The 55,974-nt window shown below is 71.3% G+C and carries 52 protein-coding genes and 2 pseudogenes (1 of these 54 only partly in view); 34 read left to right on the forward strand and 20 right to left on the reverse strand.

The genetic code is table 11. From position 1 onward, the window contains the following. Positions 1 to 222 precede the first annotated feature (222 nt). Positions 223 to 819: an XRE family transcriptional regulator gene (locus AB0C35_RS39845; RefSeq protein ID WP_358467646.1), complete on the reverse strand. Its 597-nt coding sequence runs from the start codon at positions 817 to 819 to the stop codon at positions 223 to 225. A gap of 89 nt (positions 820 to 908) precedes the next feature. Here AB0C35_RS39845 and AB0C35_RS39850 point away from each other — a divergent pair, with 89 nt between their 5' ends. After that, a complete protein-coding gene (locus AB0C35_RS39850) occupies positions 909 to 1,532 on the forward strand; it encodes a class I SAM-dependent methyltransferase (RefSeq protein WP_358467649.1) in 624 nt (207 codons plus the stop codon). Positions 1,533 to 1,543: 11 nt separating this feature from the next. Here AB0C35_RS39850 and AB0C35_RS39855 read toward each other — a convergent pair whose 3' ends face one another. After that, positions 1,544 to 2,173, reverse strand: a complete 630-nt coding sequence (locus AB0C35_RS39855; RefSeq protein WP_358467652.1) for a TetR/AcrR family transcriptional regulator — start codon at positions 2,171 to 2,173, stop codon at positions 1,544 to 1,546. A gap of 100 nt (positions 2,174 to 2,273) precedes the next feature. Between AB0C35_RS39855 and AB0C35_RS39860 the strand changes: the two genes are divergently transcribed. Together AB0C35_RS39860 and AB0C35_RS39865 are read left to right on the forward strand one after the other, a co-directional pair. Beyond that, on the forward strand, positions 2,274 to 3,089 hold the full coding sequence (locus tag AB0C35_RS39860) for a glucose 1-dehydrogenase (RefSeq protein ID WP_358467656.1): 816 nt from the start codon (positions 2,274 to 2,276) through the stop codon (positions 3,087 to 3,089). Beyond that, a complete protein-coding gene (locus AB0C35_RS39865; RefSeq protein ID WP_358467659.1) occupies positions 3,086 to 3,718 on the forward strand; it encodes an SDR family oxidoreductase in 633 nt (210 codons plus the stop codon). The genes AB0C35_RS39860 and AB0C35_RS39865 overlap by 4 nt, the downstream gene beginning before the upstream one ends. 45 nt (positions 3,719 to 3,763) lie before the next feature. On the opposite strand, the gene AB0C35_RS39870 is transcribed toward AB0C35_RS39865, so the two are convergent. Next, entirely contained in the window at positions 3,764 to 4,660 is an 897-nt protein-coding gene (locus AB0C35_RS39870; RefSeq protein WP_358467661.1) for an NAD(P)-binding domain-containing protein, read from the reverse strand. Positions 4,661 to 4,710: 50 nt separating this feature from the next. Here AB0C35_RS39870 and AB0C35_RS39875 point away from each other — a divergent pair, with 50 nt between their 5' ends. Together AB0C35_RS39875 and AB0C35_RS39880 are read left to right on the forward strand one after the other, a co-directional pair. Next, positions 4,711 to 5,103, forward strand: coding sequence for a MerR family transcriptional regulator (locus tag AB0C35_RS39875; RefSeq protein ID WP_358467664.1), 393 nt, complete (start codon positions 4,711 to 4,713; stop codon positions 5,101 to 5,103). 24 nt (positions 5,104 to 5,127) lie between these two features. After that, positions 5,128 to 6,138, forward strand: a complete 1,011-nt coding sequence (locus AB0C35_RS39880) for a methyltransferase (RefSeq protein ID WP_358467665.1) — start codon at positions 5,128 to 5,130, stop codon at positions 6,136 to 6,138. A 10-nt stretch (positions 6,139 to 6,148) separates the two neighbouring features. On the opposite strand, the gene AB0C35_RS39885 is transcribed toward AB0C35_RS39880, so the two are convergent. Continuing rightward, complete coding sequence (locus AB0C35_RS39885; RefSeq protein ID WP_358467668.1) at positions 6,149 to 6,694, reverse strand: YciI family protein; 546 nt, start codon at positions 6,692 to 6,694, stop codon at positions 6,149 to 6,151. Positions 6,695 to 6,905: 211 nt separating this feature from the next. On the opposite strand from AB0C35_RS39885, the gene AB0C35_RS39890 reads away from it, so the two are divergent. Further along, complete coding sequence (locus AB0C35_RS39890; protein ID WP_358467670.1) at positions 6,906 to 8,516, forward strand: acyl-CoA synthetase; 1,611 nt, start codon at positions 6,906 to 6,908, stop codon at positions 8,514 to 8,516. A gap of 217 nt (positions 8,517 to 8,733) precedes the next feature. Further along, the gene (locus AB0C35_RS39895; RefSeq protein WP_358467673.1) at positions 8,734 to 9,969 is read left to right on the forward strand and encodes an MFS transporter; all 1,236 of its coding nucleotides are present in this window, start codon (positions 8,734 to 8,736) and stop codon (positions 9,967 to 9,969) included. Positions 9,970 to 9,985: 16 nt separating this feature from the next. On the opposite strand, the gene AB0C35_RS39900 is transcribed toward AB0C35_RS39895, so the two are convergent. From AB0C35_RS39900 to pdhA, 3 genes are read right to left on the reverse strand one after another with little or no spacing between them, the layout of a single operon-like run. Then, positions 9,986 to 11,242 carry a dihydrolipoamide acetyltransferase family protein gene (locus AB0C35_RS39900; protein WP_358467676.1) on the reverse strand — a complete coding sequence of 419 codons (1,257 nt, stop codon included), beginning with the start codon at positions 11,240 to 11,242 and terminating at the stop codon, positions 9,986 to 9,988. Continuing rightward, positions 11,239 to 12,252: an alpha-ketoacid dehydrogenase subunit beta gene (locus tag AB0C35_RS39905; RefSeq protein ID WP_358467678.1), complete on the reverse strand. Its 1,014-nt coding sequence runs from the start codon at positions 12,250 to 12,252 to the stop codon at positions 11,239 to 11,241. Before AB0C35_RS39905 ends, AB0C35_RS39900 begins: the two co-directional genes overlap by 4 nt. 11 nt (positions 12,253 to 12,263) lie before the next feature. Beyond that, a complete protein-coding gene (gene pdhA, locus AB0C35_RS39910; RefSeq protein ID WP_358467681.1) occupies positions 12,264 to 13,487 on the reverse strand; it encodes a pyruvate dehydrogenase (acetyl-transferring) E1 component subunit alpha in 1,224 nt (407 codons plus the stop codon). A 131-nt stretch (positions 13,488 to 13,618) separates the two neighbouring features. Between pdhA and AB0C35_RS39915 the strand changes: the two genes are divergently transcribed. Beyond that, positions 13,619 to 14,254, forward strand: a complete 636-nt coding sequence (locus AB0C35_RS39915; RefSeq protein WP_358467684.1) for a GntR family transcriptional regulator — start codon at positions 13,619 to 13,621, stop codon at positions 14,252 to 14,254. A 16-nt stretch (positions 14,255 to 14,270) separates the two neighbouring features. Here the strand turns inward: AB0C35_RS39915 and AB0C35_RS39920 are convergent, their stop codons facing one another. Continuing rightward, entirely contained in the window at positions 14,271 to 14,972 is a 702-nt protein-coding gene (locus tag AB0C35_RS39920) for a GntR family transcriptional regulator (protein ID WP_358467687.1), read from the reverse strand. Between the two features lie 156 nt (positions 14,973 to 15,128). Between AB0C35_RS39920 and AB0C35_RS39925 the strand changes: the two genes are divergently transcribed. The 14 genes and pseudogenes from AB0C35_RS39925 (at position 15,129) to AB0C35_RS39990 (ending at position 33,564) form a co-directional block, all read left to right on the forward strand. Continuing rightward, positions 15,129 to 16,358: an NRAMP family divalent metal transporter gene (locus tag AB0C35_RS39925; protein WP_358467690.1), complete on the forward strand. Its 1,230-nt coding sequence runs from the start codon at positions 15,129 to 15,131 to the stop codon at positions 16,356 to 16,358. Between the two features lie 37 nt (positions 16,359 to 16,395). Then, a pseudogene (locus AB0C35_RS39930) lies at positions 16,396 to 16,530 on the forward strand (allophanate hydrolase subunit 2 family protein); the annotation flags it as partial. A gap of 206 nt (positions 16,531 to 16,736) precedes the next feature. Next, positions 16,737 to 17,528, forward strand: coding sequence for a putative hydro-lyase (locus AB0C35_RS39935; protein WP_358467693.1), 792 nt, complete (start codon positions 16,737 to 16,739; stop codon positions 17,526 to 17,528). Between the two features lie 19 nt (positions 17,529 to 17,547). Continuing rightward, positions 17,548 to 18,891 (forward strand): cellulose binding domain-containing protein, encoded by a 1,344-nt coding sequence (locus tag AB0C35_RS39940; protein WP_358467696.1) that lies wholly within the window; start codon positions 17,548 to 17,550, stop codon positions 18,889 to 18,891. A 165-nt stretch (positions 18,892 to 19,056) separates the two neighbouring features. Continuing rightward, positions 19,057 to 20,340: an extracellular solute-binding protein gene (locus AB0C35_RS39945; protein WP_358467699.1), complete on the forward strand. Its 1,284-nt coding sequence runs from the start codon at positions 19,057 to 19,059 to the stop codon at positions 20,338 to 20,340. After that, the gene (locus AB0C35_RS39950) at positions 20,337 to 21,251 is read left to right on the forward strand and encodes a sugar ABC transporter permease (protein WP_358467701.1); all 915 of its coding nucleotides are present in this window, start codon (positions 20,337 to 20,339) and stop codon (positions 21,249 to 21,251) included. The genes AB0C35_RS39945 and AB0C35_RS39950 overlap by 4 nt, the downstream gene beginning before the upstream one ends. Before the next feature lie 73 nt (positions 21,252 to 21,324). Beyond that, the gene (locus tag AB0C35_RS39955) at positions 21,325 to 22,215 is read left to right on the forward strand and encodes a carbohydrate ABC transporter permease (RefSeq protein ID WP_358467704.1); all 891 of its coding nucleotides are present in this window, start codon (positions 21,325 to 21,327) and stop codon (positions 22,213 to 22,215) included. Beyond that, positions 22,215 to 24,506: an alpha-xylosidase gene (gene yicI, locus AB0C35_RS39960; protein WP_358467707.1), complete on the forward strand. Its 2,292-nt coding sequence runs from the start codon at positions 22,215 to 22,217 to the stop codon at positions 24,504 to 24,506. Before AB0C35_RS39955 ends, yicI begins: the two co-directional genes overlap by 1 nt. After that, on the forward strand, positions 24,506 to 25,882 hold the full coding sequence (locus AB0C35_RS39965; protein ID WP_358467710.1) for a GH1 family beta-glucosidase: 1,377 nt from the start codon (positions 24,506 to 24,508) through the stop codon (positions 25,880 to 25,882). The genes yicI and AB0C35_RS39965 overlap by 1 nt, the downstream gene beginning before the upstream one ends. Positions 25,883 to 25,896: 14 nt before the next feature. After that, positions 25,897 to 27,144: an MFS transporter gene (locus tag AB0C35_RS39970; RefSeq protein ID WP_358467712.1), complete on the forward strand. Its 1,248-nt coding sequence runs from the start codon at positions 25,897 to 25,899 to the stop codon at positions 27,142 to 27,144. Beyond that, positions 27,128 to 28,135 carry a LacI family DNA-binding transcriptional regulator gene (locus tag AB0C35_RS39975; protein ID WP_358467715.1) on the forward strand — a complete coding sequence of 336 codons (1,008 nt, stop codon included), beginning with the start codon at positions 27,128 to 27,130 and terminating at the stop codon, positions 28,133 to 28,135. The genes AB0C35_RS39970 and AB0C35_RS39975 overlap by 17 nt, the downstream gene beginning before the upstream one ends. A 97-nt stretch (positions 28,136 to 28,232) precedes the next feature. After that, complete coding sequence (locus AB0C35_RS39980) at positions 28,233 to 31,226, forward strand: glycoside hydrolase family 3 C-terminal domain-containing protein (RefSeq protein WP_358467718.1); 2,994 nt, start codon at positions 28,233 to 28,235, stop codon at positions 31,224 to 31,226. Between the two features lie 59 nt (positions 31,227 to 31,285). Then, positions 31,286 to 32,197 (forward strand): beta-galactosidase, encoded by a 912-nt coding sequence (locus AB0C35_RS39985; protein WP_358467721.1) that lies wholly within the window; start codon positions 31,286 to 31,288, stop codon positions 32,195 to 32,197. A gap of 152 nt (positions 32,198 to 32,349) precedes the next feature. Continuing rightward, positions 32,350 to 33,564, forward strand: a complete 1,215-nt coding sequence (locus AB0C35_RS39990) for an RNA-guided endonuclease TnpB family protein (RefSeq protein ID WP_358467724.1) — start codon at positions 32,350 to 32,352, stop codon at positions 33,562 to 33,564. Between the two features lie 209 nt (positions 33,565 to 33,773). On the opposite strand, the gene AB0C35_RS39995 is transcribed toward AB0C35_RS39990, so the two are convergent. Beyond that, positions 33,774 to 34,250, reverse strand: a complete 477-nt coding sequence (locus tag AB0C35_RS39995) for a nuclear transport factor 2 family protein (protein WP_358467726.1) — start codon at positions 34,248 to 34,250, stop codon at positions 33,774 to 33,776. Between the two features lie 319 nt (positions 34,251 to 34,569). Between AB0C35_RS39995 and AB0C35_RS40000 the strand changes: the two genes are divergently transcribed. Continuing rightward, the gene (locus AB0C35_RS40000; RefSeq protein WP_358467728.1) at positions 34,570 to 34,962 is read left to right on the forward strand and encodes an SSI family serine proteinase inhibitor; all 393 of its coding nucleotides are present in this window, start codon (positions 34,570 to 34,572) and stop codon (positions 34,960 to 34,962) included. A gap of 71 nt (positions 34,963 to 35,033) precedes the next feature. After that, positions 35,034 to 35,378, forward strand: coding sequence for a hypothetical protein (locus AB0C35_RS40005; RefSeq protein ID WP_358467730.1), 345 nt, complete (start codon positions 35,034 to 35,036; stop codon positions 35,376 to 35,378). A gap of 60 nt (positions 35,379 to 35,438) precedes the next feature. On the opposite strand, the gene AB0C35_RS40010 is transcribed toward AB0C35_RS40005, so the two are convergent. From AB0C35_RS40010 to AB0C35_RS40040, 7 genes are all read right to left on the reverse strand, one after another. Then, entirely contained in the window at positions 35,439 to 35,924 is a 486-nt protein-coding gene (locus AB0C35_RS40010; protein WP_358467733.1) for a nucleoside deaminase, read from the reverse strand. A gap of 91 nt (positions 35,925 to 36,015) precedes the next feature. Then, positions 36,016 to 37,026 (reverse strand): LacI family DNA-binding transcriptional regulator, encoded by a 1,011-nt coding sequence (locus AB0C35_RS40015; protein WP_358467735.1) that lies wholly within the window; start codon positions 37,024 to 37,026, stop codon positions 36,016 to 36,018. A gap of 37 nt (positions 37,027 to 37,063) precedes the next feature. Further along, positions 37,064 to 38,488, reverse strand: coding sequence for a GH1 family beta-glucosidase (locus AB0C35_RS40020; protein ID WP_358467738.1), 1,425 nt, complete (start codon positions 38,486 to 38,488; stop codon positions 37,064 to 37,066). Next, positions 38,485 to 39,384 carry a carbohydrate ABC transporter permease gene (locus tag AB0C35_RS40025; protein WP_358467741.1) on the reverse strand — a complete coding sequence of 300 codons (900 nt, stop codon included), beginning with the start codon at positions 39,382 to 39,384 and terminating at the stop codon, positions 38,485 to 38,487. Before AB0C35_RS40025 ends, AB0C35_RS40020 begins: the two co-directional genes overlap by 4 nt. Then, positions 39,381 to 40,370, reverse strand: coding sequence for a sugar ABC transporter permease (locus AB0C35_RS40030; protein ID WP_358467744.1), 990 nt, complete (start codon positions 40,368 to 40,370; stop codon positions 39,381 to 39,383). Before AB0C35_RS40030 ends, AB0C35_RS40025 begins: the two co-directional genes overlap by 4 nt. A 179-nt stretch (positions 40,371 to 40,549) precedes the next feature. Further along, positions 40,550 to 41,842 (reverse strand): extracellular solute-binding protein, encoded by a 1,293-nt coding sequence (locus AB0C35_RS40035; RefSeq protein ID WP_358467747.1) that lies wholly within the window; start codon positions 41,840 to 41,842, stop codon positions 40,550 to 40,552. A 176-nt stretch (positions 41,843 to 42,018) separates the two neighbouring features. Then, a complete protein-coding gene (locus AB0C35_RS40040) occupies positions 42,019 to 43,065 on the reverse strand; it encodes a LacI family DNA-binding transcriptional regulator (protein WP_358467750.1) in 1,047 nt (348 codons plus the stop codon). Between the two features lie 148 nt (positions 43,066 to 43,213). On the opposite strand from AB0C35_RS40040, the gene AB0C35_RS40045 reads away from it, so the two are divergent. Further along, positions 43,214 to 43,930: a transposase gene (locus AB0C35_RS40045; RefSeq protein ID WP_358467753.1), complete on the forward strand. Its 717-nt coding sequence runs from the start codon at positions 43,214 to 43,216 to the stop codon at positions 43,928 to 43,930. Here the strand turns inward: AB0C35_RS40045 and AB0C35_RS40050 are convergent. The 4 genes from AB0C35_RS40050 to AB0C35_RS40065 are packed head-to-tail and all read right to left on the reverse strand — an operon-like array spanning position 43,914 to position 48,804. Further along, positions 43,914 to 45,587, reverse strand: coding sequence for a glycoside hydrolase family 13 protein (locus AB0C35_RS40050; RefSeq protein ID WP_358467756.1), 1,674 nt, complete (start codon positions 45,585 to 45,587; stop codon positions 43,914 to 43,916). The two genes, AB0C35_RS40045 and AB0C35_RS40050, sit on opposite strands and share 17 nt — an antisense overlap. 51 nt (positions 45,588 to 45,638) lie before the next feature. Then, the gene (locus AB0C35_RS40055; protein WP_358467759.1) at positions 45,639 to 46,469 is read right to left on the reverse strand and encodes a carbohydrate ABC transporter permease; all 831 of its coding nucleotides are present in this window, start codon (positions 46,467 to 46,469) and stop codon (positions 45,639 to 45,641) included. Further along, positions 46,466 to 47,497, reverse strand: coding sequence for a sugar ABC transporter permease (locus AB0C35_RS40060; RefSeq protein ID WP_358467762.1), 1,032 nt, complete (start codon positions 47,495 to 47,497; stop codon positions 46,466 to 46,468). The genes AB0C35_RS40055 and AB0C35_RS40060 overlap by 4 nt, the downstream gene beginning before the upstream one ends. Before the next feature lie 5 nt (positions 47,498 to 47,502). Next, entirely contained in the window at positions 47,503 to 48,804 is a 1,302-nt protein-coding gene (locus tag AB0C35_RS40065) for an ABC transporter substrate-binding protein (protein ID WP_358467765.1), read from the reverse strand. Between the two features lie 210 nt (positions 48,805 to 49,014). Between AB0C35_RS40065 and AB0C35_RS40070 the strand changes: the two genes are divergently transcribed. From AB0C35_RS40070 to AB0C35_RS40110, 9 genes and pseudogenes are all read left to right on the forward strand, one after another. After that, the gene (locus AB0C35_RS40070; protein ID WP_358467768.1) at positions 49,015 to 49,716 is read left to right on the forward strand and encodes a nucleotidyltransferase domain-containing protein; all 702 of its coding nucleotides are present in this window, start codon (positions 49,015 to 49,017) and stop codon (positions 49,714 to 49,716) included. Continuing rightward, on the forward strand, positions 49,713 to 50,459 hold the full coding sequence (locus AB0C35_RS40075) for a nucleotidyltransferase domain-containing protein (RefSeq protein WP_358467771.1): 747 nt from the start codon (positions 49,713 to 49,715) through the stop codon (positions 50,457 to 50,459). Before AB0C35_RS40070 ends, AB0C35_RS40075 begins: the two co-directional genes overlap by 4 nt. Positions 50,460 to 50,570: 111 nt before the next feature. Next, on the forward strand, positions 50,571 to 51,245 hold the full coding sequence (gene ribA, locus AB0C35_RS40080; RefSeq protein ID WP_358467774.1) for a GTP cyclohydrolase II: 675 nt from the start codon (positions 50,571 to 50,573) through the stop codon (positions 51,243 to 51,245). 8 nt (positions 51,246 to 51,253) lie between these two features. Continuing rightward, positions 51,254 to 52,108 carry a CDP-alcohol phosphatidyltransferase family protein gene (locus AB0C35_RS40085; RefSeq protein WP_358467777.1) on the forward strand — a complete coding sequence of 285 codons (855 nt, stop codon included), beginning with the start codon at positions 51,254 to 51,256 and terminating at the stop codon, positions 52,106 to 52,108. After that, positions 52,065 to 53,036 carry a zinc-binding alcohol dehydrogenase gene (locus tag AB0C35_RS40090; protein WP_358467780.1) on the forward strand — a complete coding sequence of 324 codons (972 nt, stop codon included), beginning with the start codon at positions 52,065 to 52,067 and terminating at the stop codon, positions 53,034 to 53,036. Before AB0C35_RS40085 ends, AB0C35_RS40090 begins: the two co-directional genes overlap by 44 nt. A gap of 33 nt (positions 53,037 to 53,069) precedes the next feature. Next, entirely contained in the window at positions 53,070 to 53,468 is a 399-nt protein-coding gene (locus AB0C35_RS40095; RefSeq protein ID WP_358467783.1) for a 6-carboxytetrahydropterin synthase, read from the forward strand. Next, the gene (locus AB0C35_RS40100) at positions 53,465 to 54,538 is read left to right on the forward strand and encodes a glycosyltransferase family 4 protein (RefSeq protein ID WP_358467786.1); all 1,074 of its coding nucleotides are present in this window, start codon (positions 53,465 to 53,467) and stop codon (positions 54,536 to 54,538) included. Before AB0C35_RS40095 ends, AB0C35_RS40100 begins: the two co-directional genes overlap by 4 nt. Then, complete coding sequence (locus AB0C35_RS40105) at positions 54,535 to 55,329, forward strand: class I SAM-dependent methyltransferase (RefSeq protein WP_358467789.1); 795 nt, start codon at positions 54,535 to 54,537, stop codon at positions 55,327 to 55,329. Before AB0C35_RS40100 ends, AB0C35_RS40105 begins: the two co-directional genes overlap by 4 nt. Beyond that, positions 55,329 to 55,974 (forward strand): annotated as a pseudogene (locus tag AB0C35_RS40110) (lysylphosphatidylglycerol synthase transmembrane domain-containing protein) (its annotated part continues 143 nt past the right edge of the window); the annotation flags it as partial. The gene AB0C35_RS40105 and the pseudogene AB0C35_RS40110, both read left to right, overlap by 1 nt.

A 55,974-nucleotide genomic window follows, 5' to 3' on the forward strand; every position in this document is an offset into this window, starting at 1 on the left:
CCACCCGGTATGACAAGCTCGCCGTCCGCTACGAAGCCACCCTCCACATCGCCGTCATCAACGACTGGCTGATCTGCCTTTGAGACACGCCCTAGGTGCCGCATGGATACCAGGACGGACTCACGCCGGCGCGTGGCGGCTCCGCGCGTCAAGGGGATGTTCGCGATCGCGTGGTCGCGCTGCGGCTTGCGTTCCAGCGGGCTGGGGCGGGTGATGGTTCGGTTAGGGGTGGGGTGTGGTGGGGCGGTAGCGGGCCTTGATGTGGACGCGTTCGCCCTGGGGGCCGAGGATGCTCAGGAACTCCACCGGACGGGTGTCGGCGTTGCCGAACCAGTGGGGGAGATGGGTGTCGAATTCGGCGACCTCGCCGGCGGTGAGGACGAAGTCCTGGTCACCGAGGACGAGGCGTAGCCGTCCGTTGAGGACGTACAGCCAGTGGTAGCCCTCGTGGGAGCGAGGATCGGGTTCGCGATCGGTCGGGCCGGCGGGGAGGATCTGCTTGAACGCCTGCAGCCCGCCGGGTTTGCGGGTCAGCGGGACGACGGTCATGCCGTTGCGGGTGAACGGCCGCGGAAACACCCGGGGGTCGGCGTCGGACGGGGCGCCGACGAGTTCGTCGAGCGGCATCTGGTAGGCCCTGGCCAGGGGCAGCAGGAGTTCCAGGCTCGGCTTGCGGTGCCCGGACTCCAGCCGGGACAGGGTGCTGACCGGGATGCCGGTGGTCTCCGACAGGGCGGTCAGCGTGGCTCCGCGGCGGCGTCGCAACTCGCGGAGCCGTGGTCCGACCGCGGCCAGGACGTCATCGAACTCCTCGCTCATGGGGTCACTGTGCCCGCGGATTTGCATTTTTTGCAAAGAACTTTGTCAGTTCGCCATGGGGGAGGCAGATTGACGGCGGAGGTGTCACGATGACCCAGCGACCCGGCCCGGCATCCCAGAAGACCGTCGCCCAGATCTGGGAAGAGCGGTATCGCAGCAGCGAACAGGTTTTCAGCGGCGAGCCCAATTCCGTGTTGGTCACCGAGGTCACTGGCCTGGCGCCAGGGCAGGCGCTTGACGTGGGGTGCGGTGAAGGCGCCGACGCACTCTGGCTGGCCCGGCACGGCTGGCACGTCACCGCGGTCGACGTCTCCCTGACCGCCCTGCAGCGCGCCGCAGCCGCGGACGTCACCGGCCGCGTGGCATGGGCACGTGCCGACCTGACCACCACGCCGCCCCCGGCCCGATCCTTCGACCTGGTGTCCGTCCAGTACTTCCCGCTCCCGCACCAACCGGGCCACACCGCGCTGCGAAGCCTGCTGGCCGCCGTCGCGCCCGGCGGCACCCTGCTCGTCGTCAGCCACGACCCGGCCGACCTGGCCCCGCGCCCCGGCTTCGACCCCGGCGACTACTACCAGCCCGACGACATCGCCAGGCTTCTCGATCAGGACTGGACGGTCCTGATCAACGAGTCCCGTCCGCGGAACGCCCCCGCGCCCGCCGGCACGCACCACACTCGCGACACCATCCTGCGCGCGCGACGCCTGCGGTAATCCGTCGCCGTTCACTTGCCGCTGCTCGGCGGGACGGCCTCTTCCGGGACGGTGTCCTTGTATATCGCCGCGGCGGCGGTCGCGATCATGGCCGTCACCTCCGCGAGTGGACGGGGCGCGTCACGGCCGGTCAGGGCGTCGTAGGTTTCGAAGCCGGTCAGCTGCCAGATCGTGTCGATCGCCTCGGGGGCGGGCGTGTCGGTGAAGCGGCGGAGCAGTTCGGTCAGGGCGGTGCGGCGCATCCGGTCGCGTTCGCGCAGCAGGCGGTCGAGGTCGCGGTCCAGGACGGCCATCCCGCGGAGCCTTCTGATGACGACCGGGTCGGAGTCCCAGAAGTGGCAGAAGGCGTTGGTGAACTCCGCCAGCGCCGCGGCCGCGTCGGGTGCGGTGAAGGCTTCCCGCATGTCCATGCCCGCGTTGGCGGCCAGCGAGTCGAACAGGCCCTCCAGCAGCCCGGACTTGGAGCCGAAGGCGTTGTAGACGGTCTGCCGTGACACGTCGGCGGCCTTGGCGACCGCGTCCACGGAGACCTGGGGGACCGAGCCGCCCGCCAGCAGTGTGCGCGCGGCCGCGAGGATCCGCCGCCGCGTCTCCTCCGCCGCCGCCCGCCGCTTGCCGGACTCGTACTTGCGCGGACTCATCCGCTTGACACCTCCAGATATTTAGATTTACTGTCTGTCCAATGAATGTTAGCAGCAAGTCCGCCGAGTCTCCTCCGACCGGCAGAACAGGAGCATGATCATGAACGTGTACCGTCCTCTCGACGGCCGGGTGGCGATCGTGACCGGCGCCAGCCGCGGCATCGGCGCCGCCACGGCCCGCGCCCTGCACCATGCCGGAGCCGGCGTCGTGCTCGCCGCCCGTGACGCTGCCGCGCTGTCCACCCTGGCAGGTGAGATCAACGACGAGGGCGGCCGCGCCCTGGACGTGCCGACCGACGTCACCGACCCGGAGGCGGTCCAGAGCCTCGTGCGGCGCGCGGTGGCGGAGTTCGGGCGGCTGGACGTCGCCGTCAACAACGCCGCGGGCGGCGGTCACCCGCCCACCCCGCTCGCCGAGGTCGACGTCGCCGACTACGACAGCGCCCTGGCGGTCAACCTGCGCGGCGTCTTCCTGGCCATGAAGTACGAGATCCCCGCCATGCTCGACTCCGGCGGCGGAGCCATCGTCAACATGGCCTCCACCGCGGGGCTGCAGGCCGTCGGCGGACTGGCCGGCTACGTTTCCAGCAAGTTCGCCCTCGTCGGCCTGACCAGGTCGGCGGCGCTCGACTACGCCACGGCCGGGATACGCGTCAACGCGCTCGCCCCCGGGCCGATCCTCACCGAGCAGCTCGAGCGCGCCGGCGCGCAGGCCCAGCAGATGGCCGGGCGGGCGATGCCCATGCAGCGGATCGGCGACCCCGGCGAAGTCGCGGCCGCCGCCGTGTGGCTGTCCTCGGACGCCGCGTCGTTCATCACCGGCGCCACCCTGCCGATCGACGGCGGCAAGCTCGCCGGCATGGCCCCCTTCGGCAAGCCCCCGGCCCCCGCGACCGGGCGGGAGGTCCCGGCATGAAGCTGCTCGTCCTGGGCCCGACCGGCAAGACCGGCGGCCACCTGCTCACGCAGGCGCTGGACGCCGGGCACGACGTCACGGCGCTGGCCCGCACCCCCGGCAAGATCACCATCAGCCGCCCGCGGCTTCGCGTCGTCCAGGGGGACGCGCTGGACGCCGCCTCGATCGAGGCGGCGATGCCCGGCCACGAGGCCGTCCTGTCGGCCCTCGGCGTGGCCTCGCGCGGGCCGACCACGGTGTACTCCCAAGGGGTCGCCAACATCCAGGCGGCCATGCAGGCCACCGGCGTACGGCGCCTGATCTGCATCTCCTCCGGGGGCATCGAGATCGGCCCGCAGGTGCCCATCGCGCAACGCCTGGTGATACGCCACATCGTCCAGCGCGTCTACCGGCACCCGTACGCCGACATGCGGCGCATGGAGGACGCGCTCCAGGCCGGCCCCCTGGACTGGACGGTCATCCGGGCGCCCATGCTCACCGACGGCCCCCGCACCCGCGATTACCGGTTCTCCAGCGACCGGCCGCTGCCCGACCAGTCCAAGATCTCGCGAGCGGACCTCGCCGACTTCATCCTCACCCACCTCACCGACACCGCGACCTACCGGACCCGTGTCGATATCTCCAACTGACCGGGCGTCTGGATGACGTGGCCCGCTCGCGCATGTGGTCCCGGGTCAGCGGCGGAACTGGCTGATCAGCGCGGCATAACCCGACTGTCCGAGCCCCTCGGCGGCGGCGCGTTCGGCGAGCGCCTTGATCTGGAGGGGCAGTGCGGGGTCGATTCCGTGTGCGGTGCTCTCGTCGACCAGGTGCGTCATGGCGGCCAGGTGGGTGGCGATCGTGGCGTCGTCTCCCGGGAAGGCGCCCGCGTCGATCTGTTCGGCGTAGCCGGCCAGCCAGCCGGTGGTGGTGGCGATACCGCCTTCGAGGACGGGAGTGAGCGCGGTCGCCGGCACTCCGGCGGCCTGGAGGAGCGCGGCACCGTGGAGGAAGGCGTTCAGGATGTTCCACATCACGGCCAGCACGGCGACGTCGTGGAGTGCGGCGAGGCCCGGATCGTCGCCGAGGAACGTCGGGGCGGCCAGCTTCCGCAGCGTCCGGCCGTGCTCGTCGAAGGCGCCCTTGTCGCCGGCGTAGAGGATGGCGGCGTCCCCCGAGCCGATGCCGCCGGGCGCGGCCATGATCGCTCCGTCGAGGTAGGCGATCTCGTGTTCGGCGGCCCAGGCGGCGAGGTCGCGGGCCTCGCCCGACGAGCCGGACGTCAGGTTGACCAGCGCATGTCCCCGCAGCTCGCCGGCGAGTGGCCGGACGAGTTCGCGGACGGCGTCGTTGTCGGTGACGCACACGACGACGAGCGAGCCGGCGGTGGCCGCTTCGGAGGCGGAACCGGCCGGGCGCGCACCGCGGTCGGCGAGGCCGGCGCCCTTGCCCGCGGACCGGTTCCACACCGTGGTCGGATGCCCGGCGGTGACGAACGCCTCGGCCAGGGCGTGGCCCATCAGCCCGAGACCCATGACGGTCACCGGCACGGCCGGATCGGATTCGGCGTGTACATGTTCTGTGGTGGTCATGCCGCTATCGTCAACGTTGACATCGGTATGAAGGTCAAGGACGGACGGGCATGCTGATCGGTGAGCTGAGCCGGAGGACCGACGTGCCGGCGCATCAACTGCGCTACTACGAGGCGCAGGGGCTTCTCGAACCGGCACGGGCCGCCAACGGGTACCGGGAGTACGGTGACGAGGCCGTGGTGACGGTCACCCAGATCCGCAGACTGCTGGAGGCCGGACTCTCGACCGAGGAGATCGCCTTCCTGCAACCCTGCGTCCAGGGGGAGAACCCCGACCTCGAGCCGTGTGCTGAGCTGCTGACCGCGCTCCGGCGGCGCCGCAGCAAGCTGGACCGGCGGATCGACACCCTGGTCCGGTCGCGGGACGCGCTCGACGCCTACATCCGCGTCACCGAGCAGAACGCGGACTCCCTCGCGCCGTCACCGGCCTGCGCCGCCGGCTGAAACCACCACGAACAGGGAGGCGCCATGGCGGACCAGAGGACCGGGTGGGGCGGGGATTTGTGGGCGGCCGCCGACCTGGTGACGCCGATGGCCATCCGGGTGGCGGCGACGTTGCGGCTGGCCGACCACATCGCCGCGGGCGCGCGGACGACCGACGCGCTGGCCGCGGCGGTGGACGCCGACCGCGACGCGCTCGGGCGCATGCTGGACCACCTGGTGACCGCGGGTGTCATGTCTCGTGCGGGAACCGGCACCTACGACCTGACGGCCATGGGCGAGCAGCTCCGTGACGACGATCCAGAAGGATTGCGGTCCTGGCTCGACATGGAGGGCGCCATCGGCCGCGCCGATCTCTGCTTCGTCGAGCTGCTGCACACCGTCCGTACCGGCGAGCCCGCGTTCCCGCGCCGGTTCGGCCGGGCGTTCTGGGACGACCTGTCGGCCGACTCCGGACGGGCGGCGTCGTTCGACGCCCTGATGGGAGCCCGGCTGGCGGCGGACATGCCCGCTGTGGCCGCCGCCTACCCGTGGGGCACGCTCGGCCACCTCGTCGACGTGGGCGGCGGCAACGCCAGCCTGCTGATCGCCGTCCTTCGCGCCCATGGCGACCTGCGCGGGACGGTGATCGACCTGGCCGGGCCGGCGGCACGCGCCGAACAGGCCATCGCCTCGGCCGGCCTCGGCCACCGGGCCCGCGCCCAGGCCGGCAGCTTCTTCGACGCCCTTCCCGCCGGTGCCGGCGGCTACCTGCTCTCCGGCGTCCTCCACGACTGGGACGACGAGGACGCCGTCCGCATCTTGCGGCGGTGCGCCGACGCAGCGTCGGATACGGGCAAGGTCCTCGTCCTGGACCACCTGAGCGATGCCCACGGCACGACGCACACCGAGGGGGACCTGCGCATGCTCTGCTACGTCCGCGGCCGGGAACGGACCCTCGACCGGCTGGGCGAGCTGGCCGAGTCGGCCGGCCTGCGGGTCGGCTCGGTCATGCCGGTCGGTTCGCGCTCGATCATCGAGATGCATCCCTCCCGCTGAGCCATGGACCTCACGGGCGGCCGCCGAACGCCCAGTCGTGGACCTCGATGGCGGCGTACCGGTCCGGAGGCAGGACGGCGCGTGCCGTGTCCGGGTCCGGGGCCCGGATCAGCACCGCCGTGCCGAGCCAGGTCGCGCCGTCGTCGGACAGCAGCGGCCCGTACGCGATCAGCTCGTCCCGATCGGGCGGGGCGTCGAGGTCGGCGGCCCGTCCCGAGCCGAGGCCGAGCACCAGGTACCGGTCGCCGCCGGTTCGGCCGCCGGGAAAGTCCCACATGGTGCGTCCCAGCATGTTGCGCCACCGGCGCAGCATCACGTCCCTGTACGCGCCGGCCTGGTAGTTGGGCTCGTCGAAGGCGAACGCGCGGGCGGCGGCGGGATCCGGCAGGTCGAGGATGTGCACACTGCCGGTGGGCGTGTCGCCGGCGGTGAACGTCGGGCCGCGGGCGATCATCTGCGCCGCGTACCCGTCCATATAGGACCAGTGCTCTTCCGCCAGTTCGTAGCGCAGCGCCATTGAGCCGGGCCGGTCGCGGTGATAGCAGAAGAACTCCATGCCCGTAGTCTTCTATGACTCGGCCCCCGCCGCCGACCCGGGCGGCGATCACGGCCGGACGGCATCGGACGCGCGCGGCCGACGTGTCGGCGGCAGCAGCCCCCGGATCCTGCTGAGCGGGACGCGCGCGTTCACCCGCGGGGGCTCTGGCCACAATGCGACGAACACACACTTGCCCCCGATGCCGGTGTCCGTGACCAGGAGCGGATCTTTGACGCTGAACCTCGCCACCCTGTACGAAGCCGTCGCCCGCGTGGTGCCCGACCGGCCCGCGGTCACCTGCGGCGCCGTGACCCGCACCTACGCCGAACTGGACCGGCGCGCGAACCGGCTCGCCGCCCATCTGGTGAAGGCGGGCATCGAGCCGGGACAGCATGTCGGCGTGTACATGCTCAACAGCGTCGAGTACGTCGAGGTGATGCTGGCCTGCTTCAAGGCCAGGGCGGTGCCGGTCAACATCAACTACCGCTACGTCGAATCAGAGCTGCTCTACCTGTTCGAGGACGCTCAGCTGCACGCGCTCGTGGTCGAGTCGACGTACGCGCGCGGCGTCGCGGCCCTGGCCGACCGCACCACCCATCTGCGCCACGTGCTCGTCGTCGGTGACGGCGGCGACGCCGAGCCGGTGCCCTGGCCCGAGCAGCTTGCGGTGGCGGAGTACGAAGAGGCGCTGGCGGCGTGGCCGGGGGAGCGCGGCCCTCGCACGGACCTGACCGGCGACGACCGGTTCGTCCTGTACACGGGCGGCACCACCGGGATGCCCAAGGGCGTGGTCTGGCGCCACGAGGACTTCTTCTTCGCCGCCCTCCTCGGCGCGAACCCGTACGGCGAGCCGCACACCTCCGTCGAGGACGTCGCCGGGGCCGTCCAGGGCGCGTCTGCCCTGACCTACCTGATAGCGATGCCGCTCATGCACGGCGCAGCCAGTTACACGCTGTTCATAGGGTTGTTCGGCGGCGCCCACATGGTCCTCCTGCGTGGCTTCGACGCCGTGGAGATCCTGCGGAGCGTCGAGCGGCACGGCGTCCAGGTCCTCGGCCTGGTCGGCGACGCGCAGGCCCGTCCGCTGGTAGAGGCGCTGCGCGACCGCGGGGACGAGTTCGACCTCTCGTCGCTCTTCGTCGTCGGCTCGGGCGGCGCGATCCTCTCGCAGTCCACCCAGGACGCGCTCAAGGAGCGGCTTCCGGACATCATGGTCCGCAACAGCTTCGGCGCTTCGGAGTCCGGCGCCGACGGAGTCATCGTCACGGGCGAGGACGGCCTCATGCGGCTGCAGCCCTCGCCGGCGGTGCGGGTGGTCGACGATCAGCACGACGACGTGGCGCCCGGCAGCGGACGGCTGGGCCGCCTGGCCCGCAGCGGGCACGTGCCGCTCGCCTACTTCAACGATCCGGAGAAGTCGAGCGCGACGTTCCCGGTCATCGACGGGGTGCGCTGGGTGGTGCTTGGCGACCTGGCCGAGGTCGAGGCCGACGGCACCATCGTGGTGCACGGCCGCGGCTCCGGGTGCATCAATTCCGGTGGGGAGAAGATCTTCCCGGAGGAGGTCGAGCAGGCGCTCAAGGCGCATCCCGCCGTGATGGACGCCCTCGTCGCCGGGGTGCCCGACGAGCGGTTCGGCCACCGGGTCGGCGCCGTGGTCGAGTTGCGCCGGGGGAACGCACACCTCGACCCGGAGGAACTGCGCACGCATTGCCGCTCGACGCTCGCCGGATACAAGGTTCCGGCGGTGATCGAGATCGTGGAGCAGGTGCGGCGCTCGCCCAGCGGCAAGGCCGACTACCGGTGGGCGAAACACACCCTGGCTCCCGGCGCCGCCTGACGCCGGAGCCGCGGCGGCCGCTCTGCGTTGACCCGGCCCGGCGTCAGCGGGCCTTCCGGCCGCGCCGTGCGTTCCCCGGCCGGCGCCCGGTGGCGCCCCGAACAGCACTTTCGACGCCCCGCCCGAGGTGGGTGAGTTCTGCGCCGGCGCCCGCGGGCCTTGACGGACTCCGCCCAGGGCGTTGCGCAGAGCGGAACAGTATTCCACAATGGCGAACGTGATTCCTGGAAAGCGCGCGGCTCCGCGGTTGCCGTTCGCGGTCTACGCGCTGACCCTGGCCGTCTTCGTCGTGGGCACGGACAAGGACCTGATCGTCGGGGTGCTTCCTGGGATCGCACGGGAGCTCGACGTCTCGGTCGCGACGGCGGGGCAGCTGGCCACGGTGTTCGCCGTCACCTACGCGATCGGCGCCCCCGTCCTGGCGGCCCTCACCGCGGACATGGACCGGCGCCGCCTGCTGGTGAGCGCCATCGTCGTGTTCGCGGTGGCGAACGTCGCCTCGGCGGCGGCGCCCGGGTACGCGTTCCTTCTCGGCTCGCGGGTGGCGGCGGCCCTGGGCGCCGCGTTGTACACACCCGCCGCGATGGCGACGGCGGCGGCCGTGGCGCCCGCGGGCACGACCGGGCGGGCCCTCGGCGTCGTGACGGCCGGGTTCTCCGCCGCGGCGATCCTGGGCGTGCCGGCCGGTGCCCTCCTCGCCTCGGCCGCCGGCTGGCGGACCGCCTTCGTGATGATCGCGGTGCTGGCCGTGCTCGCCGGGGCCGCGCTGTCCGGCGGCCTCCGCGACGTGCCCGGCACCGAAGCGGCCGGGCTCGGCGACCGGATCCGCGTGCTGCGCGACGCGCCGGTGCTGCGGGTCCTGGGCGTCAGCGCCCTCGTCCAGTGCGCCGGGTTCACCGTCCTGCTGTACCTCGGGCCGCTGCTCGCCGCGACCGCGGGCGTCACCGGCCCGCAGCTCGCCACCGTGCTGATCGTTTTCGGCGCGGCGGGCCTGCTCGGCACCACCGCGGCCGGCCGGTGGAGCGACCGCTTCGGCGCGGAGCGGGTCCTCGGCGTCGCCCTCGCGTGGCTGCTCGTATCGCTCCTGGTGTTCGGCATGGTCGCGCGGAACCTGATCGGCGTCCACGTCGCGGTGGGCGTCTGGGCCGTGGCCGCCTGGATGGTCTCGGTCCCGCAGCAGGCCCGCCTCCTGCGCGCCGCCCCGGGCGCCGCCACGGTGGCGATCTCGTTGAACTCCTCGGCCATGTACCTGGGATCGGCGTTCGCCGGCGGGCTCGGCGGCGCGGTCCTCGCGGGCTGGGACGCCGAGGCACTGCCGCTGGTCGCGGCGGGTCTCACCGCGGTCGCCGCGGTCGTGTTCGCCATCGACACCCTCATGACGCGGGCACCGGGAGTCCGGTCGCCTCCCCGGACCGGCCCGGACCCGGGCAGGGCCGGGGACCGGGCGCGGTGACGGAGGCCGTCCTTCGCTACACGACGATGAGAAGCGGGTTCTGCAGGAGGGTGGCCAGACGGTCCAGGAACTTGGCGGCCGTCGCGCCGTCGGTGGCGCGGTGATCGACCGACAGGGTGATCGCCATGCGCTTGCCGGGGACGACCTGGCCGTCGCGCACGACCGGCTCGTCCCGGACCGCGCCCACGGCGAGGATCGCCGCCTCCGGCGGGTTGATCACCGCGGAGAACGAGTCGACGCCGAACATGCCGAGGTTGCTGACGCTGAACGTGCCGCCGCTCATCTCCGCGGGCGAGAGCCTGCCTTCGCGGGCCTTGCCGGCCAGGTCGCGGGTCTCCTGGCCGATCTGCGAGACGCTCTTGCGGTCCGCGTCCTTGATGACCGGGACGACCAGGCCGTCCTCGACCGCCACCGCGATCCCCACGTGGACGCGCTTGTGGAAGAGCAGGCTCTCCTCGGTGTAGGAGACGTTGACGGCCGGGTGCTCGCGCAGAGCGGTCGCCGCGGCCTTCACGATCAGGTCGTTCACGCTGACCTTGGACGGAGCGAGCGCCTCGTTCAGCGTGGCGCGGAAGGCCAGCAGCGCCTCGGCGTCCACCTCGCGGTTGAGGTAGAAGTGCGGCGCCTCGCGCTTGCTCTGGGTGAGGCGCTTGGCCGCGACCTTGCGGAAGCGGTTCAGGGGGACGGCCTCGACGTCCGGATCGTCGGCCTGCGCCTTGACGGGCGGCGCGGTGGCGGCCGGAGCCGGGACGGGCACGGGGGCCGGTGCCCCGGCGCGGATCGCGGCCTCGATGTCGGCGCGTACGATGCGTCCAGCCGGGCCCGAGCCGTTCAGCGTCGTCAGGTCGATGCCGTGGTCGCGGGCCAGCCTCCGCGCCAGCGGCGACGACGGCGGACGGGACGCCCCGGCGGCGCGCTGGGGCGCCGGGGCGGGGGTCGCGGGTGCGGCCGGTTCCGGCTCGGCGGCGGGCGCGGGCTCCGCTGCGGCGGCCGGTTCCGGTTCCGCGGCCGGTTCGGGCGCGGCGGGCGCGGCGCCGCCCACCGGGACGATCACGGCGATGGGGGCGCCGATCGCGGCGGTCTCCCCTTCGGCGACGAGGATCTTGTCGAGGACGCCCGCCTCGTACGCCTCGTACTCCATGACCGCCTTGTCGGTCTCGATGTCGACGATGACGTCGCCGACCGCGATCTCGTCCCCCGGCTGCTTCTGCCAGGAGCTGATGACGCCCTCTTCCATGGTGTCGGAGAGGCGGGGCATGAGGATCTCGGTCATGACGCGGGCTCCAGGATCGGACGGCCGGTCGCGCGGAGCGTGTCGCGGACGGCGGTGAGCAGGGATCCGGCGGACGGCAGCGCCGCCGTCTCCAGGGACTTGGCGTAGGGGAGCGGCACCTCGGCCATCGCGACGCGGCGGACGGGCGCGTCCAGCCAGTCGAACGCGCCCTCCTGGATGGTCGCGGCGATCTCGGCGCCGATGCCGTAGGTGAGCCAGTCGTCCTCGGCGACGACGGCGGAGCCGGTCTTGCGGACGGAGTCGACGACGGTCCGCCGGTCCAGCGGGCGGAGGCTGCGCAGGTCCACGACCTCGGCGGAGACGCCCTCGGCGGCCAGGGTCTCGGCGACCTCGGCGGCGACGCGGGCCATCCGGGAGTAGCCGATGATCGTGATGTCGGTGCCGGGCCGGGTGACGGCGGCGCGGCCGATCTCGGCGGGCTCGACGTCCTCGATCGCGGGGACTTCGCCCTTGGTGTTGTAGAGGGCGAGGTTCTCCAGGAACAGCACCGGGTCGTCGTCGCGGATCGCGGCCTTCAGCATCGCGGACGCCTCGGCGGGCGTGGACGGCGCGACGACCTTCAGGCCGGGGATGAACGAGTAGAACAGCTCGACGTTCTGCGAGTGGGTGGCGCCGAGCTGCTGGCCGCCGCCGCCGGGGGTGCGGATCACCATCGGGACGCTGGCCTGCCCGCCGAACATGCCGTAGATCTTCGCGGCGTGGTTGACGATCTGGTCCAGCGCCAGCAGCGAGAAGTTGATCGTCATGATCTCCACGACGGGGCGGAGGCCGAGCATCGCGGCGCCGATCGCGGCGCCGACGAAGCCCTCCTCGGCGATCGGGGTGTCGCGCACGCGGCGCGGCCCGAACTCCTTCAGCAGCCCCTCGGTGATCTTGTAGGAGCCTTCGAAGAGACCGATCTCCTCGCCCATCAGGAAGACGTCGCCGTCCCGGAGCATCTCGGCGCGGAGGGTGTCCCGGAGGGCCTGGCGGTAGGTCATGGTTGCCATGAGCGTGCTCCTCAGGAACCGAATACGGGGTCGGCGGGCAGCCGGCGCAGCTCGCCGGGGACGGGGGTGGCGTAGGTGTAGTCGAACAGCGTCGACACGTCGGGCTCGGGGCTGTCGTCGGCGAAGGCGGCGGCCGCGTCGATCTCGGCGGTGACCTCCGCGTCGAGGCGGTCGCGTTCGTCGGCGGAAAGGACTCCGGCCTCCTCCAGCTCCAGCGCCATGCGGGCCAGTGGGTCGGCGGCCTTGAGGGCCTGCTTCTCCTCCTTGGACCGGTAGCGGGCCGGGTCGACGACGGAGTGGCCCTTCAGCCGGGGGCTGAGGGTCTCCAGCAGGTACGGCTTGCTCTCGGTGCGGGCGCGTTCGACGGCGGCGCGCGCGGCGTCCCGGACGGCGATCACGTCGGTGCCGTCCACGCGGGCGCTCTCGATCCGGTAGGCGGCGCCGCGCCGGTACAGCTCCGGCTCGGCGGAGGAGTTCTCCACGGTCGTGCCCATGCCCAGGCCGTTGTTGACCACGACGAAGACGACCGGGAGGTCCCACAGGCCGGCGATGTTCAGCGACTCGTGGAACGCGCCGATCGCGGCCGTGCCGTCGCCCATGTGGCACATGACGACGTCGTCGCCGCCCCTGTAGGAGACGGCGAGCGCCGCGCCGGTGGCGAGGGGGAGCTGCCCGCCGACGATGCCGTACCCGCCGAGCAGCCGCGCCTCGGCGTCGAACAGGTGCATCGATCCGCCCCAGCCCTTGGACACGCCGGTCGAGCGGCCGTAAAGCTCGGCCATGACGCGGTTCGCATCGATGCCCTTGCTGAGGGCGTAGCCGTGCTCGCGGTAGTTGGTGAACAGGTAGTCGGTGGGCCGCAGCGCCGCCATCAGGCCGACGACCGTGGCCTCCTCGCCGAGGTTCAGATGGCAGTAGCCGCCGATCTTGGCCTCGGTGTAGGCGCGGCCGGCCCGCTCCTCGAAACGCCGGATCAGCAGCATCTGCCGGTAGTAGCCGACGAGCGTCTCGGCGTCCGCCGGCGGGACGGGCGCCTCCGGCGACGTGGCGGCGGCCGCGGGCGATGATCCGGTGGGCTTCGACGGCGCGGTCTTCGACGGTGCGGGTTTCGACGACGAGGCGCGGGCCTTGGGCGGCCGGGTGCCGGTCGTCCTCCGGCCGCGGGCCGGGGCGCCTGCACCGGTCGAGGCCGTGCTGGTCGAGCCCGTGCTGGTCGACGGGACGGTCTCAGTCATCGGCGACCTTCCTTCTTCGGGGGCGGCGCCATAGGATCGCCACGACGCTCACCGATCATCATTGATCTATGATCGATCATATTCTACCCGTCAAGACCCACTTACCGAATCTGCGTCTAACATGTGATTCCGTGAACGCGCCCATCCCCGCCCCGCTGCTGCGCACCGGACTCGCCGACCAGATCCGGGAGTTCATCGTGGAGGGCATCAGCTCCGGGCGGTGGGAGCCCGGCGAACGCCTCGTCGAGCGCCGCATCGCGACCGAGCTCGGCGTCAGCCAGGGGCCCGTCCGGGAGGCGCTGCGCCAGCTGGAGGCGCAGCGGCTGATCGAGTCGCTGCCGAACCGGGGCGCCCGCGTCCGCGAGTTCACCGAGCGGGACCTCGCCGAGATCTTCCCCGTCCGGGCCGGGTTGGAGCGGACGGCCGCGGAGCTCGCCCTGCCGCGTTTCTCGGACGGCTGCCTGGACGCCCTGGAGGAGCACAACCGGCTGCTCGGCGAGGCCGTGCGGGACGGTGACCTCCAGGAGCAGATGCGCCTCAGCATCGCCTTCCACCGCGAGATCGTCGAGACGGCGGGCAACCGGCTGCTCGTCTCGGTCTGGGAGGGCCTCGGGATCGAGCTGTGGACGACGCTGTCCCTGCGCCTCCACCAGACCGAGATCTACTCCAAGTCGGCCGAGCACGCCGAGCTGATCGAGGCGTTCCGCCGCCGCGACCCGCAGGCGCCGCGGCTGCTGCACGAGCACGTCATGAACTACGCGCCCTGATCACCGCCTCCCGCGATCACTCCTTCTCGCGGTAGGCCTTCGTGAGCTGCGCCTCGGCGTCGTCCAGGTAGGACCGCAGCTCCCGTTCGGCCGCCGTGAGGTCGCCCCGCGCGATCAGGTCGTGGAGGCGGCGGTTGCGGGCGAGGTAGGGCTCGTGGAACTCGCGCGGCGAGCCCATCTCGTGGAAGACCAGGCGCATCTCGGCGAGCAGGAGCCGGGTCATCTCGTCCACGCGCGGGCTGCCCACCAGCGCGGCGATCGCCTGGTGGAAGCGGATGTCGGCGGTGCCCACGTCCGCCCACTCGCCGTCCGCGGCGGCGCGCTCGCCGTCGAGGACGGCGGCCTCCACCCGGGCGAGCGCCTCGCGGGGGGCGTCCGGCGCGCACCGCACGCCCTCGCACTCCAGGATCCGCCTGACCCGGTAGAGGTCGGCCAGCCCGTCGGCGGTGACGCGGCGCACGAACACGCCGCGGTTGAACTCGTGGACGAGCAGCCGCTCCTGGGCGAGCAGGCGGAACGCCTCCCGCACGGTGTTGCGCGACACCTTCAGCGCGTCGCCCAGTTCCTCCTCGCGGACCCGCTCGCCGGGGGCCAGCCGCCCGTCGGTGATCTTCTCGCGGAGCAGTTCGGCGATCCTCGCGGCGGTGCTGGTCCGGTCGAGGTCGTGCCGGGCGGCCGCCATGTCGGTCAGCCATGAACCCTGCGCCGGCACGGGCATCGACCACCTTCCGGGATCGGCGCGGGGCTGCCGCGCCGGAACGAGTGCGACATCAGCCTATCCCAGCGATCGAAGAATCCATCAACAGGTCTCTTGATGGATTGTTGAACAATCTCTACGCTGACGGAAAGCCGAACGCCCAGAAGGGTCACCTCCATGACGGACCGGACCACCCTGGCAGAGACCCCGGCCCCCACCGCACGCTCACGTCGCGGCGCGCTCCTCGGCGCCATGTTCCTGATGGCCACCAGCGCCATCGGCCCCGGCTTCATCACCCAGACCACCGTGTTCACCGCCAAGCTCGGCGCCGCCTTCGCGTTCGCGATCGTCGTGTCGGTGCTGGTGGACATCGCGATCCAGCTCAACGTGTGGCGCATCGTCGGCGTCTCCGGCATGCGCGCCCAGGAACTCGGCAACCGCGTCCTGCCCGGCGCCGGTTACGGCCTCGCCGCGCTGGACGTCTTCGGCGGCCTGGTGTTCAACATCGGCAACATCGCCGGCACGGCCCTCGGGCTGAACGCGCTGCTCGGCCTGGACGTCAAGATCGGCGGCGGGATCTCCGCCCTCGTCGCCATCGGGATCTTCCTGATCCGGCGCGCCGGGGTCGCGATGGACCGCATCGTGATCGTGCTCGGCGGCGTCATGATCCTGCTGACGCTGTACGTGGCGTTCGTGTCCGACCCGCCGCTCGGCGAGGCGCTCAGGCAGAGCGTGGCCCCCGAGACGGTCGACTTCCTCGTGATCACCACCCTGATCGGCGGGACGGTCGGCGGCTACATCACCTACGCGGGCGCGCACCGCATGATCGAGTCCGGCGTGACCGGCAGCGAGAACGTCAAGGAGATCAACCGGAGCGCCGTCACCGGCATCCTCGTGACCGGCGTGATGCGGGTGCTGCTGTTCCTCGCCGTCCTCGGCGTCGTCGCCGGCGGCGTGACCCTCGCCAAGGAGAACGCCCCGGCCTCCGCCTTCGAGCACGCGGCCGGCGAGACCGGACTGCGGCTCTTCGGACTGATCATGTGGTCGGCCGCGATCACCTCGGTGATCGGCGCGTCCTACACCTCGGTGTCGTTCCTGGTCTCGTTCTCCTCCTTCGTCGAACGGCACCGCAACCGCCTGGTCGTGGCGTTCATCCTGGTCTCCGCCTCGATCTACCTCGTGATCGGGACGGCCCCCGCCAAGCTGCTCATCCTCGCGGGCGCGCTGAACGGGCTCATCCTGCCGTTCGGCCTCGCCGTGCTCCTGTGGGCGGCGGGCCGCCGCCGCGACCTGCTCGGCGGCTATCGGTACCCGGTCTGGCTGCTCGTCCTCGGCGCGGCCGCCTGGCTGCTCTCCCTCTACCTGGGCTGGAACTCCCTGTCCGGCCTGAACGATCTCTGGGGGTGAGGGCCGGGTGCGAAATCCGGGTCGTGCGGCGGGAACCATGAAGCGGGGCCCGGACGTTCTCGGCACAGGTCCCCTGGCGACTGTCCAGGATCTGGGCCGTCCGGGTCATGCGGCGCCCGGCGTGGGGGTGTCGGGCGCCGCGGACCCGGACTCGCCGAAGCCCGCCGACCGGGCCCCGCCCACGGTGGACGGCCGCGCCGAGGCGCCCTCTTCGACCGGCCCCGGCCCGCTCAGGCCCGGCGGCACCGGGCCCGCACGCGGTACCCGGCCCCCGCGACGACCGGAGCCGGGCCGTCCTCGCCGATCACCCGCTGATCGTCCCGGACGGCGGCTCCGCTTTCAGCCGCCACCCGCGCCGGACCATCGAGAGGAGAGAGCATGACCGCACCGATCGACCCGGGCGCGCTGTCGCCGGACCAGGCCAGAGCGCTGTTCCGCGCCGGTCTCCGCGTCCCCACCTCCGGCTGGTGCGCGGGCTGGACGCAGGCGAACCTCATCGCCGTGCCCCGCGAGCAGGCGTACGACCTCCTCCTGTTCGCGCAGCGCAACCCCAAGCCGTGCCCGGTCCTGGACGTCACCGAACCCGGTGAGGTGTCCACGGCCCTGTTCGCCGGCGACCTGCGCACCGACCTGCCCGGCTACGTCGTCTACGAGCGCGGCGAACCCGTCGCCGAGGTGGCCGACGTGACCGACTTCTGGCGGGACGACCTGGTCTCGTTCCTCATCGGGTGCAGCTTCACCTTCGAGGACGCCCTCCGCGACGCCGGCGTCCCCGTCCGGCACATCGAGCAGAACAGCAACGTCCCGATGTACCGGACGAACCGGATGTGCCGCCGCGCCGGGGAGTTCGGCGGCCCCCTCGTCGTCTCGATGCGTCCGGTCCCCGCCGCGCAGGTGGCCGACGCCGTCCGGGTGACGTCCCGGTACCCGTCCGTCCACGGCGCCCCCGTCCACATCGGCGACCCGGTCGATCTCGGCATCGACGACCTCGCCTCGCCCGACTTCGGCGACCCCGTCGAGGTCCGGGTCGACGAGATCCCGGTGTTCTGGGCCTGCGGCGTGACTCCGCAGGCGGCCGTGATGGCGTCCCGTCCCAAGCTGGCCATCGGGCACGCCCCCGGCCACATGGCGATCACCGACGCCCGCGACACCAGGTATCTCGTTCCCTGACACGGCATAGGCTGCGTTCATGGCCGAGACCGTCGCCCCGGGTGATCTGCTGGGGGAGCGCTACCGTCTGGAGCGCCCGCTCGGTGCCGGCGGCATGGCGACCGTCTGGCGTGCGGTCGATCTCGTCCTCGACCGCGCCGTCGCGGTCAAGGTCCCCAAGGCCGGCTGGCCCGAGGAGTCCACGCGGCGGCTGCGCCAGGAGGCGAAGGCCGCCGCGGGCCTCACGCACCCCAGCATCACCGGCGTCTACGACTACGGCGAACATCGCCCCGGGGGGTCTGGGGGGTCGTCCCCCCAGAGGCGATACGAACAGGTTCCGTACGTGGTCATGGAGCTGCTGGACGGCGAGACCCTGTCGGCGCGCCTGTCCCGGGGCCGGCTGCCCTGGCGTGAGGCGGCCGGGATCTGCGCCCGCGTCGCCGACGCCCTGGCCGCCGCCCACGCCGCCGGGATCGTCCACCGCGACATCAAGCCCGCGAATGTCTTCCTGACCCGGGTCGGCGTGAAGGTCCTCGACTTCGGCATCGCCTTCACCGGCCCGTCCGCACCCGGTGGTCCTCTCCTCGGGACCCCCGCCTATGTCGCCCCCGAGCTGCCGTCGGGCACGCCCCCGACATCGGCGGCCGACATGTTCTCCCTCGGCGTCGTCCTCCAGGAGTGCCTGGACGGCGACGCTCCCGACGTGGTCACCGCCCTCTGCCACCGGTGTCTGGACGGGGAACCGGACGCCCGTCCCACCGCTTCCGAGGCGGCGCGGGTTCTGGCCGACGCGGCCGGCGTCCAGCTCGCCTCGTTCCCGGCGCCGCAGCCCGCCGGGACTCCGGACGGCCGCCGGCCGCCCGACCCGCCGCGAGAGCCGACACGCGTCCTGGACGACCCCGTCCCGCCCGGTCCGGCCTCGCCGCGCAGGCCTCTGATCATCGCCGGGGCGGCGGTCGGCGCCGTCGCGCTGGCGGCGGTGCTGCTGGCGGCGCTGTCCCCGGACTCGTCCCGGCGGGCGAGCGCGCCGCCGACGGCGGGCTCGCCGGAGACGGAGACCGGGCCGGCGGCGTGCTCGGTGTCCTACCGGGTCGACGGGACGTGGCCGCAGGGGTTCCAGGCCACGGTGCGGATCACGAACCTCGGCGACGGGGAGATCGACGGCTGGCGGCTGGGATTCGAGCTGCCGGACGGCCAGGCGATCACGCAGCTCTGGAACGGCAGCCAGGTCCAGGACGGCTCGTCGGTCACGGTGACGGCGGCCGACTGGAACCGGTCGATCCCGCCGGACGGGACGGCCGAGTTCGGGTTCATCGGACGGCAGGACGGCGGTGGTGGCCGCCCGTCCCGGTTCACCCTCAACGGCGGGGAGTGCCGCACCTGACCCACCGGGTCAATGGGAGCGCTCCCAGAGTATCGTCGCAGGTCAGAATGTCCGGGATCGAATTGATGCGGCACCGCCTATTGTGCCGCGGCCGATCGAAGGCTTAGCATCCGGGCAATCGAAGCGCTTCGACAGTCGGCTCGATCCCCACCCCCGGAGGAGACCATGATCAAGGCAGGCAGGAGCGCGGCGGTGCTCGCCGCCCTTGCCGCGGCCGCCCTGTCGCTGACCGCGTGCGGCGGCGACGACGGCGGCTCCGGCGGCAAGGAGTTGAAGCTTTGGCATTACGAGGCCCCCGACAGCGCCATGGGCAAGGCGTGGGCCGAGGCCGTCAAGGAGTTCGAGGCCACCCATCCCGGCGTGACGGTGAAGTTCGAGGAGAAGGGCTTCGAGCAGATCCAGAAGACCGCGCCGATGGTCCTGAACTCCAAGGACGCCCCCGATGTCATGGAGTACAACAAGGGCAACGCGACCGCCGGCCTGCTGTCCAAGCAGGGACTCCTCACCGACCTCACCGCCGAGGTCGAAAAGCGCGGCTGGGGCAAGCTGATCAGCCCGAACGTCCAGGTCACCGCCAAGTACGACGCGAAGGGCACGATGGGCGGCGACAAGTGGTTCGGCGTCCCCAACTACGCCGAATATCTGCAGGTCTACTACAACAAGGACCTGTTCGAGAAGCACGACGTCGAGATCCCGACGACGTTCGACGAGCTGATCGCCGCGATGGACGCGTTCGTCGCGAAGGACGTCACGCCGTTCACCAACGCGGGCGCCGAGTACATGGCGCACCAGTTCGTCTACCAGCTCGCCCTCGACAAGGCCGACCAGAGCTGGGTGGACGCCTTCCAGCGCTACACCGCCAAGGCGGACTTCAACGACGCCGCCTGGACCCACGGGGCGACCACGTTCGCCGACTGGGTGAAGAAGGGGTACATCGCCAAGAACTCCGTCAGCCTCAAGGCCGAGGACGCGGGCGTCGCCTTCATGAAGGGCGAGTTCCCGATGATGTTCTCCGGAAGCTGGTGGTTCGGGCGCGTGGCCGCCGAGGCGAAGTTCGACTGGGAGACCGCGGTGTGGCCCGGAGCCAAGATGACGCTCGGCTCGGGCGGCAACCTGTGGGTCGTCCCGCAGGGGTCGGAGAACAAGGAGCTCGCCTACGACTTCATCGACATCACGATGAAGAAGAAGATCCAGAACACCCTCGGCAACGCGGGCGGCATCCCGGTCGCGGCTGACCCGTCCGCGATCACCGAGCCGAAGGCCGAGAAGCTGATCGGCGACTTCGACTCGCTGGCGAAGTCCGGCGGGCTCGCGTACTACCCGGACTGGCCGGTCGCCGGCTTCTACGACGTCCTGGTGTCGCAGACGCAGAAGCTCATGAACGGCACCGCCCCGGGTGAGGTGCTCGACGGCATCCAGAAGTCCTACGACAGCGGCCTGCCGAAGTGACGACGCAGGGCCGCGGCCGGTCGCGGGAGCAGTGGGCGTACGTGCCCTATCTGCTCCCCGGCCTGCTCCTGTTCACCGCCGTCATCGGTGTGCCGTTCCTGATGAACGTCGGGACGAGCTTCACCGAATGGACGGGCGTGGGCACCCCCGAGTGGGTCGGGCTCGACAACTACCGGGAACTGGCCGGAGACGAGCAGTTCTGGGCGTCGTTCGGGCACAACGCCCTGATCATCGTCGGGATGGCGATCCTCCCGACGATGATCGGGCTGGTGCTGGCCTCGGTGCTGACCGACCTGATCGGCCGGCACTTCGGGGCGCGGACCGCGAGCTTCCTGCGCGCCTGCATCTACCTGCCGCAGGTGCTGCCGATCGTCATCGCTGGCGTGGTGTGGAGCTGGCTGCTGGCCCCGGAGGGCGGCGCGGTCAACGCGCTGCTGGACGCCGTCGGCCTCGGGTCGCTCGCGCACGACTGGCTCGGCGACCCGGCCACGGCCCTGTGGAGCGTCATCGCGGTGATGGTCTGGATCCAGATCGGCTTCCCGCTGGTGATCTTCATGTCGGGGCTGCAGCGGGTCGACCCGTCGCTGTACGAGGCGGCGGAGATCGACGGCGCCTCCTGGATGCGGCGGTTCTGGCACATCACGGTCCCGCAGATCCGCCCGGAGATCTTCGTGGTGCTGCTCTGGACGACGATCGCCGCGCTGAAGGCGTTCGCGCAGATCTTCGTGCTGACGAAGGGCGGCCCGGGCGGGGCGACGAACGTGCCGGCGTACTACTCGTGGGTCCACTTCTTCGAGAAGTCCGACGTCGGCTACGGCTCGGCGATCGCGACGGTGCTGACGCTCGTCATCATCGCGCTGACCGTCGTCTTCCTGCGCATGCAGGGACGTGAGCTGGAGGAGGCTCGATGACCGCAGCGAAGCGAGGATCGTCGGGCCTCCCGGCCCGGGGGTCTGGGGGTCGCCCCCCAGAAGGCAGGGCCCGATGACCGCGACGTTGGCGAAGGTGGCCGGGACGCCGCCGCGCGAGCGGTCCGGCGGCCCGCGGCGGCGCCGCCGGGGACCGTCCGCCTACGCGGTGCTGGTGGCGTTGGCCGCGTTCGCCGGCGTGATGCTGATCCCGTTCGTCGTGGTGGTCTTCAACGCGCTGAAGACGCCGCAGGAGTACTCCTCGAAGGGGCCGCTGGCGCCGCCGGACGGGTTCAACCTGGACGCCGTCCGCGCGTTCTGGGAGCGCACCGACTTCGGGAACGTCCTGGTGAACAGCGTGTTCATCAGCGGTTCCGTCGCCGTCCTCGCCGTGCTGCTGTCGGTGCTGAACGCCTATGCGCTCGGCATCGGCCAGATCAAGGGGCGGATGTGGGTGCTCGTCCTGCTGCTGATGGCGAACACGGTGCCGCAGGAGGCGCTGGTCTACCCGCTGTACTACCTGTCCAAGCAGGTCGGCCTGTACGACACGAGGATCAGCGTGATCATCGTGTTCACGGTCATCCAGAGTGCGTTCGGGACGTACCTGCTGGCGTCGGTGCTGTCGGCGTTCCCGCGTCCGCTGCTGGAGGCGGCGCGGATCGACGGCGCGGGCCGGTGGCAGGTGCTGTGGCGGGTGATCGTGCCGGTCGTGCGGCCGACGCTGTCGGTGCTGATGGTGTTCTTCTTCGTGTGGACCTGGAACGAGTTCCTGATCCCCATGGTCTTCCTGATCTCCAACGAGAACCAGACGGTCTCGGTCGCGCTCGGCGTGCTGCAAGGCCAGCGGCTCATGGACGCCACGATGTCCAGCGCCGCGTCGCTGCTCGGCCTTCTCCCGACCGTCGTCTTCTTCCTCATCTTCCAGCGCACTCTGTCGCGCGGACTGACCGCGGGGGCCATTAAATAATGAAGTTCAGTGACGGCTACTGGATGATGCGCGACGGCGTGCACGCGTCTCATCCGGTGGAGGTCCTCGATGTCGACACCGGGCCGAACTCGTTCACGGTGTACGCGCCGGTCCAGCGGATCCGGCACCGCGGCGATCTGCTCAAGGGGCCGGTGGTGACGCTGACGTGCGAGTCGCCGATGCCGGACGTCGTCGGCGTCACCCTCACCCATTTCGCGGGGGAGCGGCGGCGCGGCCCGGATTTCGAACTCGCGGCCGACCCCGCCGGCGACGTGGCGGTGGACGGCGACGCGGCGACGCTGACGTCCGGCGCCCTTTCGGTGCGGGTCAGGCGCGGAGAGGAATGGGGCGTCGACTTCTTGGTGGACGGGCGGCGCCTCACCGGCAGCGCGCCAAAGGCGCAGGCCGTCATCGACACCGACGACGGACGCCACTACGTGCGGGAACAACTCGATCTGGCCGTCGACGACTTCGTCTATGGGCTCGGTGAACGGTTCGGGCCGCTGGTGAAGAACGGCCAGTCCGTGGACGTGTGGAACGCCGACGGCGGGACGGCCAGCGAGCAGGCGTACAAGAACGTGCCGTTCTTCCTGACGAACGCGGGCTACGGCGTTTTCGTCGACCATCCGGGCCGCGTGTCCTTCGAGGTGGCCTCGGAGGCCGTCGCCCGGACGCAGTTCAGCGTCGAGGGCCAGTCGATGCGGTATTTCGTCATCTACGGGCCGACGCCGAAGGAGATCCTGCGCAAGTACACCGCGCTCACGGGACGGCCTGCCCGGCTCCCCGAATGGTCGTACGGGCTGTGGCTGTCCACGTCGTTCACCACGTCCTATGACGAGGAGACCGTCACGTCGTTCATCGACGGGATGGCCTCGCGCGACCTGCCGCTCAGCGTCTTCCATTTCGACTGCTTCTGGATGCGCGAGTTCCAGTGGTGCGACTTCGAATGGGACCCGCGGGTGTTCCCCGACCCGGCGGGGATGCTGCGCCGGCTCCGCGAGCGAGGCCTGCGGATCTGCGTCTGGATCAACCCGTACATCGGGCAGCGCTCACCGCTGTTCGAGGAGGGACGTTCGCGCGGCTACCTGCTGAAACGCCCGAACGGGGACGTGTGGCAGTGGGACAAGTGGCAGCCCGGCCTGGCCGTGGTCGACTTCACCAACCCCGAGGCCAGGGAATGGTACGCCGGCAAACTCGACGCGCTGATCGACATGGGCGTTGACTCGTTCAAGACGGACTTCGGCGAGCGCATTCCCACCGATGTCGTCTACCACGACGGGTCCGATCCGGAACGGGCGCACAACTACTACACCCACCTCTTCAACCAGACCGTGTTCGACCTGCTCCGCAAGAGGCGCGGCGAGGGTGAGGCGGTGGTGTTCGCCCGTTCCGCCACGGCCGGCACGCAGCGCTTTCCGCTGCACTGGGGCGGCGACGCCGAATCGACGTTCGAGGCCATGGGGGAGAGCCTTCGCGGCGGCCTGTCCCTGGGCATGTCGGGCTTCGGCTACTGGAGCCACGACATCGGCGGTTTCGAGGGGACGCCCGATCCGGCGCTGTTCAAACGGTGGATCGCGTTCGGGCTGCTGTCCTCGCACAGCCGCCTGCACGGAAGCCACTCCTACCGGGTGCCGTGGCTGTTCGACGAGGAGTCGGTGGACGTCCTGCGGGACTTCACCCGGCTGAAGATGCGGCTCATGCCCTATCTCTCCGGCGCCGCCCGCCAGGCGCACGGGGAAGGGCTGCCGATGATGCGGGCCATGGTCGTCGAATTCCCCGGCGACCCCGCCTGCACCCACCTGGAACGCCAGTACATGCTCGGCGACGACCTGCTCGTCGCGCCGGTCTTCTCGTCCGATGGTGAAGTCTCCTATTACGTGCCCGAGGGCGTGTGGACCCACTACCTCACGGGCGAACGCGTCGAAGGCGGCCGCTGGGTGCGGGAAAAGCACGGCTTCGGCAGCGTGCCGCTGCTCGTCCGTCCGGGGGCCGTCATCCCGGAGGGCGCCGTGGAGGACCGTCCCGACTACGACCACGCCGACGGCGTCACGTTGCGCGTCTACGAGCCGTCCGATGGAGCCACCGTCACCACACAGATCGGCGACGCCCTGTTCACCACGGCGAGAAACGGTGAAAACCTGCGCGTGACAGGCGGCGGAGCCTGGAACGTTCTCCTCGTCAACGTGCGTGCGGCCGCGGTGGAGGGCGGCGAGCCTTCCGAACATCCGCAAGGCGTTCTGATCAGGGCGGCCGGCGGCGAACTGGTCATCACTCTGGAAAAGGAGAACTGATGGGCTTCCCGGAAGGGTTCCTGTGGGGAGCGGCCACCGCCGCCTACCAGATCGAGGGAGCGGCCCAGGAGGACGGCCGCGCACCCTCCATCTGGGACACCTTCAGCCACACGCCCGGCAAGGTGCTCAACGGCGAAACCGGCGACGTCGCCACCGACCACTACCACCGCCGGGAAGAGGACGTCGCGACGATGGCCGAACTGGGCCTCGACGCCTACCGGTTCTCCATCTCCTGGTCACGCGTCCTGCCCGACGGGACGCCCAACCAGAAGGGCATCGACTTCTACTCCCGGCTGGTCGACGAACTCCTCGAACACGGCATCGCCCCGGTCGCCACCCTCTACCACTGGGACCTCCCGCAGGACCTGGAGGACGCGGGCGGCTGGCCCGCGCGCGACACGGCTCGCCGGTTCGCCGACTACGCCGAACGGATCGGACGCGTCCTCGGCGACCGCGTCCACACGTGGACGACGCTGAACGAGCCGTGGTGCTCGGCGTTCCTCGGCTACGCGTCCGGCGTCCACGCCCCGGGCCGCACCGACCCGGTGGACGCGCTCGCCGCCGCCCACCACCTCAACCTCGCACACGGCCTGGCCGTGCGGGCGCTGCGCGGCGTGGCCACCCCGTCCGCGCGCCACTCGGTCACCCTCAACATCCACCATCTGCGCGGCGACGCGGAGGCCGTCCGGCAGGTGGACGCCGTCTCCAACCGCGTGTTCCTCGACCCGATGCTCGGCAACGGCTACCCCGCCGACCTCCTGGACGACACGGCGTCCCTCACCGACTGGGGTTTCCTGCGCGACGGCGACACCGAGATCATCGCCGCCCCCATCGACGTCCTCGGCGTCAACTACTACTCGCCCACGCTCGTCCGGGAGTGGGACGGCGTCTCCCCGCGCGAGCACGCGGACGGCCACCGGCAGGGCGCGGCGTCGCCGTTCGTCGGCTGCGACGCCGTCGAGTTCGCCGGACAGCCCGGCCCCCACACGGCGATGAACTGGCCGATCGACGCGACCGGCATGGAGGAACTGCTCCTGCGGCTGCACCGCGACTACCCGCACACACCGATGATGGTCACCGAGAACGGCGCCGCGTTCGACGACGTGGTGGACGTCGCGCCGGACGGGACGGCCCACGTCCGCGACGACCGCCGCGTCACCTATCTGCGCGACCACATCGCCGCCGTGCAACGAGCCTGCGAAGCGGGCGCCGACGTCCGCGGCTACTTCGCCTGGTCGCTGCTGGACAACTTCGAATGGGCCTACGGCTACTCCAGGCGGTTCGGCCTCGTCCACGTCGACTACGCCACCGGCGAACGCACCTGGAAGGACAGCGCCCACTGGTATCGCGACGCCATCGCCCGCGCGAGCCCATGAACCCGCGCGAGCCCATGAACGCCGGGCGCGCGCGGGTGGCCGTCCTCGCGCTGTCCCTCGCCGCGTTCTGCTTCGTCACGACGGAGAGCCTGCCGATCGGGCTGCTCCGCCTCATCGCGGACGACCTGGACGTCTCGCCGTCGGCCGTCGGCCTGCTCGTCACCGGCTACGCGGCGGTGGTCGCGGTCGTCTGCGTCCCGCTCGTCCGGGTCACGGCCCGGGTGGGACGGCGGCGGCTGCTCACCGCCGTCATGCTCGTCTTCGTCGCGATGTCGTTCGCCGCGGCGGCGTCCCCCGGCTACGGCGCGCTGCTGGGCTCGCGGCTGGTCACCGCGCTCGCCCAGGCGGTGTTCTGGCCGGTCGCCGCGGTGGCGGCGGCCGCGCTGTTCCCGCCCGCGCGGCGGGGGAGGGCGGCGGCCTACGTGTTCGCCGGCGGATCCCTCGCCGTCGTCATCGGCATCCCCCTCGGCACCTGGCTCGGCCGCGCCGCCGGCTGGCGCGCCTCCTTCGCCGCGCTCGGCGTCCTGTGCCTGGTCTCGCTCGCGGCCGTCGCCGTCCTGCTGCCCGGCGGGAACGCGGGCGGCGCGGCGGGCGTCGCCGCGGCCCGGCCGGACCGGCGGCGGTTCCGGCTGCTGATGGCCACCGTCGTGCTGGCCATCGGAGGCGTGTTCGCCTGCTACACCTACATCACCGAGTTCCTGACCGGCGTCAGCGGCTTCCCCGGCTCGGCGATCAGCCCGCTGCTGCTGGCGAACGGCGCCGCCGACATCTGCGGCCTCACCATCGCCGGCATCGTGGTGGACCGCGGCCCGCGCGCCCTGCTGGCCGCGTCCACCGCCGTGCTCACGATCGCGATGCTGGGCCTGTTCACGTTCGGCGCCGCGGCGGTACCGGCGGTGGCCGGGCTCGTCCTGCTCGGCCTCGGGCTGCCGGCCTTCGTGACGGCCATGCAGGCCAGGGTGCTGCAGTCGGCGCCGGGCGACACCGACGTGGCCTCGGCGTGGGCGGCGTCCGCGTTCAACGTCGGCATCGGGGGCGGCGCCCTGTTCGGCGGGGCGCTGCTGCCGTTCACCGGCGTGCGCGGCACGGCCCTCGCGGGCGCGCTCGCCGCCGGGGCGGCGCTCGCCGTGATCGCCGCGGAACTCCCGGTCCGGCGGGGGGCGGTCCGCGCGCGGGCTCCGACCGGCCCCGGCACGGCTAGCATCGATCGCACTCCCCAACGCTTCGAGGACGACGGGACGGTCCGTGGTCAAGATCACTGATGTGGCGCGGCACGCCGGAGTGTCGCCGAGCACGGTCTCCTACGTGCTGAGCGGCAAGCGCTCGATCTCCGAGGAGACCCGCCACCGCGTCCGGGAGAGCATCCGCGAGCTCGGCTACCGGCCGCACGCGGGCGCCCGCGCGCTCGCCAGCAGCCGGTCCAACGTGCTCGCGCTGATGATCCCGCTGCGCTCGGGCATCGCGGTGCCCGTCGTCATGCAGTTCGCCGTGTCGGTGGTGACCGCCGCCCGCCGGCACGACCACGACGTCCTGCTGCTCACCCAGGAGGAGGGCGAGGACGGCCTGCGCCGCGTCGCCGACAGCGCGCTCGTGGACGCGCTGATCGTGATGGACGTGCAGATGAAGGACCCGCGCCTGCCGCTGCTGCGCTCCCTGGACCGGCCGAGCGTGCTCATCGGCTTCCCCGCCGACGCCGACGACCTGACCTGCATCGACCTCGACTTCCACGCCGCCGGCGCCGTCTGCGTCGAGCATCTGGCCGAGCTCGGGCACCGGGAGATCGCGATGATCGGCTCGCCGCCCGAGGTGTACGCCCGGCAGACGGGCTTCGCGCAGCGGGTCGCGGACGGCTTCACCGGTGCGGTGCGGGCGGGCGGCCTGACCGGGGACGTCCTGCCGTGCGAGGCCACGGCGGACGCGGCCCGCGCACTGGTGGGGCGGCTCCTCGCCGAGCGTCCCGGCCTCACCGGCGTCCTGGTCCACAACGAGCCGATCGTGGGCACGGTGGTGCGGGCGCTGCGCGCCGCCGGACGCCGCGTCCCGGAGGACGTGTCGGTCGTCGCGATGTGCCCGGACGAGATGGCCGAGCATGCCGAGCCGCCGCTGTCGTCGGTCGCGATCCCCGCCGACGAGGTGGGGGGACGCGCCGTGGACCTGCTGATGTCCAAGCTCGACGGGGTCGCGGTCCCGGCCGCGACCCTGCTCCCGCCGACCCTGACCCGGCGCGCCAGCACCGCGCCCGCCGCCGGCTGACCCGACACGACAAGGAGGTACGGACAGGGCCCCGCACGGCCCATTTGTCGAAGCGCTTCGATAACCACTGCTCGGGGGCCAGTCCAGAGGAGTACCGATGCTCAGACACCATCGAACCCCCCGTCCCCCCGGCCGGCGCAGCCGGTCCCTGACCCTCGTCCTGGCCGCCGCGCTGGTGGCCCCCATCGCGTGGACGGCCCCCGCCGCCGCCCGCGAGACCCTCCCGTTCCGCGACCCGGGCCTGTCCGTCCAGGCCAGGGTCGACGACCTGCTCGGGCGGCTCACCCTCGACGAGAAGATCTCCCTGCTCCACCAGTACCAGCCGGCGATCCCGCGGCTCGGCATCGACAGGTTCAAGACCGGCACGGAGGCCCTGCACGGGGTCGCGTGGTCCACCGACGTCCACGACGGCGGCGCCGTCGTGACCGCCGAGGGCACCGTGTTCCCGCAGTCGGTCGGGCTCGGCGCGACCTGGGACCCGGAGCTGCTCAAGAAGATCGGCTCGGCGGTCGGCACCGAGGCCCGCGGCTACCACAGCGAGAACCCCGACGTCTGGGGTCTGCAACTGTGGGCGCCCGTCGTCAACCTGCTGCGCGACCCGCGCTGGGGCCGCAACGAGGAGGGCTACTCCGAGGACCCGCTGCTCACCGGCCTCCTCGCCACCGCCTACGGCCGCGGCATGCAGGGCGACGACCCCCGCCACCTCAAGGCGGCCCCCGTCCTGAAGCACTACATGGCCAACAACAACGAGATCCGCCGCGACCGGACGTCCTCCAGCCTGCGGCCCCGCGTGAGCAAGGAGTACGACGAGGTCCCGTTCCGGATCCCGATCACCCGGGACGCCGCCACCGGCGTCATGACCGCCTACAACCTGATCAACGGCCGTCCCGCGACCGTCACGCCCGACGCCGGCGGCCTCATCCGCTCCTGGACGGACCGGACGCTGTTCAACGTCACCGACGCCGGCGGGCCCAACAACCTCGTCGGCTCGCAGCAGTACTTCCCCGACCTCGCCACCGCCGACGCGGCCACCCTCAAGGCCGGCGTGGACAGCTTCACCACCGACAACACCGACTCGTCCATCACGATCAACGCGGTCAAGGAGGCGCTGTCGCGCGGGCTGCTCGCCGAAGCCGACATCGACCGGGCCGTCGGCCACATCCTCAGCATCCGGGTGCGGCTCGGCGAGTTCGACCCGGGCGGCGGCCCCTACGGGAAGATCACCAAGGAGGTCGTGGACAGCCCCGCCCACCGCGCCCTGGCCCGCAAGGCCGCGGCGGAGCAGATGGTGCTGCTGAAGAACAAGGGCGGAACGCTGCCGATCACGTCCGGGAAGGTCGCCGTCGTCGGCCAGCTCTCCGACACCCTCTACACCGACTGGTACTCGGGTGACCTCCCGTACCGGGTCACCCCGCTGGACGGCATCGAGAACAAGGTCGGCGCGGGCAACGTCACGTCCAGCGAAGGCGTCGACCGGATCGCGCTCAAGGACGTCGAGACCGGTGAGTACATCGCCGGCGGAACCGGCGCCGGCGCCGTCCTCAAGACCGGCCCCACCACGCCCGCCGACGCGACGACGCATTTCGACGTGTTCGACTGGGGCCAGGGCATCGTGACCCTGCGCAGCGCCGCCAACGGCAAGGTCGTCGGCCGCCACAACTGGGGCGACACGTTCGCCAACGACCAGGACCAGCCGAACGACTGGTTCGTCCAGCAGATGTTCGAGCTGGAGAAGCAGGACGGCGGCGAGTACCTGATTCGCTACGCCGGTTACGAAAAGGCCTATGACTGGGCCGACCCGTCCAAGACCTACGTGAAGGCGAACGACGACGGCACTCTCGTCCTCACCACCAAGGACGACGCGGGCCGGTTCGCCAAGGACGTCGTCACCAGCGGCATCGAATCGGCGGTCAAGGCGGCGACCGGCGCCGAGACCGCCGTCGTCGTGGTCGGGAGCATGCCGTTCATCAACGGCCGCGAAGACCACGACCGCACCACGATGGCGCTCGCCGAAGGCCAGTCGGAACTCATCAAGGCCGTGCGCGAGGCCAACCCGAACACGGTCGTCGTGGTGGAGAACAGCTATCCGACGACGCTCAACTGGGAGCAGGAGAACGTCCCGGCGATCCTGTGGACGAGCCACGCCGGCGCCGAAACGGGCAATGCCCTGGCGTCGATCCTCTTCGGCGACGAAAGCCCGTCCGGGAAACTCCCGCAAACCTGGTACCGCTCCGAGAACGACCTGCCCGACATCCTCGAATACGACATCATCAAGACCGACCGCACTTACCAGTATTTCAACGGCAAGCCGCTCTACCCGTTCGGCTACGGCCTGTCCTACACCACGTTCCGCTACGGCGAGCCGCGCCTCAGCAGCCGTTCCGTCAGCGGCGACGGAACGGTCACCGTCACGATCCCGGTCACCAACACGGGCGCGAAGGCCGGCGACGAGGTCGTCCAGCTCTACACGCACCAGCGGAAGTCCCGCGTGAAGCAGCCGGTGAAGAAGCTGCGCGCCTTCGACAAGGTCCACGTCGAGCCCGGTAGGACGGTCACGGCGACATTCCGGCTGCGCGCCTCCGACCTCGCGATCTGGGACGTCACCCGCAACAAGTGGACGGTCGAGAGGTCGAAGCACGACCTGCTGATCGGCTCCTCGTCCGCCGACATCCGGCAGCGCGCCCACCTCAACGTGCGCGGCGAGACGATCCCCGACCGGGACCTGTCCGAGACGACCCGCGCCGCCGACTTCGACGACCACAACGGCATCGAACTGGTCGACGAGTCGAAGGCCAAGGGCGATGCCGTCGCCGGCGCCGCGAACTCCTGGCTGAAGTTCGCCGACGCCGACCTCGGCCGGTCCACCGGCAAGATCACGGCACGTGTCGCGGGCACGAGCACCACCACGATCCAGGTCCGCCTGGACGGCCCGGACGGTCCCGTCGCGGGAACCCTCGACGTCCCGTCCACCGGAGACAAGTACACCTACAAGGAGATCACCGCACCGCTCACCGGTGCCCGCGGAGACCACGACGTCTACCTGGTGTTCACCGGCGAAACCCGCCTGAGCACCTTCTCCCTCACCCCCTGAAACCCGGCCCGCCCCGGCCCGGCCGGGGCGGGCCGAACCCGCTGCAAAGGACGCCATCCATGCGTGCCAGAAGCAGAATCGCCGCCATCGCCGCGACCCTCACCACCGCCGCCCTCATCTGTGTCCCGGCCCCCGCCGGCCCGGCCCAAGCCGAAACCCACGACGTCGATTACGACCGGTATTCACTCATCGTGGACGGAGAACGCGTCCTGCTGTGGTCGGGTGAATTCCACTACTTCCGGCTCCCCAGCCCCGCCCTGTGGCGGGACGTCCTGGAGAAGATGAAAGCCGCGGGCTTCAACGGCGTGTCGCTCTACTTCAACTGGGGCTACCATTCGCCGGCTCCCGGCGAGTACGACTTCACCGGGGTCAGGGACGTCGACCGGCTCCTGCGCCTCACCGAGGAACTCGGCCTCTACGTCGTCGCGCGCCCCGGACCGTACATCAACGCCGAGACCACCGGCGGGGGATTTCCCGCCTGGCTGAAGACCGTCCCCGGACGCGCCCGATCCAGCGACCCGAACTACACCCGCGCCTACCGCGAATGGCTCGCGCACATCGACCCCATCATCGCCCGCCACCAGATCACGCGCGGCGGATCGGTCATCGCCTACAACGCCGAGAACGAATACGCCGCGAACACCGACGCCGCCTACATGGAGGACATCCAGCGCCAGGCCCGCGCACACGGCATCGACGTCCCCATCACCCACAACCAATGCTGCGACGCCTCCTGGACGCCCACCTGGGCGTCCGGCCAAGGGGCCGTGCAGATCCCGGGGGTGGACGACTATCCGCAGTCGTTCGAATGCCGCGAGCCCGACATCTGGGGGACCTGGGGCGAGGGCATAACCGAGCGGCTCAGCCCCGGCTCCCCGGTCTATGCCGCGGAATACCAGGCCGGCGCCATCGACGTGAACCGCGCGGGCTACGACAAATGCCGTGAACTCACCGGACCCGAGTTCACCTAATCCTCCGGAGGATTCCCGACCTTCAGGCCGGGGAGGATCCGGACTCCGTCAGGACCGGCCCGGCGCAGCCGGGACGGTCCCGGAACCGAACCCGAACCCTGTGGCAACCGAGAGTCCCCGTGCGTGCACAATCGGTGTGTAAAGTAGCGGTCATGCGGACGGCGTACAAATGCCGGGCCTACCCCGACCCCGAACAGGCGGCCACCTTCGGCCGCACGTTCGGCTGCGTCCGCCTGGTCTGGAACAAAACCCTCGCCGAACGCCACCGCGCCTGGCACACCGACCGCAAGCACACCTCCTACCGGGAGACCGACGCCGCGCTGACCGCCTGGAAGAAGACCCAAGACCTGGCGTTCCTGAACGAGGTCTCCTCGGTCCCGCTGCAACAGGCCCTGCGGCACCAGCACACCGCGTTCGCCCACTTCTTCGCCGGACGCGCCCGCTACCCGCGCTACAAGACCCGCACCTGCCGCCAGTCCGCGCACTACACCCGCTCGGCGTTCCGCATGAAAGACGGCCGGCTGTGGATGGCCAAGACCCGCGCGCCGCTGGCGCTGGTCTGGTCTTTCCCGGACGTGGACCTGGCCGTGCTGAACCCGACCATGGTGGTGATCTCGCGGGACCCCGACGGCCGCTGGTACGTCACCTTCGCCGTCGACACCGACACCGACACCGATGAGCCCGCACCGCTGCAGGCCGCCGGGCAGCAGATCGGCATCGACCTGGGCGTGAAGGACTTCGCGGTGACCAGTGACGGGGGCCGCATCGCCAATCCCCGGCATCTGGAGCGCAAGGCCCGCAACCTGGCCCGGTACCAGCGGCGCATGGCCCGCTGCCAGCGGGGCAGCCGCAACCGCCGCAAGGCCAAGACCAAGGTCGCCGGGGCCCACCGCAAGGTCCGCAACGCCCGCACCGATTTCCTGCACCGCACCAGCACCGGCATCGTCCGGGGCGCGGACGTGATCGTGGTCGAGGACCTCGCGGTCGCCAACATGGTGCGCAACCGCAGGCTGGCCCGCGCGATCTCCGACTGCGGGTGGGGCGAGTTCCGCCGCATGCTGGAGTACAAGGCCGAACGCGCCGGACGCACCCTGATCGTGATCGACCGGTGGTACCCCTCGTCCAAGACCTGCTCGCACTGCGGGCACCTGCTCGCGGAGTTGAGCTTGTCGACCCGGCACTGGACGTGCCCGGGCTGCCGCACCCGGCACGACCGGGACATCAACGCGGCCAAGAACATCCTTGCGGCTGGTCGAGCCGTAGCCCGGGGCGACCCCGGCGAGGTCTGTGGAGCTGATGTCAGACGGCAAGGGCCCTCCCTTCCGCAATCGGCCGTGAAGCAGAAACACCCACGGCGCGAGCCGTAGGAAGCCTCTCCTTCAGGGAGAGGAGGAAGTCAAGAAGGTCTACTACAAGTCCCTCCCCACCCCGACGCCCGACGGAATCCTCGATCCCATGACCACAACACCCTGTCCCTCGCCCTGATCATCGAAGACGATGCCAGACCGGGCGCCGTCTCCCTGGCCGCCGGAAACGTCCGGGGAGGAATCCCGATGACTCCGTGACAGCCGGCGGATCACGTCGGGCGCACGTGGGGCGGGAGCTTCCCAGGACGGCGCAGGTGGTGGCTGACGTCGCCGACCAGGTCCAGGGTGATGCGGCGTTCGGTGAAGCGCCAGCGGCCGTCCCGGCGCTCGAAGGCGTCGTCGTAGGTGCCGCAGGCGATGGGTTGCAGCGGGAGGGCCGGTAGGGCCTGCAAGACGGTGTAGTACGCCGTTGAGCGGGCCGTGCCGGTCTCCTCGTCCACCTCGACGGCGAGGTTGGTGGTCACGTGCTTGGTGCGCAGGGTGCCGTCGTCGTGCACGATCACCGTCTTCTCGAACATGGCGGCGATCGCGTCGCCGCCGCGCAGGGAGCCGCCGCTGCCGGTGAACACGGCGTCGGCGAACAGGTCGCGGATTCCCGCGAAGTCCGCGCCGTCCACGCATTCGGCGTAGCGGAAGACGAGGTTCGCGATGGCCTGGTGGCTCGGCTGGCCGGCGGGAGTGGGCATGGTCGCCTCCGGTTCGGGCTGGCCGTCCGATCATCGCCGCCGCGCGGCGCGGCGCCGCCCTCGATCCCGTTGAGCAGGACGGCCGGGCCCGGCACGGCCTCCCGATAGCACATTCTCTGGTCATTCGGCGGCAATGTGCATTGCACGATTGGGCAGACTTGATTTAAGTGTTAACGGGTGGCCAGGTTGGGACGGAAGACGGTCTTGTTTGTGGGAGTTTGTGGCGCCTAATGTCTGGATGCGGCGGGGCGTCCACCACAAATCGACGTCCTCGCCGGCCATTGCCGCAGATCGCGGCGGGCAATCCAGGGAGGAAGACATGCACATGTCGCGCGCCCGTTTCCGGTGGGCCGCCGCGGTGGCCGGAATGGCGGTCCTCGCGCACGCCGCGCCGGCGCTGGCGGAGGAACCGGTCGGCGCCTACCTGCTGATGGTGGCGCCGCAGGAGGGCCCCGTCACCGCGCGGACCCTGTGGTGCGAGCCGGACGGAGGGACGCTCCGCGCCGCGTCACAGGCCTGTGACCAGCTCGAACTCGCCGACGGCCGAGTGGCTCGGATCCCCGTGCGGGAGGGGCCGTGCACGCTGGAGTACGCGCCCGTCCGGGTGAGCGCCGACGGCACCTGGCGCGGCGAACCGCGCCATTTCGCTCGGACCTATCCGAACCGGTGCGCCGCCATGCGTGACACCGGCGGAATCCTCTTCGGCGGATAACCCACGGACCGCGGGCCGCCGGGATGGGAAGCGGGGTGCCGTCCGGCGGCCCGCATGAAAAGGAGGGCGAAATGCTCGCTTTCACCGGGCCGGATGTTCTGGTCACCTACGAGCGTTCCGGAGGATTCGCCGGAATTCGGGAACGGGTGACCGTCGATGCCGCGGGAACGGCCGTCGTCAATGGCGCGAGGCTCACGCTCGGGGACGACGAAATGCGCGGCCTGCGCGACGCGCTGGGCCGTGTCGTCACCACGAGGTCTTCGGCGGCGGGATGCGACGTCGCCGACCACTTCACCTACACGCTCACCTACCGCGGGCACCGGACGACGCGGTGCCGGATCCCGTGCGACTGGCGCGCGGCGGTCGAGCGGCTGGAGGCGCTGACCGGCCGCCCGGAGGCGCCGGCCAGGCGGTGACCGATTGAGCCGCGGCGTGCCGTCCTCGTCCGCCGACCATGGAGGACGGCACGCCGCATGTCACCGGGCCTGGGCGCGGACGTGCAGGTCCCGCATCGTGGACTCCAGGGCGGCGACCGGGCCGTCCACCCGGATCCCCGGCACGACCTGCTGGATCGGCAACGGCGCGACCGGCCCCGGCGGGACGCCGAGTTCGGTGCGCCACGCGTTCAGCTGCGCGGACGAAAGGATGTAGACGATGCGGCCGAGCTCGACCCAGCCGTGCGCGGCCGAGCACATCGGGCAGTGCTCGCCGGACGTGAACACCGTGGCGGCGCGGCGCTCGTCCACGGTGAGGTTGCGGGCCGCCCAGCGGGCGATCTCGAACTCGGGGTGGCGCGTCTCGTCGCCGTCGGCGGTGCGGTTGCGGTCCTCGAACAGGACCTCGCCTGACGCGGAGACCAGCACCGACCCGAACGGATCGTCGGCCGACTCCAGCGCCTCGGCCGCGAGTTCGACGCAGCGGTTCAAGTGGACGAGTTCGGCGGCGGTCGGTTCATAACCCATCGAACGATCATAAAGGTGCCGGTGAGGGCCCCGCTGGAGGGACACCGCTGCCGCGGCGCCGGTCCCTCACCGGCACGCCCCTGCGCACCCCTCAGGCTGAATCGCGGATGACCAGGTGAGGTCGCAGGATGACGACCGGGTCCTCGATCGGCTCGCCGCGGATGCGGGAGACCAGGAGGCGGGCCATCTCCAGGCCCATCTCCTCCGGCGACTGGTGGACGGTGCTGAGCGGCGGGTCGGCGAGGGGAGCGGCGGCGGAGTCGTCGAAGCCGATCACCGCGACGTCTTCGGGGATGTGCCGGCCGTGCCGGTGCAGGACGCGCAGCGCGCCGAGCGCCATCGGGTCGTCGGCGGCGAACACCGCGTCCAGGGCCGGCTCGGCGGCCAGCAGCCTCTCCGCCGCGGCGATGCCGCTGGCCTCGCCGAAGTCGCCGTACTCGACGTACTCGGGCAGGCCGGCGGCGACGAGGGCCTCCCGGTAGCCGGCCAGCCGGTCGATGCCCACCCCCATGTCCTGGGGGCCGGCGATCGTGGCGATCCGCCGCCGGCCACCGGAGATCAGGTGGCCGACGGCCTCGCGGGCGCCGCTGCGGTTGTCGACGTCGACGTAGCTGACCGGCGACAGGCCCGGCGGGCGGCCGCCGAGGACGGTCGGGACGCCGTTGGCCTCCAGCTTGGCGGGCAGCGGGTCCTCGGCGTGCAGGGAGGTGAGGAGCACCCCGTCCACGTGCTGGGTGGTGAGGTACTCCTCCAGCCTCCCGTACTCGGCGGGGGAGCGGGCCAGGGCGAGCAGGAGCTGCAGCCCGGTGTCGCCGAGGCCGTTGCTGATCCCCCGGATGATCCCGGCGAAGTACGGCTCGTCGAACAGCCGCTGGTCGGACTCGGCGACGACGAGCGCCACGGTGTCGGTGCGGCGGGTGACGAGGGTGCGGGCCGCGCGGTTCGGCACGTACCCGAGTTCCTCTATCGCCTTCAGCACCGCCTCGCGTGCCTGCGCGCTGACCCGTGGTGATCCGTTGACCACCCGCGATACCGTGCCGCGCCCGACACCGGCCCGCGCTGCGACCGCCTCCAGCGTGGGACGGGTGCTGCTGCCCGTCATCTGGCCCCCTTCGTCCGTACCGTCCGCCCCGTGCAGGTCAGCCCCGTTCGGGCAGACCGCCCTGCCGGATCACCCCTGCGTACCACCGTGCGCTGTCCTTGGGCACCCGGCGCTGCGTGGCGTAGTCGACGTGGACCAGCCCGAAACGCTTGGAGTAGCCCCAAGCCCACTCGAAATTATCCAGCAGGGACCAGGTGAAGTAGCCATGAAGCGGTACCCCCTCGGCGATGGCGCTGTGGCATGCCCGCAGGTGCGCGTCGATGTAGGCGATGCGCCCCTCGTCCTGGACCGTGCCATTTCCGTCCAGCGTCTCGTCGTAGCCCGCGCCGTTCTCGGTGATGTAGAGCGGGACGTCCGGGTACTCGCGGTGCAGCCGGGTGAGGACCTCGTACAGGCCGCCGGCGTCGATCTCCCAGCCCATCCCGGTGACGGGACGCCCGGTGGGGACGAAGCGGACATGGTCGCTGCCGACCCACGGGGAGTGCGTGGAGAACGGCGACGACGCGGTCTGTGCCGCTTCGCCGGGCGTGCCCGCGACGGTGTGCCGCGAGTAGTAGTTGATGCCGAGCTGGTCGATCGGCTGATTGATCACGGCCAGGTCGCCGTCCGCCGGGACGAACCCGCACCGGGCGGTGTCCGCGAGGACGTCCTCGGGGTAGCGGCCGAGGAGCAGCGGGTCGAGGAACAGCCGGTTCTGCAGCCCGTCGATGCGGCGCGCCGCGTCGACGTCGGCGGGGTCGTCGGTCGCGGGGGAGACCGCGTACAGGTTGACGGCGGCGCCGAACCGGTTGTCGGGGTGGCGGGCCCGCATCGCCTCGACCGCGAGGCCGTGGCCGAGCATCAGGTGGTGGGCGGCCTGCAGGGAGGCGGACGGGTCGAGGCGCCCGGGCGCGTGCTCCCCGGAGGCGTAGCCGAGGAACGCCGCGCACCACGGCTCGTTCACGGTCGTCCAGTGGTGGACCCGGTCGCCGAGGGCGGCGTTCACATGCGCCGCGTACTCGGCGAACCGGTGGGCGGTCTCCCGTTCGGGCCAGCCGCCCTTGTCCTCCAGCGGCTGCGGGAGGTCCCAGTGGTAGAGCGTCGGCCACGGCTCGATGCCGGCCTCCAGCAGCGTGTCGACCAGGCGCCGGTAGAAGTCCAGGCCCTCCTGGTTGAACGCCCCGGCCCCGGACGGCTGCACCCGGGACCAGGAGATCGAGAACCGGTACGCGGTCAGCCCGAGGTCGGACATGAGCGCCACGTCCTCGGGGAACCGGTGGTAGTGGTCCACCGCGACGTCGCCGGTGTCGCCGCCGAGCACCTTGCCGGGGGTGCGGCAGAACGTGTCCCAGATGGACGGGCCGCGTCCGCCTTCGCCGGCGGCGCCCTCGATCTGGTAAGCGGCGGTGGCGGCCCCCCAACGGAACCCGGTCGGGAACGGCGCGGCGGGGGCCGCGCTGGTGTCGTGCTTGAGGGAGGTCACGCCTTCACAGCACCTTCCATGATTCCGCCGATGATCTGGCGTCCGAAAATGATGAACACGACGAGCAGCGGCAGGACCGCCACGCTGGTCCCGGCGAACATGAGCGTGTAGTCCTGGAAGTGCGCGTTCGCCAGGTTGTTGATGGACAGCTGCACGGTCGGGTTGTCGGGGTTCAGCACGGCGAGCGGCCACATGAACTCGTTCCAGGTCTGCATGAACGTGAACAGGCCGAGGACGCCCGCGGCGGGCCGCAACGCCGGCAGGACGACGCGCCAGTAGATGCCGAACGTGGTGCACCCGTCGACGCGGGCCGCCTCGATCAGCTCGTCGGGGACGGCCTGCTCGGCGTACTGCCGCATCATGAACACGCCGAACCCGGTGACGAGGAACGGGACGATGACGGCCTGCAGCTGGTTCTGCCAGCCCAGCTCCACCATGATCATGTAGAGCGGGATGATGCCCATCTGCACCGGGATCATCATCGTCGCGATGATGACCAGCAGAAGCCCGTTCTTGCCGCGGAAGCGCAGCTTGGCGAACGCGAACCCGGCGAGCGAGGCGAAGAACACCGTGGAGATCGTCACCGCCCCGGAGGCGATCGCCGAGTTCAGCAGTCCCTGCGCGAAGTAGGCGTCGGGGTTGCCGAACAGCCGGTCGACGTTCTCGGCGCCGTTGCCGCCGGGCAGCAGCGGCGGCGGGACGTCGGAGACCACGTCGTTGGTGCGGGTCGCGACCGCGATCATCCAGTAGATCGGGAAGACCGACAGCACCAGCGCGACGACCAGCGTGATGTAGGTCAGCGGGCTGGCGTTCCACAGTCCGCGGAAGCGGCCGGGAGGCGGGGCGGCGTGCTTGCCATCGGAGCGCCGGCCGGGGCCGGCCAGGAGCGTGGTCACTTGGTGCCTCCGGTGCGCCGCACGGCCATGAAGTTGATCAGGGAGAACACGATGATCATCACGAACAGGGCCCAGGCGACGGTGGCGCCGTAGCCGTACCGGTCACTGCCGAACGCGTTGTCGTACATGTACATCGTGATCGTCTGGAACTGGTGCAGCGGGCCGCCGTCCATCTTGTTCGGCGTGTGGATGCTGAACAGGACGGGCTCGGTGAACAGCTGCAGCCCGCCGATCGTCGAGATGATCACCGTGAAGATGATCGTGGGACGCAGCATCGGGACGGTGATCTGCCAGAACTGCCGGATCCGGGACGCGCCGTCGATCGCGGCGGCCTCGTAGAGGTCCTTCGGGATCGCCTGCATGGCGGCCAGGTAGATCAGCGCGTTGTAGCCGGTCCAGCGCCAGTCGACCATCAGGGCGATGGCCACCCAGGACCAGCCGCGGCTGCTGCTCCAGGCGATCGGGTCGATGCCGACCAGCCCGATCGCCCAGTTGATCATGCCCCAGTCCTTGTCGAACATCTGGGTGAACACGATCGCGACGGCGGCGGTCGAGGTCACCAGCGGGGCGACCATGCCGATCCGGAACAGGGTCGGCATCCGCATCCGCCGGTTCAGGGCGTTGGCGACCAGCAGCGCGAGCAGCAGCTGCGGGACGGTCGCGATGACGAAGATCCCGATGGTGTTGACCGTCGCGTGCCAGAAGTCCGCGTCGGTCAGCAGGTAGTCGTAGTTCTCCAGCCCGATGAACTCGCGTGTCCCGGACGCCAGCTCCCATTCGTGGAGGGAGACCCAGAGGGTGAAGACGAGCGGGAACGCGCCGAAGATCAGGAAGACGAGGTAGAACGGCGAGATGAAGGCGTAAGGTGCGCCCTTCACGTCGAGCTTGGCCAGCCGGGCCCGCCAGGTGCGGCCGGGCCCCGGCCGGGCCTTCGCGGGCGAGGGCGGCGGGGGGCCGTTCCGGCTGGGGCGCAGATCGGTGGTCACGTCGTGCGCCTCCTTTCCGAGGACGGGTGAACTTTTTCATCCGGCCCTCTGTCGGAGCCGGTCCTTGTGCGGGCCTGCCGAGGATGAAAACGGTTCATTGCGGGAGATGGGTACGGCGGCGGCGCCGGCGGGGAGGTAGCGGCACGGCGCCGCCGCCGTGGTCTGGAGGTCGCCGGGGGTTACCTGGCGGCCTTCTCAGCCTCCTCGACGGACTTGGCCCATGCGCCGCCGGCGTCCTGCTTGCCCTGGCCCACCGAGACCAGGACGTTCTCGACCGCGGCCCGCACGTCCTCGTTCTTCGGCCCGAGGTGGACCGGCTTCACCGAGGCCACCAGCTCACCGAAGATCTTGCCGACCGGGGCGTTGTTGAAGTACTCGCTCTTCGCGCCCGCGACCGCCGGGTCCTGCGCCGCCTGCGGCGAGGACGGGAAGACGTTCGCCGCCTTGAACGCGGCGACCTGGCCCTCGGGGGAGGTCAGGAACTTGGCCAGCTCCGCGGCCTCCTTGGCGTGCTTGGTCTGCTTGGGAACGGCGAGCCACGAGCCGCCCCAGTAGCCGGAGCCGCCCGGGGTGGTGGCGACGTCCCACTTGCCCTTGCCGGCCTCACCGGAGAATTCCTCGATGCCCCCGAGCATCCAGGACGGGCACGGCACGGTGGCGAACGAGGCCCTCTTGAGGCCGTTCTGCCACGGCGGGGTGAAGATCGACATGTCGGCGGTGAGCTTGCTCTGCTCGAACTTCAGCGTCGTGTCGAACGCCTGCTTCACGGCCGGGTTGCTGTCGAAGACGAGCTCGTTCTTCTTGTCGAAGAAGCTGTACCCGGGGCCGTTGCCCGCGTTCTGCAGGACGGTGGCGCGGAAGACGGCGGTGGGGCCGTCCAGCCACTTGCTGTCGGGGACCTTCTCCTGGTACTCCTGCCCCTTGGCGAGGAACGCGTCCCAGGTCGGCCAGAGCTTGCCGACCTCCTCGCGTTCGGTCGGGAAGCCGGCCTTCTCGAACAGGTCCTTGCGGTAGCACATGGCGAGCGGGCCGACGTCGGTGCCGAGCCCGACGAGCTGCTTGCCGTCCGGGCTGATGCCCATCTGCCACTTCCAGGGCAGGAAGTTCTTCTCCAGCGCCTTGCCGCCGTGGTCGAAGAGGTTGACGAACTTGTCGGGCTGCTGCATGTAGAGCGGCAGGATGCCCTCCTCCAGCATGACGACGTCGCCGGCGCCGCTGCCGGTGGACATCCACTGCTGGATGCGCGGCTTGTACTCGTCGAGGCTGGAGACCTTGCGCAGCTTGACGGTGATGTTGGGGTGTGTCGACTCGTACTGCTTGGCGATCTCCTCGTACCCCGCCTCGCCGAAGACGTCGACGGTGAGCTCGACCGGACCGCCGTCCGAGCCGCCGCCGTCGTCGTCCCCGCCGCAGGCGACGACCAGGCCGCCGACGAGCACCGCCGCCATCGCCGTACTCAGTCCGCGTCGCATGATGGCCCTCATGGCGGACCCCTCTCAGGTTGGTGACTTCCAGTGTGTGGGAGCGCTCCCACGGATGAAAGACCGTGACTGGGCTCACTGTCAATGCGCCGAAATACAACCGTTACAACAAGCTAGCCGAGGGGGGAGGCTGGTCAGACCCGTCCCGACCCTCGGTCAGCCCCCGGTCAACTCTCCTTGACCGGGGTCAGCCGGGCCGCCGCCGGGGCCGGCGCCGTCGACCGCCGGACGACGAGTTCCGGCCGGTAGAGCAGCTCCGTGCGGGGTGCGCGGGACCCGCGGATCTCGTCCAGGACGGTGCTCACGGCGGCCATCGACATCTCCCGCACCGACTGCCGGACCGTGGTCAGCGGAGGGTCGAGATAGGCGGTCAGCAGCGAGTCGTCCATGCCGGTCACCGAGACGTCCGCGGGGACCCGCAGACCGCGCTGCCGGGCGGCCCGGATGGCGCCGAGCGCCATGATGTCGTTGCCGCCGCAGATCGCGGTGCAGCCCGCGTCGAGCAGCCGGGTCGCCGCGGCCTGCCCGCCCTCGACCGTGTACATGGTGTTGACGATCAGGTCGTCCACCTCGTCCGGCGCCAGGTCGGTGTGCGCCGCCATCCCGCGCCGGAAGCCCTCGGTCTTGCGCCGCGTCGGCACGTACACGTCCTGGCCGATCGCCAGCCCGATCCGCCGGTGGCCCATTGCGGCCAGATGCGCGACGATCGCCTCCAGCGACGCCACGTCGTCATTGGAGATGAACGGGGCGTCGATGTCGGGCCGGTACCCGTTCACCAGCACGATCGGCAGCGCCTGCTCCAGCAGCCGCGCGTACCGCGCCCGGTCGGAGTTGGCGTTGGCGTGCAGGCCGTTGACGAAGATGATCCCGGCGACGCCGCGTTCCAGCAGCATCTCGATGTAGTCGTCCTCGGCGACGCCGCCCGGCGCCTGCGAGCACAGCACCGCCATGTACCCGTGCCGGGCCAGCGCGCTCTCGATGACCTCGGCGAACGCCGGGAAGATCGGGTTGGTCAGCTCGGGGATGATCAGCCCGATCAGCCCGGCCCGCCGCTGGCGCAGCCGGGCCGGGCGCTCGTAGCCGAGCACGTCCAGGGCGGTCAGCACCGCCTGGCGCGTGGTCGGGGACACGCCCTGCTTGCCGTTGAGCACGCGGCTCACGGTCGCCTCGCTCACCCCGGCGTGCGCCGCGATGTCCGCCAGGCGTGTCGTCATGGGTTTCAACGGGCTTCTAGCGATTCCACCCGATCCTTCAGGGCCGGGAGGAGCAGCTTCGGTGCTGTCGGGCGCGTTCGCGCCCGTTGTCCGGGTGTGTGGAGGCTTGTGGGTCATGAGTCCTCTTGATTGATCATGGTTGCGTTGAGTGATTTTGTCGGCGCGTATCGCTATCTTTCGTGGTCATGAAGTTGGCAAGGGCCTGGAGCGGCATCGGCGGGCGCAGGCGCGGCGGCGCGCTGAGTTGCAGAAGAAGAAGGCGGCCGGGTCCCGCTCGGCCGCGCGGCGGCCGGCCAAGCGCAAGGGGCGCGAGTCCCGGCACGCCACCGATCAGAACCACATCATCAGTAAGCGGATCGTGGCCGATGCCCAACGCACCGGTCGCGGAATCGCCGTCGAGCAACTGGCGGGGATTCGCGACCGGGTCCGGCTCAAGCGGCACCAGCGGGCCACGCTGTCGAACTGGCCGTTCCACCGGCTCGGCGCCTTCCTCGAATACAAGGCCCACCGGGCCGGGGTGCCGTTCCTGCAGGTGGATCCGGCCTACACCTCCCAGACCTGTCCCACCCCGTGGTGCGGGCACGTCTCCCGAAGCAACCGCCCCACCCGGGGCCGGTTCCGTTGCGGCGCGTGCGGGCTCGCTGGCCTGGCCGACGACATCGCCGCCGTGAACGTCCGCAACCGGGCGCGCACGGCGTGGGCATTCGTCACCATGCCCGACCCCGACCCCCGGCGACCCGGCCGGGACCGGGGTGATGCGCCCCCGGCGCCACAGCCTGTGGCGAAGCGGAGTGCGACAAAGCGTGATCACCGAGCCTCCAAGCTCGGTCACGGCCGAGAAGGTGACATTAGTCGTCCTCCTTGATGTCCCACCACAGTGCGGTATCCGAAGGCAGCTCCACGTGATCCCCGTCCGCGTGGACCGGTCCGCTCGCGAGGAGCGGGGTCCCGGACGCGGGGACGCGCACGGTGCCGCCGCCCAGGTTGACGGCGCACGCGAGCCGCCTGCCCGCGCCGTCGCCCCCGTTCGTCTCGTGCACGCTGCCCGTCTCGTGCGTCTCCCGGACGAAGACCAGTGTGCCCCGTGGAGCGGCAAGCCAGCGCAACGAGCCGTCGCCGAGCGCGGGGTGCTCGCGCCGGATGCGCAGCGCCCGCTCGTAGAGCGTCAGCATCGAGCCGGGGGCGCCGCGCTGCGCGGCGACCGTGAGGTCGCGCCACGCGGTGGGGATCGGGAGCCAGGACGCGGCGCCCGCGCCGAACCCGAACGGGGGCTCCTCGCCCTCCCACGGCATCGGGACGCGGCAGCCGTCGCGGCCCGCGCCCTCGCCGCGCAGACGCTGCGGGTCCTGCTGGAACTCCTCCGGCAGGTCGAGCACCTCGGGCAGGCCGAGCTCCTCGCCCTGGTAGACGTAGGACGACCCGGGCAGCGCCAGCGTCAGCAGCGCGGCCGCACGGGCGCGCCGCAGGCCCCGCTCCCCGTCGCCGTACCGGGTGACGTGGCGTTTCACGTCGTGGTTGGACAGCACCCAGGTCGCGGGCGCGCCCACCGCCCCGGCGGTGCGCAGCGACTCGTCGATCACCTTCCGCATCCCGGACGCCTCCCAGGGCGCGGTCAGGTAGTGGAAGTTGAACGCCTGGTGCAGCTCGTCCGGGCGGGTGTAGGCGGCGAGGCGTTCGGGGGTCGGCGCCCACGCCTCGGCGACGGCGATCCGCTCCCCGTCGTAGGAGTCGAGCAGGCGCCGCCATTCGCGGTGGATGTCGTGGACGGCGTCCTGGTCGAAGTACGGCAGGACGGCGGTGCCGAGCATCTCGATCTGGTCGGTGTGGCCGACGTCCGGGAGCCCCTGCGCCTTGGCCATGCCGTGCGCGACGTCCACCCGGAAGCCGTCGACGCCGAGGTCGAGCCAGAACTTCAGGATGTCCGCGAACTCGGTGTGGACCTCAAGGTTCTCCCAGTTCAGGTCGGGCTGCTCGGGGGCGAACAGGTGCAGGTACCACTGGCCGTCCGGCAGCCGGGTCCAGGCGGGGCCGCCGAACACCGACTCCCAGTCGTTGGGCGGTTCGGCGCCGCCGCGTCCCCGCCCGTCGCGGAAGATGTAGCGGGCGCGCTCGGGGGAGCCGGGGGACGCGGCTAGCGCGCCCTGGAACCAGGCGTGCCGGTCGGAGGTGTGGTTGGGGACGACGTCCACGATGATCCGCAGGCCGTGGGCGTGCGCGTCCGCGATCAGGCCGCGGGCGTCCGCGAGCGTGCCGAACAGCGGGTCGACGTCGCGGTAGTCGGCGACGTCGTAGCCGAAGTCGGCCATCGGGGAGACGTAGAACGGGGTCAGCCACAGCGCGTCCACGCCGAGGCCGGCCAGGTAGGGCAGCCGGGCCCGGATGCCCGGCAGGTCGCCGACGCCGTCGCCGCCCGAGTCGGCGAAGCTGCGCACGTACACCTGGTAGATGACGGCGTCGCGCCACCAGCGGGTTCCGCCCCCTCCGAGGTCTTCGGCGGGGACGATCAGGGTGTCCTGGGTCATGAACATCCTTCGAATGGGGAGCTGTCAGCGTGCACTGGGTTCATGTCGGGTTCACTTGACTCCGCCGGCGGTGAGTCCGGCGACGATCCGGCGCTGGAAGACCAGCACCACGACGATCAGCGGGACGGTCACGATCACGCCCGCCGCCATCTGGGTGCCGAACGGCTGGTCGAACCCCGAGACGCCGGTGAACTTGGAGATCGCGACCGTGGCGGTCTGCATCTCCTTCTTGTTGACCATGGACAGCGCGATGAGGAACTCGTTCCAGGCGGCGATGAAGGTCAGGATCGCCGTGGTGAACACCCCGGGCGCCGCCAGCGGAATGATGATCTTGCGGAACGCCTGGCCGCGGGTGCAGCCGTCCACCATCGCCGCCTGCTCCAGCTCGAACGGCAGCTGCCGGAAGAACGCGGTGAGCAGCCAGACCGACAGCGGCAGCGCGAACCCGAGGCTCGGCAGCACCATCGCCTGGTAGGTGTTGATCCACTCGATGTCGGTGAAGAGCTTCAGCAAGGGAACGAGCTGGGAGATTCCCGGGAACATCGTGGTCGCGATGATCAGCCCGAGCACCGCGTTCTTGAACCGGAAGTGCAGCCGGGCCAGCGCGTACGCGGTGAACGTGCCGATCAGCAGCGTCAGCACGGTCGTGCAACCGGCCACGATGACGCTGTTCAGCAGCGCGCGGCCGAACCCGTTGTCGCCGGAGAACACCGCGGAGAAGTTCTCCGACGACCACCGTACCGGGACGATCGTGTTGTCGAACTGGTCCTGCGGCCGGCGGAACGCCGAGATCGTCATCCAGTAGAACGGCGCGAGGCAGTAGACCGCCACCAGCGCGAACCCGAGGTAGGACAGCGTCCGGCGGGTGAGGGAGCCGTTCACGCGGCCACCTTCTTCCGCCTGCCGCCGCGTCCGCTACGGCCGGTGTGCTGGCGCGCCTCGCCGATGATGTCGGCGCCGAGCAGCTTCACGAACAGGTACGCGATCAGCGCGATGTACAGGAACAGGACGGTCGCGTACGCGGCCGCCGACCCGTACCGCAGGTTGGACGCCTCGAACCAGGCGATCATCGTCAGGGTCTCCACGGACTTCTGGTTGACGCCGATCAGGACGGCGGGCAGGTCGAACATCCGCAGCACGTCCAGCAAGCGGAACAGCACGGCCACCAGCAGTGCGGGCTTGACCAGCGGCAGCGTGATCCGCCAGAACTGCTGGACGGCGCCGGCGCCGTCCACCCGCGCCGCCTCGTAGACGTCGCGGGGGATCATCTGCAGCCCGGCGAGGACCAGCAGCCCGATGAACGGGGAGGTCTTCCACACCTCGGCGATGACGACGGCGATCTTGGCGGGGAACCCGTCGGCGGTCCACAGGATCTGCTCGCGCAGCAGCGCGTTGGCGGCGCCGTCCGCCTGGAAGATCCACCGCCACAGCAGGCCGGAGATCGCGGTCGGGATCGCCCACGGGACGAGGATGCTGGCGCGCACCACGGACCGTCCCCGGAACATCCGGTTCATGATCAGCGCCATCGCGACGCCGATCACGGTCTCCAGGATCACGGTGGTGACGGTGAAGAACGTGGTGTTGCCGAAGGCGTTCCAGAACGCCTCGGCCCGGTCGCCCTGGAAGATCGCGGTGTAGTTGCCGAGGCCGACGAACCGGTCGCCCTCCACGACGAACCCCTGGGCGTCCAGGCCCTCGCCCCGCGCGTACAGCGACTCGCGGAATCCGGCGAGGACCGGGTAGCCGATGACCAGTGCGAGGACGAGCAGCGTCGGGGACAGCAGCAGCGCCGCGAGCCGCCTCGTCCCCTGCACGTCGCTCTTCGGTTTGCGCCTGCCCGTGAGCCCGCGCCGCGCGTCCGCCGCGGGGGTGCCCGCGGCGGACGGCGTCTCGTCGTGCGTCGTGGTCATGCCGCTCACTGTGCCGCGGTCAGCGGCTGAAGCTTGGCCTGCAGGTCGGAGAGGGCCTGCTCGACGGGCTTCTTGCCGGTGACGGCGTCGTACATCTCGCCCTGGATCGCGGCGGTGACGTCGCCGTACTTGACCGCGACCGGACGCGGCTTCGCCGTCGTGATGGCCTGCTTGAGGACCGGCAGGTACGGGAACTTCTTCACCATCTCCGGGTCGTCGTACAGCGCGGCGATGGTCGGGGCCTGCGAGGTCGCGAGCAGGTTGGCGCGCTGCGCCGCCTCACCGGTCAGGTACCGGATGAAGTCGAGCGAGGTGGCCTTGTTCTTCGCGAACGCCGAGATCGCGAGGTTGTGCCCGCCGAGGTTGGCGACGCCGGGGCCGTCCGGTCCGGGCAGCGGCGCGACCGCGAACTTGCCGGCCACCTCCGACGAGCCGTCGTCCTCGTTGGCGAGCGCGTACTGGTAGGGCCACTGCCGCTGGAACAGCAGCTTGCCGGACTGGAAGTAGCGGCGCCCGCCCTCGGTGTCGAGCGTGACGGCCTCCTTGGGCATCCGGGTCTTCTTGGCGTTCACCAGGAACTCGACGCCCTGCTTGGCCTGCGGAGTGTTCAGCGTGGGCTTGCCGTCTTCGCCGATGATCGAGCCGCCGGCGGCGGCGATCGCCTCGACCGCGCTGATCGTCATGCTCTCGGTCTTGTTGACCTCGGTGAAGTAGCAGTCGACGTCCTCGCCCTCGGGCAGTTTCCGCACCTTGTCGCAGGCGTCCCACATCTCGTCGTAGGTCTTCGGCGGCGCGGAGACCCCGGCCTTGCCGAGGAGGTCCTTGCGGTAGTAGAGCATCCCGGCGTCGGACGTGGACGGCACCGCGTAGAGCCGGCCCCGGTACTGCCCGGTCTTGATCGTCGCGGGCAGCATCGCCGACAGGTCGATCTTGTTCTTGGGCAGTTCGGCCAGCCAGCGGTTGGCGGCGAACTCGGCGGTCCACACGACGTCGAGGTTCAGCACCGAGTAGGCGTCCGACTTCGTCGTGGCGTTCTGGATCATCTGCTGGCGCTGGTCGTTCGGCTCGTCCGGCAGCTCGATGACGCGGACCTGCTCCTCGGGGTGGTCGGCGTTCCAGCCGTCCACCTGCTTCTGCAGGTTGCCGGACCGGTCCTTGCCGGTCACGAACGTGATCGGCCCGCGGCCCTGCAGGCTCTGCGCGCTCGTGCCGCCCTGCGAGCCGCCGCCGTCATCGCCGCCGCAGGCGGTGAGCGAGAGTGCCAGGGCCGCGCAGACGATGCCGGCGATCGGGGGGATGCGCCGCATGGTGTCCTCCTTCGCGGGACGCGTCTTGGGGAACGCCGTCCCGCCGCTCCGGGATTGGGGTGGCTGGAGCGGGACGTTAGCAACGCGTTTCAGTCTCGTAAACACCTTGCAGAAACTTTCAGCAAGTCCGTGGCCGATCTGTAACTCTTTACAGCGCCCCGCGGCCAAACCCGGTCGACAACGCCGCGACGCCTGCGCCAGGCTGCCCACGTGAACGACCCGGTGAACGACAGCGCAATCGACCTCGTCCGCGACCACACGATCCTGTCGGTCGTGACCGGGTCGCGAGCCTACGGGCTGGCGACCGGTGAAAGTGACGTCGACCGGCGCGGCGTCTACGCGGCGCCGGCCCCGCTGTACTGGGGTTTCACCAAGCCGCCCACCCATCTGGACGGCCCGCTGCCCGAGCAGTTCTCCTGGGAGCTGGAGCGGTTCTGCGAGCTGGCCCTGGGGGCCAACCCGACCGTCCTGGAGTGCCTGTGGTCGCCGCTCGTGGAGAAGGTCACGCCGATCGGCGAGGAGCTTCTCGCCGTCCGGCCCGCCTTCCTGTCCAGGCACGTGCACCGCACGTTCCTCCGCTACGCCGATGCGCAGTTCCGCAAGCTGGAAGGCGACTTGCGGAACGGCGGCGTGCCGCGCTGGAAGCACGTCATGCACATGCTGCGGCTGCTCGTCAGCGGCCTGCACCTCGTCCGGCACGGCGAGCCGCGCGTGGACGTCGGAGACCTGCGCGACCGGCTCCTCGCCGTCCGCCGGGGCGAGGTCGGCTGGGACGAGATCCAGACCTGGCGCGCCACCCTCGCCGCCGACCTGGACGAGGCCCTCGACCGCAGCCCGCTGCCCCCAGAGCCCGACCGCGCGAAGGTCGAGGAACTGCTGATCTCCGTACGACGCAGGAGCGTGGACTGGTGAACCTCCCCGAAGGCATGCTCGATTGTTTCGCGGCCGGGCACCCCTACCCCCGCGCGTTCGTCACGGTCAGCGGCGCCCACCTTTACGGATTTCCGTCGCAGGACTCCGACATCGACCTGCGCGGCGTCCATCTGCTGCCGCTCGAAGAGATCGTCGGCCTGAAGACCGGGGACGAGACCGTCACGCTCATCTGGGACCACGAGGGTGTGGAGGCCGACGCCGTCACGCACGACCTGGCCAAGTTCTGCACCCTCCTCCTGCGGCGCAACGGGTACGTCCTGGAACAGGTCATGTCGCCGCTCGTCATCACCACGTCGCCGGTGCACGATGAGCTGAAGGAACTCGTCCCGGGACTGCTCACCTTCAACCACGCGTACCACTACCTGGGTTTCGCGCGGACCCAGTGGAAGGCGTTCGAGGAGACGAACGAGCTGAAGCCGCTCCTCTACACGTTCCGGGTCCTGTTGACGGGCATCCGCCTGATGCGGACGGGCGAGGTCGAGGCCGACCTGACGCGCCTCACCGGCGACGGGCCGCCCTATCTCCCCGACCTGATCGAGGCGAAGCGCGCCGCCGAACACGGCGCCCTGCCCGGGGACGCGCCGTCCGCCGCCCGCCTCAAGGCCGACAAGGACGCGCTCACAGCCCGCCTCGAACAGGAACGCGACCGCAGTGACCTCCCAGAACATCCCGCGAACTTCCGTGCCGTGCACGACCTCGTGGTCCGCACACGCCTAGGCTGAACCCTGCGGTGCCTCCCCTCCGTGCCACTGGGATATACGGACTGTTCAACGCAACCACCTGGTGCGTCCGCCACGTACCACGGGTGACTGCGGAGCCGAGGAAGGGGAGCGATGCGGGACCAGGGCATCGACCAGAAGGACATCGCGGAGGCGGATCTCAGGACCCGGCGGGGCGTGTTCCGTGCCGTCGCGTTCCGGGACCCGGTCGACGGGCACGAGCACATGGCGCTCGTCCGGGGCGACATCCGGGGGCGGGAGAACGTGCTCGTGCGGACGCACTCCGAGTGCATGACCGGCGACATCTTCGGCGCCACGCGCTGCGAGTGCGGGGACCAGCTCGGCGCGGCGCTGGACGCGATCGTCCGCGAGGGCGCCGGTGTCCTGGTGTACCTGCGCGGGCACGAGGGACGCGGCATCGGGCTGGTGGCGAAGGTCCGCACCCACATCCTGCAGGACGACCAGGGCCTCGACACCGTGGACTCCGCCACGGCGATCGGGCTGCCGGTGGACGTCCGCGACTACGGGCCGGCGGCGCGCATCCTGCGGTATCTCGGGATCGGGTCGGTGCGGCTGATGTCGAACAACCCGGTCAAGGTGAGCGCCCTGGAGTCCTACGGCGTCGCCGTGGCGGCACGCGTGCCGCTCCTCGTCCCGGCGAGCGACGACAACGTCCGCTACCTCACCGCCAAACGCGACCGCCTCGGCCATGACCTCCCTCAGTTGGACGTCCCCGTGCTCGACGCCGCCGTTGTCGGCGAGGCACCGGTCAGCGAGGTCCGCGGATGACGCGGCCGATGGCGGTCACGCGGCCGATGAGGACCGTGCCGCCGCGCGTCTTGTACACCGCCGGGGCGCCGCGCCGCACCAGGCTGCTGCCGACCCGGAGCGTCGAGCTGGCGGCCGCGGTGGGCGTGCAGTTCGCGCTGCTGGCGGTGCTGCGGCCCGGCCTCGCGGGCGTGGCCGCGGGCGTCGTGTACGCGCTGGTGTCGTGGGGCGTCCTCAGCGCCGCGTTCCGTATGCGGCGCACGCTGGGACCCGCCGACCACGTCACGCTGGGACGCGTTGTGCTCACAGGCGGTGTCACGGCCCTGGTGGCGGGGCATCTGATGGGTGACGGACACACGTGGACGCTGGTCGCGGTCGCGTCGGTGGCGCTCGTCCTGGACGGGGTGGACGGGCAGGTCGCCCGGCGCACCGGGACGGCCTCGAAACTCGGCGCCCGGTTCGACATGGAGGTCGACGCCTTCCTCGTGCTGGTGCTGAGCGTCCAGGTCGCGTGGTCCGCCGGGGCGTGGGTGCTGGCGATCGGGGCCATGCGGTACGTGTTCGGCGCGGCCGCGTGGGCGGCGCCGTGGCTGCGCGCGGACCTGCGGCCGAGCATCGCGCGCAAGGGTGTCGCGGTGGTGCAGGGCGTGGCGCTGACGGTGGCCGCGGCGGGCGTCGTCCCGTACGGGGGCGTGCTCGTGGCGGCGGCGCTCGCGCTGCTGGTGTGGTCGTTCGGACGGGACGTCGCGTGGCTGTTCACGCGGCGGCACGCCGGCCGGCCGGGGAGCCCGCGGTGCCGGGGAGGCCGGGGCGGCCGGGGGAGTCGGGGGAGGAGCACGGATGGAGCGCGAAGCCCGCGCCTTCTGGATCCCGTCGCCCGGTAAGGGGGAGATCCGCGACGTCCTCCTGCCGGAGCCGGGGCCGGGTGAGGTGGTGGTCCGGACGGTCTGCTCGGGGGTGAGCCGGGGGACGGAGTCGATCGTCTTCCGCGGCGGCGTCCCCCCGAACCAGCACGCGATCATGCGGGCGCCGTTCCAGGACGGGACGTTCCCGGGCCCGGTCAAGTACGGGTACCTGAACGTCGGCGTGGTCGAGCACGGCCCGTCCGGTCTGGCCGGGCGCCACGTGTTCTGCCTCTACCCGCACCAGACCCGGTACGTCGTCCCGGCGGGCGCGGTCTGCCCGATCCCGGACGGGGTGCCGCCGGAGCGCGCCGTCCTGGCCGGGACGGTGGAGACCGCCGTGAACGCGCTGTGGGACGCGGCGCCGCTGATCGGCGACCGCGTCGCCGTGGTCGGCGCCGGGATGGTCGGCTGCTCGGTCGCCGGGGTCCTCGCGGGGTTCCCGGGCGCCGACGTCCAGCTGGTCGACACCGACCCGTCCCGCGCGGGCGTCGCGCGGGCGCTCGGCGTCCGGTTCGCCCTCCCGGACGAGGCCGAGAGCGGCTGCGACCTGGTGGTCCATGCCAGCGCCACCGAGGCGGGGCTGGCCCGGTCGCTGGAACTGCTCGCGCCGGACGGGCAGGTCGTGGAGCTGAGCTGGTACGGCGACCGGCGGGTCAGCGTCCCGCTGGGCGAGTTCTTCCACTCGCGGCGGCTGACCGTCCGGGGCAGCCAGGTCGGGGCGGTGCCGCCCGCCCTCCGGGCGCGGCGGAGCTTCGCCGACCGGCTGGCGCTGGCGCTGCGGCTGCTCGCGAACCCGGCGTTCGACGCGCTGATCACCGGCGAGAGCGCCTTCGGCGACCTGCCGCGGGTCATGCCGCGCCTGGCGAGCGGTGAACTTCCGGCCCTCTGCCACCGAATCACCTACTGAGTCCTTTTGAACCCGACCGCATGGAGGACGACCTTGTTCGGCATCACCGTCCGCGACCACGTCATGATCGCCCACAGTTTCCGCGGCGAGGTCTTCGGGCCGGCGCAGCGGCTGCACGGCGCGACGTACGTGGTGGACGCGACGTTCCGCCGGGGCGATCTCGACCCCGACGGCCTCGTCGTCGACATCGGGCTCGCCACCCGCGAGCTGGCCGGGGTCCTGGGCGGGCTGAACTACCGCAACCTGGACGACGAGCCGGACTTCACGGGCGTCAACACCTCGACGGAGTTCCTCGCCAAGGTCATCGCCGACCGGCTCGCCGAACGGGTCCACGCGGGCGCGCTCGGCGAGAACGCGCGCGGCCTGTCCGGCATCAAGGTGACGCTGCACGAGTCGCACGTCGCGTGGGCCGACTACGAGCGTGCGCTATGAGCGGTCACGAGATCTGCTTCGTCGTCCCCGGCGACATCGACGACGCCGACGTGCCGAGCGGCGGCAACCACTACGACCGGCGGCTGTGCGACGCGCTGACGGCGTCGGGCCGCACCGTCCGGGAACTGCCGATGCCGGGGGCGTGGCCGCGTCCCGACGCCGCCGCCCGGACGGGGCTCGCGCGGTCGCTCGCCGCGCTGCCGGACGGCGCCGTCGTCCTGCTGGACGGCCTGGTGGCGTGCGGCGTCCCCGAGATCGTCGTCCCGGAGGCGGGCCGGCTGAGGCTCGCCGTCCTCGTCCACCTCCCGCTGGCGGACGAACCCGGGCAGGACGACCTGAACGCGGGCGAGCGCAAGGTGCTGGAGGCGGCCGGGGCCGTCGTGGCGACCAGCCCGTGGGCCAAGGAGCACCTCATCGCCCACCACGGCCTCGTGGCGTCCCGCGTCCACGCCGTCACCCCCGGGACCGATCCCGCGTCGCTCGCGACCGGCACCGACGGGACGACCCGCCTGCTGTGCGTGGCGTCGGTGACGCCGCGCAAGGGCCACGACGTCCTCGTCGAGGCCCTCGCCGCCCTCGCGCACCTGCCGTGGCACTGCGAGTTCGTCGGCCCGCTGCGCCGCGACCCCGAGTACGTGACGCGCGTGCACCGCCTGATCGCCCGGCATCGGCTCGGCGACCGCGTCCACCTGGAGGGGCCGCTGACGGGCAAACGGCTCGACGACGCCTATGCCGGCGCGGACCTCCTCGTCCTCGCGTCCCGCGCCGAGACGTACGGGATGGTCGTGACCGAGGCCCTCGCGCGCGGCGTTCCCGTCGTCGCGACGTCGGTGGACGGCGTCCCCGACACGCTCGGCTGGGACCCGGCGGGCAACGTTCCGGGGCTCCTCGTCCCCCCTGACGATCCCGCGGCGCTGGCCACGGCGCTGCGCCGCTGGCTGGTGGAACCCGAACTGCGGGGCCGGCTGCGCGCCGCCGCCCGGCAGCGCCGCGGCATGCTGCCCGGCTGGGACGACACCGCCCGCCGCATGGCCACCGTCCTGTCCCGCCTGCGCAGGGAGACCCGATGAGTTACGAGCCCGCATGGCTGGCGCTGCGGGAGGGCGCCGACGCCGCCGCCCGCGCCTCCGACCTGCTCGACCCGCTCCGGGACGCGCTCCCGCCGGGTGAGCCGCTGGTCATCTGGGACCTCGGCTGCGGCACCGGCTCCCTGGGACGCTGGCTGTCGGGCCGGCTGCGCGGACCGCAGCACTGGATCCTGCACGACCACGATCCCCGGCTGCTCGACCGCGCCCGCGACAACGTCTACGTCACCGCGGACGGGCTGCCCGCGACGATCGAGACCCGCAAGGGCGACATCGCCTCGCTGCGCGCGTCCGATCTCGTCGGCGCGTCCCTCGTCACCGCGTCGGCGCTGCTGGACGTGCTGACCGCCGCCGAGGTCGAGGCCATCGCCGCCGCGGCGGCCTGCCCGGCGCTGCTGACTCTGTCGGTCGTCGGACGCGTCAGGCTGTCCCCGCCGAACCCGCTCGACGCCGAGATCGCCGCCGCGTTCGACGCCCACCAGCGCCGCGGCGGCCTCCTCGGGCCGGACGCCGTCACCGCCGCGACCGCGGCGTTCGGGCGGCGCGGCGCGCAGGTCAGGACGCGCCCGAGCCCGTGGCGGCTCGGCCCCGCCCAGGCCGCGCTGACCGCCGAATGGCTGCGCGGCTGGGTCGCGGCCGCCACCGAGCATCGTCCCGGCCTCGGCCGGGCCGCCGAAGGCTACCTGCGGCGGCGGCTCGCCGAATGCGCCGCCGGCGGGCTCACCGTCGAGATCCACCACGTCGACCTGCTCGCTCTCCCCGGGGGTTCCGTGTGATGAGGTCCTGGGTGACGAAGCTCTGGCCCTGGCTGCGCCTGCTCACCGGGCTGGGCATCCTCGCCGGGCTCCTGTGGTGGCACAGCACGGACGCGTTCGTGGACGCGTTCCAGGCCATCGACGCCCGGTCCGTCGTGATCGCCCTCGCGATCGGGCTGCTGACGACCGTGCTCAGCGCGGCCCGGTGGTGCCTCGTCGCCCGGCGTCTCGGCCTGCGGCTGCCCATGGCGGAGGCCGTCTCGAACTACTACAAGGCGCAGTTCCTCAACGCGGTCCTGCCCGCGGGTGTTCTCGGCGACGTCCACCGCGCGGTGACCCACGGTCACCGGTCCGGTGACGTCGGCCGCGGCGTGCGGGCCGTGTTCCTCGAACGGGTGACGGGCCAGATCGTCCCGGTCGTCGTGGGCGTCGCCGTCCTGTTCACCCAGCCGGCCGTGCTGTCGGCCATGGCGCCGGTGATGACCCCCGCCCTGGTCGCGATCGCGGTCGCCTTGAGCGTCCTGCTCGTCCTGGCCCGCTGGCGTCACCGGGCGTTGTCGGCCATGGCCGCCGACGCGCGCGCCGTCCTCGACATCTGGCCCCCCATCGTGGTCCTGTCCGTCACCGCCCTGGCCGGGCACCTGACCCTGTTCGTGGTCGCCGCCC

It is taken from the genome of Spirillospora sp. NPDC048819 (genome assembly GCF_040650055.1).
Classification (GTDB): domain Bacteria; phylum Actinomycetota; class Actinomycetes; order Streptosporangiales; family Streptosporangiaceae; genus Spirillospora.

Bases quoted from the DNA above. Each gene is read 5' to 3' on its own strand.
- AB0C35_RS39845 (WP_358467646.1), bottom strand. From the start codon at position 819: ATGAGCGAGGAGTTCGATGACGTCCTGGCCGCGGTCGGACCACGGCTC.
- AB0C35_RS39850 (WP_358467649.1), top strand. From the start codon at position 909: ATGACCCAGCGACCCGGCCCGGCATCCCAGAAGACCGTCGCCCAGATC.
- AB0C35_RS39855 (WP_358467652.1), bottom strand. From the start codon at position 2,173: ATGAGTCCGCGCAAGTACGAGTCCGGCAAGCGGCGGGCGGCGGCGGAG.
- AB0C35_RS39860 (WP_358467656.1), top strand. From the start codon at position 2,274: ATGAACGTGTACCGTCCTCTCGACGGCCGGGTGGCGATCGTGACCGGC.
- AB0C35_RS39865 (WP_358467659.1), top strand. From the start codon at position 3,086: ATGAAGCTGCTCGTCCTGGGCCCGACCGGCAAGACCGGCGGCCACCTG.
- AB0C35_RS39870 (WP_358467661.1), bottom strand. From the start codon at position 4,660: ATGACCACCACAGAACATGTACACGCCGAATCCGATCCGGCCGTGCCG.
- AB0C35_RS39875 (WP_358467664.1), top strand. From the start codon at position 4,711: ATGCTGATCGGTGAGCTGAGCCGGAGGACCGACGTGCCGGCGCATCAA.
- AB0C35_RS39880 (WP_358467665.1), top strand. From the start codon at position 5,128: ATGGCGGACCAGAGGACCGGGTGGGGCGGGGATTTGTGGGCGGCCGCC.
- AB0C35_RS39885 (WP_358467668.1), bottom strand. From the start codon at position 6,694: ATGGAGTTCTTCTGCTATCACCGCGACCGGCCCGGCTCAATGGCGCTG.
- AB0C35_RS39900 (WP_358467676.1), bottom strand. From the start codon at position 11,242: ATGACCGAGATCCTCATGCCCCGCCTCTCCGACACCATGGAAGAGGGC.
- AB0C35_RS39905 (WP_358467678.1), bottom strand. From the start codon at position 12,252: ATGGCAACCATGACCTACCGCCAGGCCCTCCGGGACACCCTCCGCGCC.
- pdhA (WP_358467681.1), bottom strand. From the start codon at position 13,487: ATGACTGAGACCGTCCCGTCGACCAGCACGGGCTCGACCAGCACGGCC.
- AB0C35_RS39920 (WP_358467687.1), bottom strand. From the start codon at position 14,972: ATGCCCGTGCCGGCGCAGGGTTCATGGCTGACCGACATGGCGGCCGCC.
- AB0C35_RS39925 (WP_358467690.1), top strand. From the start codon at position 15,129: ATGACGGACCGGACCACCCTGGCAGAGACCCCGGCCCCCACCGCACGC.
- AB0C35_RS39935 (WP_358467693.1), top strand. From the start codon at position 16,737: ATGACCGCACCGATCGACCCGGGCGCGCTGTCGCCGGACCAGGCCAGA.
- AB0C35_RS39940 (WP_358467696.1), top strand. From the start codon at position 17,548: ATGGCCGAGACCGTCGCCCCGGGTGATCTGCTGGGGGAGCGCTACCGT.
- AB0C35_RS39945 (WP_358467699.1), top strand. From the start codon at position 19,057: ATGATCAAGGCAGGCAGGAGCGCGGCGGTGCTCGCCGCCCTTGCCGCG.
- AB0C35_RS39955 (WP_358467704.1), top strand. From the start codon at position 21,325: ATGACCGCGACGTTGGCGAAGGTGGCCGGGACGCCGCCGCGCGAGCGG.
- yicI (WP_358467707.1), top strand. From the start codon at position 22,215: ATGAAGTTCAGTGACGGCTACTGGATGATGCGCGACGGCGTGCACGCG.
- AB0C35_RS39965 (WP_358467710.1), top strand. From the start codon at position 24,506: ATGGGCTTCCCGGAAGGGTTCCTGTGGGGAGCGGCCACCGCCGCCTAC.
- AB0C35_RS39970 (WP_358467712.1), top strand. From the start codon at position 25,897: ATGAACGCCGGGCGCGCGCGGGTGGCCGTCCTCGCGCTGTCCCTCGCC.
- AB0C35_RS39980 (WP_358467718.1), top strand. From the start codon at position 28,233: ATGCTCAGACACCATCGAACCCCCCGTCCCCCCGGCCGGCGCAGCCGG.
- AB0C35_RS39985 (WP_358467721.1), top strand. From the start codon at position 31,286: ATGCGTGCCAGAAGCAGAATCGCCGCCATCGCCGCGACCCTCACCACC.
- AB0C35_RS39990 (WP_358467724.1), top strand. From the start codon at position 32,350: ATGCGGACGGCGTACAAATGCCGGGCCTACCCCGACCCCGAACAGGCG.
- AB0C35_RS39995 (WP_358467726.1), bottom strand. From the start codon at position 34,250: ATGCCCACTCCCGCCGGCCAGCCGAGCCACCAGGCCATCGCGAACCTC.
- AB0C35_RS40000 (WP_358467728.1), top strand. From the start codon at position 34,570: ATGCACATGTCGCGCGCCCGTTTCCGGTGGGCCGCCGCGGTGGCCGGA.
- AB0C35_RS40005 (WP_358467730.1), top strand. From the start codon at position 35,034: ATGCTCGCTTTCACCGGGCCGGATGTTCTGGTCACCTACGAGCGTTCC.
- AB0C35_RS40010 (WP_358467733.1), bottom strand. From the start codon at position 35,924: ATGGGTTATGAACCGACCGCCGCCGAACTCGTCCACTTGAACCGCTGC.
- AB0C35_RS40015 (WP_358467735.1), bottom strand. From the start codon at position 37,026: ATGACGGGCAGCAGCACCCGTCCCACGCTGGAGGCGGTCGCAGCGCGG.
- AB0C35_RS40035 (WP_358467747.1), bottom strand. From the start codon at position 41,842: ATGCGACGCGGACTGAGTACGGCGATGGCGGCGGTGCTCGTCGGCGGC.
- AB0C35_RS40040 (WP_358467750.1), bottom strand. From the start codon at position 43,065: ATGACGACACGCCTGGCGGACATCGCGGCGCACGCCGGGGTGAGCGAG.
- AB0C35_RS40050 (WP_358467756.1), bottom strand. From the start codon at position 45,587: ATGACCCAGGACACCCTGATCGTCCCCGCCGAAGACCTCGGAGGGGGC.
- AB0C35_RS40060 (WP_358467762.1), bottom strand. From the start codon at position 47,497: ATGACCACGACGCACGACGAGACGCCGTCCGCCGCGGGCACCCCCGCG.
- AB0C35_RS40065 (WP_358467765.1), bottom strand. From the start codon at position 48,804: ATGCGGCGCATCCCCCCGATCGCCGGCATCGTCTGCGCGGCCCTGGCA.
- ribA (WP_358467774.1), top strand. From the start codon at position 50,571: ATGCGGGACCAGGGCATCGACCAGAAGGACATCGCGGAGGCGGATCTC.
- AB0C35_RS40085 (WP_358467777.1), top strand. From the start codon at position 51,254: ATGGCGGTCACGCGGCCGATGAGGACCGTGCCGCCGCGCGTCTTGTAC.
- AB0C35_RS40090 (WP_358467780.1), top strand. From the start codon at position 52,065: ATGGAGCGCGAAGCCCGCGCCTTCTGGATCCCGTCGCCCGGTAAGGGG.
- AB0C35_RS40100 (WP_358467786.1), top strand. From the start codon at position 53,465: ATGAGCGGTCACGAGATCTGCTTCGTCGTCCCCGGCGACATCGACGAC.
- AB0C35_RS40105 (WP_358467789.1), top strand. From the start codon at position 54,535: ATGAGTTACGAGCCCGCATGGCTGGCGCTGCGGGAGGGCGCCGACGCC.